This is a genomic window from Pelomonas lactea (assembly GCF_043555885.1).
Taxonomy (GTDB): domain Bacteria; phylum Pseudomonadota; class Gammaproteobacteria; order Burkholderiales; family Burkholderiaceae_C; genus Pelomonas; species Pelomonas lactea.
Genome location: NZ_JBIGHX010000006.1, coordinates 166,399 through 220,606 on the forward strand (window position 1 = coordinate 166,399; position 54,208 = coordinate 220,606).

Genomic DNA, 54,208 nt, shown 5'->3' on the forward strand with positions numbered 1-54,208 from the left:
CCCATCGCGAAGCCCGTCAGCACGCCCGGCAACACCTGGCCCCAGCGCAGTGCCTCGCCCTTCAGCACGGCCAGCATCAGCGTGTTCTGCGCCAGGCCCGGCACCCACAGGTACCAGGGCGCATCGCCGCCCGGGTTCAGCAGCGTCACCATCGGCATCAGGCTGACGACGGTGACCACCAGCGTGCTGCCGGCCTGCGCCTCCTTGAAGGTCTTGGAGCGGATGGCCAGCGCCATCAGCAGGCCGGACAGCCCCGCCGCCAGCGGGATCTGCAGCAGCCAGAAGGCCAGCACCTCGCCCATGCCGAACTGGAACATCGCCTGCAGGCTGTCGCTTCTCAAGAGCCACTGCGCCGGCACGAAGCTCAAGCTGGACAGCAGCGCCACCACCATGCCCATCAGCGCCACGGCGCCCCACTTGCCCACCACCAGCGCGCCGTGCGGCACCGGGTTCATCAGCAGCGGTTCCAGCGAGCCGCGCTCGCGTTCGCCGGCGGTGCTGTCCAGCGCCGCGGTCAGCGCGCCGTACAGCACGGCCATGATGATGAACATCGGCACCATGGCCGTCAGCCGCGACGCGCGGGCCTGCACGCTGGCCAGGTCGCGTTCCTCGACCTCGATGGGCTTGAGCAGCTCCATGGACACGCCGCGCAGCGCCAGGTTCAACGCCGCGCGTTCCTGGTTGAAGCCGCCCAGCAGCCGGTGGATGCTGCCCACGCCCGCACCGGCGCGCTGGTTGGCGCTGTCGCTGACGATCTCCACCGTCGGCGCCTCGCCGGCCCGCAGCTTGGCCTCGAAGTCCGCCGGCACCACCATCACCGGCTCCAGCAGCGTCGTCGCGCGCAGCCGGGCCTCGTAGTCGGCCGGGGCGGGCTTGATCGTGAAGGTCTGGCGCTCGATGAAATTCTTCAGCGTGGGCGCGGCGTCGATGCCCACGGCCAGCACCTCGCGCTTCTCGGCGCGCTCCTCGAACGACGCGATCAGCGCGGACAGCGCCGCCAGCATCAGCGGCCCCATCAGCAGCGCGGGCACCAGCATGCGCAGCAGCGTGCGGCGGTCGCGCAGCGCGTCGGCCAGTTCCTTGGCAAAGACGATGAACGCCTGTTTCATGCAGCCACCTCGGCAGGGAAAGCCAGTTTCACGAACGCATCCTCGAAGCGGGTCTCACCCGCCTGCGCCAGCAGCTCCGGCACGCTGCCGTGCGCGACGCTGCGGCCCTTGGACACGACGACCACCTCGTCGCACAGCTGCTCCACCTCCTGCATGATGTGCGTGGAGAAGACGATGCACTTGGCGCCGCCCTCGGGGCTGCGCAGCCAGCGCAGCGCCTCGCGCAGCGCGCGCGTGGCCAGCACGTCCAGCCCGTTGGTGGGCTCGTCCAGCACGATGTTGGCGGGGTCGTGCACGAGGGCCCGGGCCAGCGCCGTCTTCATGCGCTCGCCCTGGCTGAAGCCGTCAGCGCGGCGGTCCAGGATGGACTGCATCTCCAGCAGCCGCGCCAGCTCCTCGGCGCGCGCGTTGGCGGCGTCGGGGTCCATGCCCTGCAGCCGGCCGAAGTAGGCGATGTTCTCGCGCGCCGACAGCCGCGGGTACAGGCCGTGTGCATCGCCCAGGATGCCCATGCGGGCCAAGGCTTTCAGCGGTTCGTCCTGCACGACGATGCCGTCGACCGTGATGCGGCCGCTGTCCGGCGCGAACAGCCCGGCCAGCATGCGCAGCGTCGTTGTCTTGCCGGCGCCGTTGGCACCCAGCAGGCCGGTGATGCGGCCATCGGCGGCCGCCACGCTGACGCCTTGCACGGCGTGGACGACGCGCTTGTCGCCGCGTTTGAACAGCCCCGCGCCCGTGCGCGAGACGAAGTGCTTGTGGACGTTGGCGATGTCGATCATTGCGCGGCTCCGTTCGTCGGGGCCTGGATGGGCTGGAAGGCGACGGGCCGCGGGATGCGCGTGGCGCAGCTCGCGTCCTGCGGCAGCGCGTCGGTGTCGGTCTTGGCGTCGATGAAGCGGAACATCAGGTCGCGCACGCAGCCCACGCCCATGACGCCGTGGCCGGCCTCGGGCACCACCAGGTGCTGCACGCGCTCGGCGTGGCCGACGGCCAGCGCCTTCGCGATGCGCTCGCCGTGGCGCGGCGGCGTGGCGGGGTCCGCACCGCCGCTCATGACGAGCACGGGGCTGGGCGCGGGCGGCACCTTGTAGAAGTCGGCCGGCACGTCGCCGCGGGGCCAGGTCTTGCACACGCGGGCGTACATGTCGGCATCCACGCGCTGGAAGTCGGCGCCGGGCTTGTCGGTCGACTCGGCCAGGCGCGGCATGTCCTCGGCGCAGACGACCGAGAAGTGCATGCCCATCGCCAGCCGCAGGTCCTTGCCGCCGCTGAAGGCCGAGGTCAGGCCGAACAGGCCGTCGAAGCGGCCGTCGCGCGCGGCGGCCTGGATGGCGGCCGGCAGTGCGGCGGCCAGCGCCGGCTGGTACAGCGGCGGGCGCACGGCGCGCAGTAGCAGCTCGCGGTCCACCGTGAAGCGCTCGGGCTGGCCCGTCAGCGGCTGCGCCACCGTCACCTGGCGCGGCAGCGAGGCCAGCAGTGCCTGCCAGTCGGCGCGCAGCGTCGGATAGGTCTTGGCGTGTGCGTCCAGCAGCTTGTCCAGCGCGGCCTGCGTGTCGGGCGAGAAGCTGGCCGGCAGCACCATGTCGGGCGGCGCCACGCCGTCGATGACGGTGCGGCGCACCTTGGTCGGGAACTGGCGCAGGTACTCCAGCGCGGCGCGCGTGCCGTAGCTGCCGCCGATGAGGTTCCACTGCGGCACGCCGAGAGCCTCGCGCACGGCGTCCATGTCCTGCATCGCGATCGTCGTCGTGAAGAAGCGCAGGCCGCCCTCCTGGCCATACGGCAGCTTCTCCAGCGCGGCGCGGCAGGCGTCCAGCCGGCGCAGCTGGGCGGCGCCGTCGAGCTGCTCGGTGATGGGCAGCCGGCTGTCGTCGGGGCAGTCCAGCGGCGCGGACTTGCCGGTGCCGCGCTGGTCGATGAAGACCAGGTCGCGCCGGTTGCCCAGCCGCGACAGCCGCGGCAGCATGCGCGCGGCCACGCTGATGGCACTCTGGCCGGGGCCGCCGGCCAGCATCAGCACCGCGTCGGGCTGCTTGTTGCGGGCCATGGCCGGCACGACGAGGTAGTGCACGTCGATCTTCGCGCCGTCCGGCCGTGCCGGGTCCAGCGGGCGTTGCAGGCTGCCGCACTGCAACTCGTTGGGGATGCCGTCGATACGGCAGGGCTTCAGCGGCGCAGCCGCCGCGGCCGTGCCCAGACCGGTCATCGTCAGGAGTGCCAGCAGGCACCCACGCCATTCACGCATGCCTTCACTCGGGAAGTTGGGAGTGGGCGGAGTATCCGGGCGCGCCGGTGCGGGCGCCGCGGCGCTTGCGTGAATGGCCGGTGGGGCCGCACCAGCGGCCCGAAATTGCGGCTGGCCGGTGTCAGGCCTTGCGGGCAGCGGGCGCCATCAGCCCCTGGCAGGCGGCCCGCGCCTTGGCATCGCTGCCGTCCAGCTTGCCGCAGACGCCGTCCAGCTGCGCCTTGAGCCGGCCGAGGGCGGCGGCCTGGGCGGGGGTCTTGCTCCAGCCCGCCAGCAGCGTCGCGACCTTCTTCAGCGAGCGTTCGCTGCGTTCGTAGAACGCGCCGGGGTCCTTCTCTGCCTCGGCGAACAGCTGGGCGGCGGTCTTCTCGATGCGCGCCGTGTCTTCGGGGCTCAGCTCGACGAGCGCGCCGAGGTAGTTGGACCCCCACTGCAGCCGGGTCGCCGGGCCCTCGCTCTTGTTGAAGGCCTCCTCGTACCAGCGCAGCGCGTCGGCGGTCTTGCCCTGCTTCTTCGCGTTGCCGCCCAGCTGGCTCATCAGGTAGTAGGGCGAGTGGCTGCGCGCCAGGGCCGACTTCAGCAGCTCGTCGCTCTCCTTCCACAACCCGGCGCGGCCCAGCAGGTGGGCCGCTTCGGTGACGACGGCCTGGCGCTCGTAGCCGTCGGTGACGTCGCGGTTGGCCTTGCCGGCCTGCTCGCGCGCTTCGGCCAGCAGCGCGGCGGGGATCCTGGCCGGGTGCGGGTCGTCCTTGGCCGAGTCCAGCCGCGCCAGTTCGATGCGGCCTTGCAGCGCATTCAGCCGGTCGGCACGCGACAGCGTCACGTCTTCGTTGAGCCGCTTCAGCGCCGCATCGAACTCGGCGACCAGCAGGCGGCGGGCCTCGCCCGCCGCCTGCGTCAGCGCCTTGACGAGGTCGGGGGCCTCGTTGGTCAGCACGTCCATCTGCACGCGGGCCTGCTCGGCGTCGGCCAGCACGGCGCGCAGCCGCGGCAGCTGGGCTGGGTCGGCCGTCTTGCCGTCGGCCAGCGCGCCGATGGACTTCAGCCATAGCCGCGTGGCGGTCTCGGCGTCCGCACCCTCGCTGGCGCGGGCCAGCTGCGCCAGCGTGGCGGGGCGCTCGGCGGCGGGCAGCAGTTGCTGCTCGTCGGTCTCCCAGCCGTAGAAGCCCAGCAGCCGCCATTCGTTGGCACCCAGCTTCCTGCCCGCGCGCGCGTCCGCCAGCACGGCCTTGACGGGCCGGCCGCTGGACAGGCCCAGCTGCAGCACCTTCATCACCTGCGCCGCATCGGCCTCGCCGGGCAGGCGCGTGATCTCGTGGCCGGCGGGGCTGAACAGGATCAGCGTCGGGTAGCCGCGCACCTTGAAGCGCGTGCCCAGCTTCTGCGCGCCGGGCGCGTCGCCGTCGATGCCCACGGCGACGAAGGCCTTGCTCTGCTCGATGAAGTCGGCGCGGTTGAACAGCGTGGCCTTGAGCTGGTTGCACGGCGGGCACCACTTGGCGCCCCAGTACAACAGCACCGGCTTCTTCTCCGCCTTGGCTTGGGCAAAGGCGCGGTCGATGTCGGCATCGGCCGCGGCGGCCTGCCAGGACACGCCGGGCCCGGTGGCGGCGTGGGCGGGAGCGCAGGCCAGGGTGAGGGCCAGCGCCAGCGACGAGAAGAGGGGTTGCAGCTTCATGTCCGGCGGTGAGAAAGCGGTGCCCGGATTGTCCCGGGCTTTGCGCGCGGCCAGGCGCGTTTGCCAACGCAGCTCATGCGGTGGCCGCATGAACACCGGCATTCATAGGGAGGGCGCGGTCGCCGGAGTCTCCCTAGACTCGCGCGCGAGTCATTTCACAAGGGCATCCATGAAAAACATTGCCGCCGCCGCCACGCTGGCGCTGTCGCTCACACCGGCTCTGGCCGCCGGCCCCAACCTGGTCGTCAACGGCAGCTTTGAAGCCGACCCCATCGCCGGCAACAGCTGGGTCATCCGACCCAACATCACCGGCTGGACCGGCGCGCCCGACATCGAGCTGCAGAACCAGCTGGAGGGCAACCTGGCGCAGGACGGCCAGCAGCTCGTCGAGCTGGATACCTTCGCCAACAGCGCGATGAGCCAGACGATCAATGCCACCGGCTGGGTGAACCTGAGCTTCTGGTACACGCCGCGCATCGGCTGGGGCGCGAACACCCATGGTGTGCAGGTCAGTCTGGGTGGCTTCACCGGCACCGTCATGGACAGCGTCGCCGGTGGATCGGTGCCGAACTGGCAGCGCTTCAGCGCGCTGGTGGACCTGGGCAGCAGCGGCAGCGCGGTGCTGCGCTTCGCCGCGACCGGCACGTCGGACATGGCCGGCGGCCTCATCGACAACGTCTCCGTCACCGCCGTGCCCGAGCCGTCGACCGCGGCGCTGTCGCTGGCCGGCGGCCTGGTGCTGGCGGCGGGGCTGCGCCGGCGCCGCGCGGGCCGCTGACCGATCGGCCGTCGGGCGCTAGAGTGCCCGGCCATGCCTGCCGCCCGACTCGACGAAGCCCTGGCCCGGCTGCGCGCGGCCGCCCGCCTCGACGCGCTGGCCGACATGGCCCGCTTCGGTCTGACCGGCGAAGGCCGGCTGGGCCTGGCGGTGCCCACGCTGCGCGCGCTGGCGCGCGAGTTCAGGCGCGACCACGACCTGGCGCTCGCGCTGTGGGACACCGGCATCCCCGACGCACAGATCCTCGCCGGCATGGCGGCCGAGCCGGCCAAGCTGACCGCGGCGCAGATGGACCACTGGGTGGCCGGCCTGCGCGCCTGGGACGTCTGCGACCAGGCCTGCCTGAACGCCTTCGTGAAGAGCCCGCTGGCGTGGGATGCCATCCCGCGCTGGGCGGCGCGTGAGCCCGAGTTCGAGAAGCGCGCCGGCTTCGCGCTGCTGGCCGTGGCCGCCGTGCACCAGAAGCAACGACCCGACGCCGACTTCCTCGCCCGCCTGCCCCTCATCGAGCAGGCTGCCGCCGACGACCGCAACTTCGTCAAGAAGGCCGTCAACTGGGCGCTGCGCCAGATCGGCAAGCGCAGCGCGGCGCTGCGTGAGCCAGCACTCACCGTGGCGGAGCGGCTGTGCGGGCGCGAGGAGAAGTCGGCCCGCTGGATAGGCGGCGACGCGCGGCGGGAGCTGAGCCAGCGGATGGCGTCGTCGTCCGCACCCGGGCCGTCGGTCGGGTGATCGGCGGAGGCGGACGCAGCAGGTTGGGCTGCGCGAATTGCAGCGATCAGCATGGCGCCGGCCGCAAAAAATTGAACCTGACCCCATTTTCATCTCCCTCTTAGGGGGGACTTCGGGGGATTTGGGGGGAGGCGCCGCGGCGGCATCCCCCCGCGTCCCACCCTCTGGGTGATGTCGCGAAACAGGCCTGGCGCCGATGCTGACGGTGTGACGTTTTCCACGGCGTCAAACCCCTCAGCACCGGAGACCCAGCATGCAATTCTTCAGCTCCTCGCAGTTCCCCATCGTGAACGCCAGGCTGCCGCACGCCACGGCGGGGCAGGGCGCCGCCGCGGCGGCCGCAGCGCGCAAGCTGGATTGCGGCTGGTACGACTCCAGCTTCGACCTCGCCCGCGGCCTGGAAGTCGTCGAGGACGATGACCACACGCTGTACCAGCTGTGGGAGATGTCGCGTCGCTGAGCCCGGTTGTCCGGCCGCCCGGCGCCGGCTACAGCGAGCAGGCCAGTTTGGTGCCCTGCAGGATGGCCCGCTTCGCGTCCAGCTCGCCGGCCTCCAGCGCGCCGCCGATCAGGTGCACGTTCACACCCGCGGCCCGCAGCGGCGCCTCCAGCTCGCGCAGCGGCTCCTGGCCGGCGCACAGCACGATGGTGTCGGCCTCGATGAGCTGGGCGTCCGAGCGCTTCTCGCCGTAGCTCACCCACAGCCCCTCGGGCGTGATCTGCTCGTAGTTCACGCCGGCCAGCATGTCCACCTGTTTCATCTTCAAGGCCGCGCGGTGGATCCAGCCGGTCGTCTTGCCCAGGCCAGCGCCGGGCTTGCCGGTCTTGCGTTGCAGCAGCGTGATCTGGCGGTTCGGCGCGTCGGGTGCCGGCCGCAGCAGCCCGGCACGCACCTGTTCCGGGTCACCCACGCCCCAATGCTTGCGCCACGCGGCCGGGTCCAGCGTCAGCGAGTGGCCGGCCTCCAGCAGGTACTCCGCCATGTCGAAGCCGATGCCGCCCGCGCCGACGATGGCCACGCGTTTGCCCACCGGCTTGTCGTGGCGCAGCACGTCGATGTAGCTCAGCACCTGGCCGCGCGCGACGCCCTCGGCCTGGCCCTTGATCTTCGGGTCGCGCGCGCTGACGCCGGTGGCCAGCAGCACGTCGTCAAAGCCCTCCAGGTCGTCGGCGCCCACGCGGCAGTTCAGCTTCAGCTCGACGCCGGTGACCTCGATGCGCCGGCCGAAGTAGCGCAGCGTCTCGCTGAACTCCTCCTTGCCCGGCACGCGGCGGGCCATGTTGAACTGGCCGCCGATCTCGGCCGCCGCGTCGAACAGCGTCACCGCATGGCCGCGTTCGGCCAGCGTCGTCGCCGCGGCCAGCCCGGCCGGGCCAGCGCCCACGACGGCGATGCGCTTCTTCGCGCCGCCAGCCACCGGGCGCAGCACGATTTCCTGCTCGTACGCCGCCCGCGGGTTCACGAGGCAGGTGGAGATCTTCTGCGCGAAGGTGTGGTCCAGGCAGGCCTGGTTGCAGGCGATGCAGGTGTTGATCTCGTCGGCCCGCCCCTGGCGCGCCTTCTGCACGAAGGCCGGGTCGGCCAGGAAGGGCCGCGCCATCGACACCATGTCCGCCGAGCCGTCGGCCAGCACGCCTTCGGCCACCTCCGGCGTGTTGATGCGGTTGCTGGTGATCAGCGGCGTGGTGATGCCTTCTTCCCGCAGCTTGGCGCGAAGTTTTGCAGTCACCCACGCGAAGCCCGCGCGCGGCACGCTGGTCGCGATGGTGGGCACGCGCGCCTCGTGCCAGCCGATGCCGGTGTTGATGATGGTGGCGCCGCCGCGCGCCACGCGCCGGCCCAGCTCCACGACCTCGTCCCACGAACTGCCGTTGGGCACCAGGTCCAGCATGGACAGCCGGTAGATGATGATGAAGTCCGGCCCCACCGCCTCGCGCATGCGCGCCAGGATCTCCAGCGGCAGCCGCATGCGGTTCTCGTACGAGCCGCCCCAGGCGTCGGTGCGCTGGTTGGTGTGTTCGACGAGGAACTGGTTGATGAAATAGCCCTCGCTGCCCATCACCTCCACGCCGTCGTAGCCGGCTTCGCGGGCCAGCTTTGCGCAGCGGATGAACGCGCGGATCTGCCGCTCGATGCCGCGCGGCGACAGCTCCCGCGGCGTGAACGGCGTGATGGGCGACTGGATGCGCGACGGCGCCACGCACAGCGGCGAGTAGCCATAGCGGCCCGTGTGCAGGATCTGCAGCGCGATCTTGCCGCCCTCGGCATGCACGGCGTCGGTGATGAGCTTGTGCCGCCGCGCCGCGCCCGAGGTGGCCAGCGTGCCGGCGAACGGCTTGGCCCAGCCCTCGATGTTCGGCGCGAAGCCGCCTGTGACGATGAGCCCCACCTCGCCGCGCGCACGCTCGGCGAAGAACACCGCCATGCGCTCGAAATGCTTGCGGCCGTCCTCCAGCCCGGTGTGCATGCTGCCCATGAGCACGCGGTTCTTCAGCGTCGTGAAGCCCAGGTCCAGCGGGGCCAGCAGGTGCGGATAGTTCATCGCGCCGATGCTAAACAGCGGGGCCTCGCATGGATTGGAGGCGTCTCACCAATGGCCCCCCGGGTTTTCCAGCAACAGTTCTTCACCCGGTGCTAGACGGCGGAAATGGCGGCACCCCTGGCTTGGGTTCTAATCGCGAGTCCGCGTATTTGGCCGCACCTTTGCCACCAAGGCCCGGCGACCTGGTTTTTTCGGAGATTCTCGATGCGATTCACCCCCTGGGCCACCCGGCTGGCCCTGACGCTGAGCCTGTCGGCCACGGCCGCTCTGACCGCCTGCGGCGGTAGCGGCGGCGGCGGCAGCAGCACCCAAGTGCGCCTGCTCAATGCCACGCGCTCCTACGAGCAACTGGACCTGACGGTCAACGACAAGACCATCAACAGCAAGGTCGCCTACGCTGCCGTCGGCGAGTACGGCAGCGTGGACACCGGCGCCACCGCGACCAAGGTACTGAAGAGTGACGTGGGTAGCAGCGTGTCGGCCACCACGCCCACGCTGAACTCCAACAGCAACTACACCTACATCACTTACGGCTTCTCCGGCGCCGTGCGCACGACGCTGCTGGAAGAGTCCCAGTCCGCTCCGGATGCCAACAAGGCCAAGCTGCTGGTGCTGAACCTGGCGCCCGACGCCGGCGCGCTGGACACCTACGTGACCACCGCGGCCACCTGCGGCCTGACCAACGAGACCGCGCTGAGCAGCAACCTGGCCGGCGGCTCCGGCAGCGGCTACATCCAGATCAACTCGGGCACCTTCCGTGTCTGCGTGACCGGCTACAACAAGCCCACCGACCTGCGCCTGGCCATCCCGGCCATCACGCTGGACTCCGCCAGCGTCAACACGCTGATCCTGACCGCCACCGACGGCGGCGTGCTGGTCAACGGCATCACGCTGGTGCAAAAGGGCGCGGCCAAGAATTTCGCCAACACGCAAAGCCGTGTGCGCACCGTCGCCGCACTGGCCAGCGGCGGCTCGGTCACGTCGTCCATCAACGGTCAGGCCATGTTCAGCGCCGCGGCCGTCAGCCCGCTGATCAGCGACTACGTCACCACGAACGCCGGCGCCAGCACGCTGAACGTGGCCGTCAACGGCGCCAGCGTCAGCTTCACCGCGCCGACGCTGACCGCCGGCAAGGACAGCACGCTGCTGGTCTGGGGTGACCCGGCCGCGCCCAAGCTGGCCGTCCTCGACGACGACAACCGCCTGCCCACCGTCTCCACCGACGTCAAGATCCGCCTCGTCAACGCGCTGCAGACCAACGGCGCGGGCCTGAGCGTCGGCTACGGCACCATCGCTTCCAACGTCGCCGCCGGCACGGGCTCGGCGCCGCTGTCCGGCTCGATCACGAACTCGTCCACGGGTGCGCAGGTCGACGTGACGGTGCCCAGCTCGGCCCTGTCCATCTACACGAACTCCGCGCTGGTCTTCCCGGCCGGCAGCGTCTGGACCTTCTTCGCCGTGCCCAACACCGCGACGACGGCCACCACCAACCTGCCGGTGCCGGGTCTGGCCGCCCTGCCCAAGCGCGAGCGCCCGTAAGCGGCTCACCGCTTCAGCCAGCAAACCCCCGTGCCTCGGCCGGGGGTTTTTTCTTGCCTGCGCAACGATGATGGCGCCATGTCCGCCCCCACCCGCTTCCATCTGCAGCGCCTGCGCCAGCTGTGGCGCAGCGCCGGCTGGCCCAGCCAGGACCTCGTCGAGGTGGAGCTGCTGGCGGCCGGCTGGGTGGAGCGCCTGGCCGAGCCCGGCGGCCGCGAGCGGCTGCGCGTGACCGATGCCGGCGTCGCGCTGATCGCCGAATCGCTGACCCGCAACCGCGCCGCCCGCGACGCGCACGAGCTGCTGGTCGAGCGCGTCGCCACCGAGATGCAGCGGGCGGGCCGCATCGCCTGGCGCGGGCTGACGCTGCGCGCCGGGCTGCCGCAGGACGACGGCAAGACGCAATGGGTCAAGGCCATGCCCGACGTCTACTCCATCCGCCACAGCACCGTGGAGGACTACCTGGAGCCCGCCATCCACGAGATCAAGGTCAGCCGCGCGGACCTGCTGGGCGAGCTGCGCCGGCCTGCCAAGTCCGCCGCCTACCGCGCGCTGTGCGGCCAGTGCTGGTTCGTCATCAAGGCCGGCATCGCCGAGGCGCAAGAGATCCCGCCCGAGTACGGCGTGCTCATCGGCCACAGCACGCACCTGGAGCTGGCCCGGCCCGCGCCGAAGCGCGCCTGCAAGCCCGACTTCGCCACCTGGATGGCGCTGGCCCGCGCGACACCGCTGCCGCCGCAGGACGACGATCCACAATCACCGCTCTGACCCGGAGCCGCCATGGCCAACAAGACTCGCCCGACCGAGGCCGACGTGCAGGCCTACATCGACGCCCAACCCGAGGCCCGCGCGGCCGACTGCCGCGCGCTCGTCGCGCTGATGCAGCGCGCCAGCGGCCAGCCGCCGGTGATGTGGGGCCGCATGGTGGGCTTCGGCCACCGCCACTACGTCTACGACAGCGGCCGCGAGGGCGACACCTTCGAGATCGGCTTCGCCAGCGGCGCCGCGGGCAAGGGCGACATCAGCCTCTACCTGAACGCCAACGGCGCCGGCCGCGCCGCGCTGCTGGCGCGCCTGGGCAGGCATCGAGAGGGCAAGGGCTGCGTCTACATCAAGCGCCTGGCCGACGTGGATGCGGGCGTGCTGGCCGAGCTCTGCGACGCGGCGCTGCGCGAGCTGCGCGCATGAGCGGCGCCCTGCTGGACACCCGCTGCCCGCGCTGCGGCGGCGGCTTCGAGTGCGGCGTCAACGCCGGCCGTTGCGACTGCTTCGGCATCCGCCTGACCGAGGAGCTGCGCACCGAGCTGGCGGCGCGCTACCCCGACCGCTGCCTGTGCCTGCGCTGCCTGCGCGAGCTGGCCGGCGTTGACGCCGATGCCGCTCAGCCCGTGATCGGCTCCGCGAGCGCCTCGGGCTGACCGGCGGCCGCCACCTCGGCCAGATAGCCCGCCAGCCGGGCGGTGTCGCAGTGCACCGTCAGCGCGCTGACGCGGCCCCAGCGCAGCTCGAACTCGTGCATGCCGCGGTTGCTGCCCTCACGGCCGCCGGGCAGCTGGAAGCGGTCGCGCCAGGCGACGACGGCACGCGTGCGCCAGGGCCAGCCGCTGACCCAGACGCCGTCGACATCGAAGCGCAGCCCCGGCAGCAGCCGCTGCAGCCGGCCGTACCAGCGCGCCGTGGCCGCCAGGTCGCGGCGCTCGCCGCCCAACGCGTGGGTGCCCACCATGCTGTGCCGGTGCTGTGCGGCGAATTGCGCCGGGATGCGCTCGTAGCGGCCCGCGTTCAGGTCGGCGAAGGCCGACCGCAGCCGGTGCCTGACGATGGCGTGATACATGACGACTCCTTGCCGACAGCGGCACGGCACCGGCCCGCAGGGACCGCCGCGCCGCGTGCCGGTGACCGCGGGCGGGCGTTGATCTTGACGATGAAAAGATTGGTGCAGTATCCGCGCCAATCTTTCGCGTGGCAAGATCTGTGCATGACCAAGCCAGCCGTCGCGCGCGAGCCCGCCGTTTCATCCAAGCCCGCCAGGCAGCGCAAGCCTGCCGCCGCACGCAAGACCGACGTGGCCGCCGCACCGGGGGTGTCTCCCTTGGCCCCGGCCGCGCCTCCGGTCGAGCCGCCTGCGGCCTCGGCGTCGCTTGCCGCCGCCGCGTCGTCGACCGCGCCGCGGCCGCCCGCCGAGCGCCCGCCGCGCCCGCGCGCCAAGGCCGCGGGTCGCTATCACCACGGCGAGCTGCGCGAGGCGCTGCTGGACGCCGCCGAGGCCCTGCTGGCCCAGCGCGGTGCCGCGGGCCTGAGCCTGCGCGACGTGGCGCGCGGTGCCGGCGTGTCGCACGCGGCGCCGTACCACCACTTTGCCGGCCTGCCCGAGCTGCTGGCGGCGTTGGCCGAGCGCAGCTTCCAGCAGCTGGGTGCGGCGATGCAGGCGGGCGTGGACGCCCACCCCGCCGCGCCGCGCGCGCAGCTGCTGGCCATCGCGGCGGCCTATGTGGAGTTCGCGCGGCGCCGGCCGGCGCGCTTCCGGCTGATGTTCGGCCCCGTGCTCGCGTCGCGCCGCCAACACCCGGGCCTGGACCGCGCGGCCGAGGCGGCCTTTCGCGTGCTGCTGGACGCGGCCACGTGCTTCGACGCCGCCGCCGGCCCGCTGCTGGCGCTGACCGGCTGGAGCCTGGCGCACGGCGTGTCGCACCTGAGCCTGGATGCCGCCTTCGACGGCCTGCCGCTGCCCGGCCCGGTGCCGGATGCCGCCGCGCTGGTGCGCGCGATGAGCGAGCGGGTGCTGCCGGTGCAGGCATGATGGCCGGCCCATGCCCGCCCCCGATCGCCTTGCCCGCCTCGCCCCGCCGCTGTTCATCTTCATCTGGGCCACCGGCTACATCGTCGCCAAGCTCGCGGCGCCTCATGCCGACCCGCTGACCTTCCTGAGCTGGCGCTATGCCGGCGTCGTCGCGCTGATGCTGGGCCTGGCGCTGGCCGCGCGCGCGCCGTGGCCGTCGCGCCGCGACATGGGCCACCTGGCGGTTGCGGGCCTGGGCATCCAGGCGCTGTACCTGGCGGGCGTGTGGGTGTCCATCCGCCAGGGCCTGCCGGCCGGCACCGCGGCGCTCATCGTCAATCTGCAGCCGGTGCTGGTGGCGGCGGCCGCGCCGCTGATCGGCGAGCGCGTGGTGCCGCGGCAGTGGCTGGGCGTGGCGCTGGGCCTGGCGGGCGTCGTGCTCGTCATCTGGCACAAGCTCAACCTGGGCGCCAGCTACGGCCCGCCGCTGGCGCTGTGCCTGATGTCGCTGCTGGCCATCACCGGCGGCACGCTGTACCAGAAGCGCTTCGTGCCGCAGTTCGACCTGCGCACCGGCCAGGTCGTGCAGTTCGCCGCGGCGCTGGCCGTTACGCTGCCGCTGGCCTGGGCGCTGGAGCCGATGCGCATCGTGTGGAACCGCGATGTCGTCATCGCGATGGCCTGGAGCATCCTCGTGCTGACGGCCGGCGGCATCAGCCTGATGTTCCACATGCTGCGGCACGGCCGCGTAACGGCCGTGTCCAGCACCATGTATCTGGTGCCTTCTGTCACCTCGGTGATGGCGTGGCTGCTGTTCGGCGAGACACTCGGCGCACAAGCCATCGCCGGCATGGGCGTGACGCTGCTGGGCGTCTATCTCGTGGTGGCGAGGAAGCAGGAGACAACCTCATGACGACGCGAGCCCATCACGCCTTCTGGCCGCCCCGCGTGCCGCACGCGATCACGCCGCCGGCCACCTCGCTGGCCGACAACCTGCTCGTCAGCGCGCGCCGCTTCCCCGACCGGCCGGCGCTGGTGTTCCTGGGCCAGGTGACGACCTACGCCCAGCTGCTGGCCCAGGTGCAGCGCCTGGCCGCCTGGCTGGCGCAGCGCGGCGTCCAGCGCGGCGACCGCGTACTGGTGGACCTGCAGAACTGCCCGCAGCTGGTCGTTGCGCACTACGCGATCTTCAGCGCCAACGCGGTGGTCGTGCCGGTCAACCCGATGAACAAGGCGGCGGAGCTGCGCCACCTCATCGAGGACAGCGGGGCCGTGCTGGCCATCACCAGCGCCGACCTGACCGCCGAATGGCTGGCCGCCGGCATGGCCGCGCGCGACCTGCTCGTCACGCAGCTGGCTGAGGTGCTGCCCGGTGGCCGGGCCGCGCCGGATGGATTGCCGGCCGGCTGGGCCGACTGGCTGAACGCCGACCTCGCGCTGCCCGACGGGGCGACACCCTGGGCCGAGGCGCTCGCCTGCCGCGCCGCGCCGCCCGCGCTGGAGACGGGGGCTGACGATCTCGCGCTGCTGGGCTACACCAGCGGCACCACGGGCCACCCCAAGGGCTGCATGCACAAGCACAGCAGCCTGCAGCACAACGTGTTCGCCGGTGCGCTGTGGGCCAACGGCAGCCACGAGGACGTGGTGCTGGGCGTCGTGCCCATGTTCCACATCACCGGCATGGTGGTCGTGCTGCACGGCACGCTGATGGCCGGCGCCAGCCTGGTGCTGATGCCGCGCTGGCAGCGCGAGTACGCGGCGCGGCTCATCAAGCACCACCGCATCACGCGCTGGACCAACATCCCGACGATGGTCATCGACCTGCTGGCCAGCCCCGAGGTGGACAGCTTCGACCTCTCCAGCCTCGTCTACATCGGCGGCGGCGGCGCGGCCATGCCGCAGGCCATCGCCGAGCGGCTCGTTCAGCGCTGGGGCCTGCGCTACGCCGAGGGCTACGGCCTCACCGAGACCGCTGCGCCCAGCCACAGCAACCCGCACGACGCGCCCAAGCAGCAGTGCCTCGGCGTGCCCTACATCAGCTGCGATGCGCGCGTGGTGGACATCGACACGTTGCGCGAGCAGCCCGTCGGCACGCCCGGCGAGATCATCGTGCGCGGCCCCATGGTGTTTGATGGCTACTGGCGCCGCCCCGAGGCGACGGCCGCTGCCTTCATCGAGTTCGACGGCCGGCGCTTCTTCCGCACCGGCGATATCGGCTTCGTCGACGCCGACGGCTACTTCTTCATGACCGACCGCCTCAAGCGCATGATCAACGCGAGCGGCTTCAAGGTCTGGCCTTCCGAGGTGGAGAACCTGATGCACGGCCACCCCGGCGTGGCCGAGGCCTGCATCGTGTCGGCCCCCGACGCCTACCGCGGCGAGACGGTCAAGGCCTTCGTCGTCAGGCGCGCCGGCCATGAGGCGCTGAGCGCCGAGCAGCTGCGCGACTGGTGCCGCGCGAACATGGCGGCCTACAAGGTGCCGGCGCTCATCGAGTTCGCCGACAGCCTGCCCAAGAGCGGCGCGGGCAAGGTGATGTGGCGCGCGCTGCAGGAGCGCGAGAAGGCGCGGTGAGCGACGTCGAGCGCCTGACGGCGCTGGTGCGCACCACGCCGTGGTTCATGGCCGCGCTGCGCGCCGGCCGGGAGCTGGGGCTTGCGAGCTGGTGCATCGGCGCCGGGGCGCTGCGCAACCTGGTGTGGGACGCGCTGCATGGCCATGCGCAGGCCAGCGAGCTGGCCGACGTGGACTTCGTCTACTTCGATGCCGACGACCTGGACCCGGCGCGCGACGCCGCGCTGCAGCGGCGGCTGTGCCAGCGCTTGGACCTGCCCTGGGAAGTTACGAACCAGGCCGGTGTGCACCAGTGGTTCGAGCAGCACTTCGGCCATGCCGTGGCGCCGCTGCACTCGCTGGCAGAGGCCGTGGCCAGCTGGCCCGAGCCCGCCACCGCGGTGGGCGTGTGGCTGGACGGCGCCGATGCGCTGCACGTCATCGCGCCGCTGGGCCTGGACGACCTGCTGGGCCTGCGCGTGCGGCGCAACCCGGCGCGTGTCAGCGTAGAGACCTATCGCCAGCGCTGCGCCAGCAAGCGCTACACCGAGCGCTGGCTGCGCGTGGTGGTGGAACCCGCCTGAGCGGGCCCGTCCGTCACGAGGCCGGCGTTTGCAGCTCGCGCGTGGCCCACTGCGGCTGCCGCGCCAGCTCGGCCGCCGTGGCCTCGTCGGCCGTCACGGCGTACTCGCTGGCGCTGCGCTCCACGAAGTAGGCGGAGCGGAAGCGTTGCAGCAGGCCGCCCAGCGCCTTGCGCGCGTCGCCGGGTTGGCCTTGGAAAGTGAGGGTCAGCGTGGTCATGAGGGGCTCGCTTCGAGCGGCTGGAGGGCCGCCGGTCTGCTTGCAACGCCCGCCGGGCCCGGCCGTTGACGCCGGGATTGCTACAGGCTGTGAACTAAGCCCGGCGCCGCTCGGGCGCGGGCGCGCGGAACGCGGCGAGCTGCCGGGCATAGGGGTCCAGCGCGTCCTCCGGTCGGTCCAGTGCCAGCCCCGTCACCGCGGCGAAGCGGGCGGGCGTGACCTGGCCCTGCGCCATCAGCTCGTCCACCAGCGCCAGCAGCGCGTCGCGGTGCGCGTCCAGCAGCCGGGTGGCGCGCTCGTGCTCGGCCTGCAGCAGCGCCTCGATGGGCGCGTTGGTGGCCTCCACGTCCGTGACCAGGTGCTCCTCGCTGTCGGCCGACACGTCGCAGCGGCCGATGCGCTCGCCATGGCCCAGGTGGCGCAGCATGCGCGCGGCCGTTTCGGTGGCCTTGCGCAGGTCGCCCTCGGCGCCGCTGGAGGCCATGTCGGCGCCGAACACCATCAGCTCCGCCGCGCGGCCGGCCAGGCTGGTGCAGAGGTTGTCGCGCAGGTTCTGGCGCGACCACACCTTGCGCGAGGTGTAGGCGTTGTAGCCCCCCTCGAAGCTGGCCACGTGGATCTTGATCTCGGTGGGCGCGCGGCCGAACAGCAGCGCATGCACCAGCCCGTGGCCGGCCTCGTGCACGGCCAGCAGCGCGCGGAAGTCGGCGTTGTTGCGCTGGCGCAGCCGGCTGATCTCGAACGGCGCGGCGATGGCGTGCGACTGGCCGCGCCAGTGCGCGACGAGGCGGCTGCCGTCGGCCGTCAGGCCCACGCCGTCGCCGGGTGCCGCGCCGCGCTCCAGGGCCCACAGCGCCGCCTTGGCCAGGCCGGCGCCGAGGATGGCATGCAGCGACGAGAACAGCGGCCGCGTGCCTTGCGCCGGGAACACCGCGTTGGCGTAGATCTGCTCGCGCACGCTGGCGTCCAGCTCGAAGTGCAGGCCGCAGCGCGCACCGGTCTCGGCGGCGTAGCGGGCGCAGCCCTGCGCGATGAGCTGCTCGTATGCACGGCGCGGCAGCGATGGGTAGATCACGTGCTCGTTGCCCAGCCGCGCGACCTGCTCGGGCTTGAAGCGGCGGTTCAGTGCCTGCTTCACGTCGATGACGCTGAGCTTGGCGGTGACGGCGTGGAAGGTGTCGGCGTCGCTGTCGCAGTCGTCCACGCTGGTGGCGAGGTCTTCGTACATCTCGTCCAGGTTGCCGCAGACGAACACCAGCAGCCGGCTGTAGTCGGTGTCCCACTGCTGCGCGCCGCTGTCGCGGAAGTCGCGCAGCCGCAGCTGGATCTGCTCCGGCGTCCAGCTCATGATCTCCATCAGCGGCTCGTCCAGCTTCAGGTTGCGCTGCAGTTCCTGGGCTTCCCAGCTGCGCAGCTTGAAGCGCCGCTTGACGTCGTCGGCGTCGGCGCGCTCGGCGTCGAAGGCCGCCTCGGCGATGGAGGATTCGATGTCCCCCAGCAGCGACAGCGCCGGCGGCAGCCGGCCATCGGACAGCAGCGCCCAGACATCCTGGTAGCGCTCGACGCGCACGTCGTTGCGCTTGCTGTCGATGGTGCGAAAGCGCTGGAACTCGTCCAGCACCAGGATGCCCGGCTCGCCCTCGCGCACGCCGCTCTGCGCCAGCATGCCGGAGATGTTCTGTGCGCCGTACCAGCTGGCGCCGTTGGAGAAGCCGTCCATCTGCACTTCGACGAAGCGGTCGTAGAAACCCAGCAGCTGCGCCAGGCGGCGCACCAGCTGGGTCTTGCCCGTGCCGGTCAGGCCCCACAGGCAGACGACGACGGGCCGTGACACCAGCCCGGGCAGCACGTACCACGCGCGCACCGAGTCGATGACGCGGTCAATGAGGGCGTCGATGCCGAACAGCTCGGTCTTGAGCTGGGAGGCGATGGTTTGCAGCTGCTGGTTTCTCTGCGCCAGCTGCGCGCGCAGTTCGAGGGAATCATTCATCCCAGTCCTTTCTTCGCAGCAGCGCCTGCAGCGCCACGCGGTCGGCCCGGCGTTGTGCACCGCGGCTCTGGATGTGTTGGCCGGCGCCGCGCGAGCCGCGTGCGCTGAGGGCGCGGGCGACGGGGTCGCGCGCACCGATGCTCGTTTCGAGCACCAGCGTCATGGGCTGTTTCATGCGGCGCAGGGCCTTGACCCGGCCTTCTAGCAAGGCACGGGAACGGAGTTGGTCACTCATTCGGTTTCCGAAAAGCAAAAGCCCCGGCTCAAGGGCAGCGGGGCTTTGCATGCCACGCGGTCTGAGGCCGTATCTGTGAACAGACACGGTTCAGCCGGGGCTCGGGAACCGTGTTCAGTTGATCGTCGAGATGAACAGGGAGGACATAGCAGGGATCTCCGATTTGCGGGCGCTGTCGTGGGCGCCTTCAGCAAGGGCGCGAATGATGAGGGCGTTCGCGATGCTTGCGCAAGCGCAACGCCCCGTCGGCGTTGTGGCGCGCCAACGGGGCGTTAGCGGTCAGCGGCGCTCAGGCCGTGGCTTCGCGGCCCAGCCGCGCAGCCGACTCACGCGGTGCCAGCAGCAGGTACAGCAGCGGCCCGAACGAGCCGGCGGCCAGCGTGATGAGCGCGTAGGGCCACACCGTGCGGCCCGTGGCCTTTGCGTCCCGTGCGATGAAGCCCAGCAGGATGAACGACGTGATGATGAAGTCCACCAGCAGCTGCCAGGCGCCGATGCTGGCCATGCCGGCCTGCCAGATGCCGACGTAGCCGACGGCCCACATCGCGTACAGCGAGAACGCGCCGAACGCAGCAAAGGCGAGGAAGAGGATGGGGCGCATGACGATCTCCTTGGGGTTGGGGTGCCGCCATGCTCGGCAGCCGCGTGCATGGCCGCAATGACCTGGGAGGTCATGGCGGCGCGTCCGGCGCCCGCCGCAGAATTCACCGCATGACCGCCACCCTCGCCACCCTGCGCAAGTCGCGCCGCGTCAGCCAGCTGGAGCTGTCGTTGCGCACCGGCGTGTCTCAACGCCACCTCAGCTGCATCGAGACCGGCCGCTCGCGCGCAGGCCGCGAGACCTTGCTGGCGCTGCTGGACGCGCTGGGCGCCACGCTGGAGGAGCGCAACCAGGCGCTGCTGGCCGCCGGCTACGCGCCCGCCCACGCCGAGCGGGCGCTGGATGCGCCCGAGATGGCGCCGGTGCGTGCGGCGCTGGCGCAGCTCATCCACGCCAACGGCGCGGCGCCTGCGCTGGTGCTGGACGGCGACTACAACGTCGTCATGGCCAACGCCGGGCTGGCGCGGCTGATGTCGCTGCTGGGTCTTGACGCCGAGGCCATGCTGGCCCAGCCCCTGAACCTGCTGCGCGCCGTCTTCGCGCCCGGCGGCCTGCGCACGCTGTGCGTGGACGAGGGCTGGCTGTGCAACGAGATGTGGGCCCGCGCCAGCCGCGAGGCCGAGCACCTGCCGCGGCTGCGCGCGCTGCTGGACGAGCTGCGGCCGACACTGGCCCCCTGGACCGTCAGCGAGACCAGCAGCCAGCTGCCGGTGCTGGCCTTCCGCCTGCGCGCCGCGGACGGGCGGGTGTTGAGCTTCTTCTCCACCATCACCAGCTTCGGCACGCCGCTGGACATCACGCTGGCATCGCTGAAGGTGGAGCACCTGTTCCCGACGGACGAGGTGACGCGGGAGGCGTTGGCAACTGTCGCGGCTTGAGGTGCGGTGGGGCCGGCTCACGGTTCCGTTATCGTGGTGACGATCAGGATCCGATCGACGCCCCACCGCATGGACTTCCTCCGCCAGTTCTTCAACACCGTGCTCTACGTGCAGCTGTCGCCGCGACGGTTGGTGGTGCGCGATCCTCGGTCGCGGGCGTGTTTCGACGAGGTGCCCGAGGTGGCCATCCATCGCCCCGCCGGTGGCCGCGCCACCGTCTGCGCCGTGGGCGCCGAAGCCCGCGCGCAGGCTGCCGGGAGCGACGTCGTGGTCGTCAATCCGCTGGCGCACCCGCGCACGCTGGTGTCCGACTTCATCGTCGCTGAACAGCTGCTGAAGTTCGCGATTCGTCGGCTGTACGGCGGCCGCGCGGTGTTCCGGCCGTCGCCGGAGATCGTCATGCATCCGGTGGACGACTACGAGGGCGGGCTGACACCCGTGGAGATCCGCGCGCTGCAGGAGCTGGCGCTGGGCGCGGGCGCAAGCCGGGCGCGGGTCTGGCAGGGGCCGGCGCTCAGCGATGACGAGCTGCTGCTGCGGCGCTATCCGCCGGCAGGCCGGATGCTGGCCTGACCGGCATTGCGGGATGGCACGGCGGCTCGGCCATGCGTTAGCGTGCAGCCTCCACCACCGCTGCTGCCCCCCATGCCCCGCTACGTCGCCCTGCTCCGCGGTGTCAGTCCGATGAACTGCAAGATGCCCGAGCTGCAGCGCAGCCTGGAGGACGCCGGGTTCACCGACGTGAAGACGCTGCTGAGCAGCGGCAACGTCGCGTTCAGCACGCCACGCGCGGCCTCCGCCGCCACGCTGCGCAAGAAGCTGGAGGCGGCCATGCAGGCCGGTCTGGGCCGCAGCTTCGAGACCCATGTGCGCGCCAGCCAGCACCTGCAGCAGCTGATCGTGGCCGACCCGTTCGCTGCCTACCCGCTGCGCGCCGGGTCCAAGCGCGTCGTCACCTTCCTGCGCGAGCCGCTGGCGGCCAGCCCCGTCGAGCTGCCGCGCACGCACGGCGAGGCCTGCATCTGGGGCCTGGACGGCGCCGAGGTGTTCTGCAGTTATGTGCCCGAAGCCCAGGGCCCGGTCTTCATGCAGCTGCTGGAGAAGACGTTCGGCAAGGACATCACCACGCGCACCTGGGACACCGTCGCCAAGTGCGCAAGCGCATGAGCCTCTCGCCCGGACTGGCATCGGCTGAACGCCGGCCAGTCCAGTCGGTCCCCCGAGGGGACGGCGATGCGTTCGGCATTGAGCCGAACGCACATCGCCCGCGGGCCGGCTTGGGAGCGGCCCGGCGCTCGGCCCGCGGTTTCTGTGCCGCGAACGTGCAAATCGACAACTGATTCAGGAGGTGCCGTATGCCCACGCTCGACCATCTGCTGGTGCCCGCCCGTGACCGCCGCGCCGCCGCCGAGCGGCTGGCCGCCATCCTCGGCGTGCCGTGGTCGGCCCAGGCGGCCGTGGGGCCGTTCAGCGCGGTCTATGTGTCCGACGACCTGACGGTGGACTTCGACGAGGTGGCCCCGGGCATGGCCGTGCCGCTGCAGCATTACGCCTTCCGCGTCAGCGACGCCGAGTTCGACGCGCTGATGGGCCGGCTCAAGGCGCTGGGCATCGCCTGGCGCAGCTCGCCCATCGGGCCGGACGACTACCAGGTCAACACCCACGGCGGCGGCCGCATCGTCTACTGGCGCGAGCCCGACGGCCATGCGTGGGAGGCGCTGACGCGCAGCTACGCGCGCCAGCCCTGATCAGCGCGTCAGCCGGAATTCGGCATGCGCGGTGGCCGCCGAGCTGCCGCCCACCCACACGTCGAAGGCCGCCGGTTCCACGCCCCAGGCGCGCGTGACCGGGCTCCAGAACTTCAGCTCGTCGCGGCCCAGCGTGAAGCTCACCGTCTGCGTGGCGCCCGGCGCGAGGTGGATGCGCTGGAAGCCCTTCAGCTCGCGCTGCGGCCGCGCGGCGCTGCCCGAGCGCTGGTGCGTGTAGAGCTGCACCACCTCGTCGCCCGCCACGGCGCCGGTGTTGCGCACGGTGACGCTGACCTTCACCGGCTCACCCGCGCGCGCCGTCGTGCGGTCCAGCGTCACGTCGCCGTAGGCAAAGCTCGTGTAGCTCAGGCCATGGCCGAAGGGGTAGAGCGGCGAGGAGGGCGCGTCCGTTGCGTAGCGCGACGTGAAGGTGCGGCCGGTCTCATCGGCATGCGTGCGGTTGTGGTTGTAGTAGGCCGGCACATGGCCGGTGCTGCGCGGCCAGGTCACGGGCAGCTTGCCGCCCGGGTTGACGGCGCCGCTCAGCACGTCGGCCACCGCATGGCCGCCCTCGCTGCCCGGGAACCATGCTTCCACGATGGCCGGCACGTGTTCGCTGGCCCAGCGGATGTCCAGCGGCCGGCCGTTCAGCAGCACCAGCACCACCGGCTTGCCGGTGGCCACCACGGCCTCCAGCAGCGCCTGCTGGTTGCCCTGCAGCGCGAGCGACGCGACCGACGCCGCCTCGCCGCTCATGTTGGCGCGCTCGCCCAGCACCATCACCACCGCCTCGGCCTGGCGGGCGGCCTCCACGGCCTTCGCCAGCGCGGCCTGCTGGTCGGCCGCTGACATCAGCGCGGGCGCAGCCTTGCCCTGGTCGGCATCCCAGGGCAGCGGGTAGGCGCGCTGCATGTCGCCGCCGGCCGAGAAGGTCACCTCGGCCTGCGGCCAGCGGGCCTGGATGCCGGCCAGCACCGACACGCCCGGGCCCTTCTCCACGGTCCAGGAGCCGAGGATGTCCTCGCCGCTGTCGCCCAGCGGGCCGATGACGGCGATGCGCTTGAGCGACGCGGCCAGCGGCAGCGCGCGGCCCTCGTTGCGCAGCAGCACCATCGAGCGCTGCGCTGCCTCGCGCGTGGCGGCGCGGTGGGCGGGGTCGTTGAAGACGGCGGCCTTGCGCTCCGGTGCGCCCCCGCCGGCGTAAGGCCGCTCGAACAGCCCCATGCGCAGCTTCACCGCCAGCACCTCGCGCACCGCGTCGTCCACCACGCGCTGGGGCACCTTGCCGGCCTTCACCAGCGCGGGCAGCTGGCGCATGTAGCTGTTGCTGGCCATGTCCATGGTCACGCCGGCCTGCAGGCCGCGGGCGGCCGCGTCGGCGTTGTCGGCCGCAAAGCCGTGGTTCTCCAGCGACTGCACGGCGAACGCGTCGCTGATGACGAAGCCCTTGAAGCCCATCTCGCCGCGCAGCACGTCGCGCAGCAGCCAGCGGTTGCCCGAGGCCGGCACGTCGTTGAGCGTCATGTAGGCCGACATCACCGTGCCGGCGCCGGCGTCGATGGCCGCCTGGAACGGCGGGAAGTACACGTTGCGCAGCTGCACCTCGGGCACGAAGACCGAGTCGTAGTCGCGCCCGCCGTCGGCCGCGCCGTAGGCGGCGAAGTGCTTCACGCTGGTCAGCACCCGCTCGGGCGTGCCGAGCGCCGGGCCCTGCAGGCCACGCACCTGGGCGCGCGCCATGGCCACGCCCAGGAAGGTGTCCTCGCCCGCGCCCTCCACGATGCGGCCCCAGCGTGCGTCGCGGGCGATGTCCACCATGGGCGTGAACGTCCAGTTCACGCCGGCCACCCACGACTCCTTGGCGGCAATCGCCTGCGAGCGTTCCACCAGCGCCGGGTCCCAGGTGGCGGCCAGGCCCAGCGGCACAGGGAACACGTTCTTGTAGCCGTGGATGACGTCGTAGCCGAACAGCAGCGGGATGCCCAGGCGGCTCTCCTTGACGGCCACGCGCTGCAGCCGTGCGATGAGGTCGGAGTCGAAGGTCCACAACACCGAGCCGGCCTTGCCGGCGCGGATGAGCGCGTCCGGCGTCTCCTTGTTCGGGCCCGGCACCTCGGCGCCCAGCTGCGTGAGCTGGCCGATCTTTTCCTCCAGCGTCATGCGGGCGAGCAGCGCGTTGGCGCGCTGGGTGACGGCATCGGCCGCGAGGGCGTTGCCGGCCAGCAGGGTGGCGCAGGCGGCGGCAGCGAGCCGGGAAAGTCGGGCCATGGGGAGTCTCCTTGAGCGATGTTGTTGTCGGGCCGGCGGCGACTCTAGGGGCGGCACCGGCGCCGCGTGAATCGCCGCACGGGCGATCCACCTATAACATCGGCCGATGCGCGGCGTGATCGGATCGACCGGGCCCATGATGCCCATGACCGGCTACTTCAACAGCCGTGCCGAGCCGCGGCAATGGGTGGAGGGCAACCTCGCGCACTGGAACGGCTACTTCACGCTGCGGGGAAAAGGGGAGGTGCGCTTCCCGCAGCAGACGGTCACCACCGGCGTGGGCGAGCTGCTGTTGCTGGCGCCGGGCCACGCGCGCTCCTACCGCATCCCCGACCCGCAGACGGGCTGGGAGTTCTACTGGCTACATTTTCGGATGACGCCCCGGCTGGGCGAGCGGCTGGACTGGTTCGACCCCGTGCGGCCCTGGCAGGCGCATGCCGTGGCCGACGTGTCGCTGCGCGTGGAGCTGGCCTCGCAGCTGGAGGCGGCGCACCGCTTCAACCTCACCGAGCCCGACCTGCCTGAGCGCGAGCCCATCGTCGAGGCGCTGCTGGAGGCCTTCCTGCTGCGGGTGGCGTCCGCCGCGGCCAGCCCGGGTGGCGCGAGCCCGGTGGACCCGCGCATCGAGCGCGTGCTGGAGCGCTTCCACTGCGACCTGGCCGCGCCGGTCAACGTGGACGAGCTGGCCGCGTTCGCCGGCCTGTCGCGCTCGCAGTTCTGCCTGCTGTTCCGCCGCGGCACCGGCCGCTCGCCGCAGGCCTACATGGAGGAGCGGCGGCTGGAAATGGCCGCGCACTACCTGCGCGCCACGGGCCAGCCCGTGGCCGAGGTGGCGGAGATGGTGGGCTTTGCGAACCCGTTCTACTTCACGCTGCGCTTCCGGCGCCGCCACGGGCTGAGCCCGTCGTCGTACCGCGAGCAGCACCGCCGCGGCAGCTGAGATTCACTCGAACAGGTGGCCCAGGTCGTGGTGCCCCATGGACTCGGCCTTGGTACGCAGGTACTTCTCGTTGTCCGGGCCCGGCGCTGTCAGCGACGCCTCGCGCACGACGACCTCGATGCCGAACTCGGCCAGCGCGGCCATCTTCAGCGGGTTGTTGGTCAGCAGCCGGATGCGGTGCACGCCGAGGGCGCGCAGCATGCAGGCGGCCGCGTCGTAGCGGCGCGCGTCGATGGGCAGGCCCAGGGCGGCGTTGGCCTCGATGGTGTCGGCGCCGGCGTCCTGCTCGGCATAGGCGCGCAGCTTCTGCACCAGGCCGATGCCCCGGCCCTCGTGGCCGCGCATATAGATGATGGCGCCGCGGCCCACCTTGGCGATGCGCTGCATGGCGCTTTCCAGCTGCGGCCGGCAGTCGCAGCGCAGCGAGCCGAACACCTCGCCGGTCATGCACTCGGAGTGCACGCGCACCAGCGGCGGCTCGTCACCGGGCTGGCCGACCAGGTCGCCCATGCTGAGCACAACATGCTCCTGCCCGCTGTCGCTCTCGCGGAAGCCGTGGATGGCGAACTCGCCGTGGGGCGTCGGCAGGCGGGTGGAAACGATGCGTTCGATCTTCATGGCTGTGGGCATTGTCGCCCCGCACGGGAAAACCCGTGGCGAACAGGGCAGACTGCGGCCTCTAACTTCCGGGAATCGACCATGCCCCAGACCATCAGCTTCCAACGTCCCGATGGCGTCAGCGTCAGCGGCTACCTGGCCGAGGCCGCCCGGCCCGTCGGCGCCGTCGTCGTCATCCAGGAGTGGTGGGGCCTGAACGACCAGATCCGCGGCGTCGCGCGGCGCTGGGCGGATGCCGGCTTCACGGCGCTGGTGCCCGACCTGTACCGCGGCAAGAGCACCGTGGAGCAGGAAGAGGCGCACCACCTGATGACGGGCCTGGACTTCGGCGACGCCGCGTCGCAGGACGTGCGCGGGGCCGTGAGCTACCTGAAGGGCCTGAAGCTGGGCAGCGGCAAGGTGGGCGTCACCGGCTACTGCATGGGCGGCGCGCTGACGGTGCTGTCGGCCACCGCGGTGCCCGAGGCCGATGCGGCCGTCGTCTGGTACGGCATGCCGCCGGTGGACTATGTGAAGGCCGAGCAGATCAATATCCCGCTGCAGGCCCACTGGGCCACGCAGGACGAGTTCTTCCCCCTGGCGGGCGTGGACGCGCTGGAGGCCCGGCTGGCCGAAGCGGGTGTGCGCTACGAGGGCCACCGCTACCTGGCGCATCACGCCTTCGCGAATGAGGAGGCGCAAGGCCCGGGCCGCATCGCCAAGACGCAGTACGACGCGGCCTGGGCGCAGCAGGCCTGGGACCGGGCGATGCGCTTTTTCGGCCAGACGCTGGCCTGACGCTAGGCCTGGCCCGCCCGCAGCGCCTCCAGCTGCGCGAAGGAGGCCTGCATGAGGTCGTGCACCAAGGCCAGCACGCGGTCCCGCTCCTGCTCGGCCTCGGCGTCCACGGCCGCCATCAGCAACTGGTGGAAAGGCAGCGCCAGCGGCGCTCCTTCCATCGCGCCGCGCGGCCCGTCGGGCAGGCCGCCCTGGGGCGTGGGCGCGCGTTCGGTCAGGTCCAGCATGGTGCCCACCATGCGCAGCGCCCGCCCCTGGGGGCTGCGCTCGATGATGCTGCCGCGCGAGTGCATCAGCCGGTAGCCCGAGCCATTGCTGCGCAGCCGGAAACGCACCTCGTAGCTCGCCTGGGGGTCCCGCTCATGCGCGCGCATCGCGGTCAGCATGGGTTGCAGGTCTTCGGGGTGGACGCGGCAGCGCCAGAAGTGCGTGCTGTCGGCGGCATGGGGGTCGGGGTAGCCCAGTCGCTGCTTCCAGCGCGGCGAATAGTGCACGGTCTCCAGCTCCAGGCGCAGATCCCACACGCCCAGCTCACCCGCCTCGATGGCCTGGCGCCAGCGCATCCAGACCGGTTGATGCCGCATGTCCATGCGAGCCATTTTGCGGTCGCTGCGCGCCGGACCGCTCAGATCGGCAGCGCGTTTGTTGCTTTCACCTCCTCCATGACGGCATAAGTGCGCGTTTCGCGCACGCCGGGCAGCGTCCAGATGACGCTGCCGATGAACTCGCGGTAGGCGCTCATGTCGCGCACGCGGGTCTTGAGCAGGTAGTCGAAACCGCCGGCCACGAGGTGGCATTCCAGGATCTCGGGCCGGGCCTGCACGGCGGCCTTGAAGGTGTCCATCACGTCCATCACCGTGCGGTCCAGGTGCACCTCGATGAACACCAGCATCGCTGCGCCCAGCTTGGCCGGGTTCAGCCGCGCCTCGTAGCCCAGGATGTAGCCGTCGCGCGTCAGCCGCTTCACGCGCTCCAGCACGGCGGTGGGCGACAGGTGCACCGTCTCGGCCAGCTTGAGGTTGGAAATGCGGCCGTCCGCCTGCAGAGCGCGCAAGATGCGCTCGTCGATCTTGTCCAGCCGTGTTTCGTCGCTCATCTGGATTTTTCTCTGTGTCGATATCAATTGTTGGAATTTAATCCAACGGTGCTGTGAATACATTGTCGATCTCACCAGGAGACAGCCATGACCACGTTCACCGCCCCGCCCGAACACCCCCGCCTGCCCGATCCGTACCGGGCGGAAGCCGGCGTCGTGCAGGCGCTGGCCGACCGCGTCGGTGCGGCGCTGGACTGGCCGCGCGTCATCGACATGGCCGCGCCCTGGGTGGAGCAGGTGCGCAGGAACCCGGCGCCGTTCTGGGCGATGGAGTCGCTGCTGCGCGAGTACCCCATCACCAGCGCCGAGGGCCTGGCGCTGATGCGGCTGGCCGAGGCGCTGCTGCGCGTGCCCGACGCACCCACTGCCATCGCGCTGACGGCCGACCAGCTGGGCCGCGCCGACTTCGACGGCGCCAGCGAGGGCAGCCCGCACAAGATGCTGGCCGCGCTGTCGGCATCGGCCATCTCCATGTCCAAGCGCTTCCTGCCGGGGGCGGACGACGACGGCGGCCTGTTCAAGCGCCTGGGCGCGCAGACCGTGGTGGCCGCCACCGTGCGCGCCATCCAGCTGCTGGGCCGCCAGTTCGTGCTGGGCCGCAACATCCGCGAGGCGATGAGCGAGGCGGATGACGCCCGCAAGGCGCAGAAGCAACTCAGGTTCAGCTACGACATGCTGGGCGAGGGCGCCCGCACCGAGGACGACGCGCGCCGCTACCAGGCGGCCTATGTCGGTGCGATCAAGGCGATTGCCGCCGGCCAGCGCGCGGACAGCCCGGAAGCCTCCGACGGCATCTCCATCAAGCTCAGCGCGCTGTTCAGCCGCTACGAGGTGCTGCAGCGCGAGCGCGTGTTCGCCGAGCTGCTGCCGCGCGTGTGGCAGCTCATCGAGCTGGCTGCTGACGCCAACATCAACCTGACCATCGACGCCGAGGAGGTGGATCGCCTGGAGCTGTCGCTGGACGTGCTGGACGCGCTGGCCGCGCGCATCGCGCAGGTCTACCCGCAGTGGCGCGGCTTTGGCCTGGCGGTGCAGGCCTACCAGACCCGCGCGCTGGCCGTCGTCGACGAGGTGGCCGCCATCGCCCGCAAGCACGGCCTGCGCTTCATGGTGCGGCTGGTCAAGGGCGCCTACTGGGACGGCGAGATCAAGCGTGCCCAGGAGCTGGGCCTGGCGGAGTACCCCGTCTTCACGCACAAGCAGCACACCGACGTCTCCTATCTGGCCTGTGCGCGCGCGCTGATCCAGCACGCCGACGTCATCTACCCGCAGTTCGCCAGCCACAACGCCGGCACCATCGCGGCCATCGTGCAGATGGCGCGCGCGGCCGGTGCCGCCTTCGAGATGCAGCGCCTGCACGGCATGGGCGAGGGCGTGTACCGCGAGGTGCTGAAGGACGGCACCATCCCCTGCCGCGTCTACGCCCCCGTGGGCGAGCACCGCGACCTGCTGGCCTACCTCGTGCGCCGGCTGCTGGAGAACGGCGCCAACTCGTCGTTCGTGCACCAGCTGGCCGACCCGACCGTGCAGGTGCCCGAGCTGCTGGGCTCGCCGCTGGCCGACGTGCGCCCCACCGGCGCGCTGCCGCTGCCGCCGGCGCTGTACCTGGACGCGCAGGGCCGTGGCCGCGCCAACTCCACCGGCGCCGACCTGACCGCGCCCGCGCAGCGCGCGCCATTGCAGGCCGCGCTGGCGGCCCAGGCCGTGGGCCCCGTGCCCGAGGCCACGGGCGCGGAAGTGGACGCCGCGATGCAGCGCCTGCACGCCGGCTTCCCCGCATGGAACGCCACGCCCGTCGCCCAGCGTGCCGCCACGCTGCGCCGCGCCGCCGATGCGCTGGACGCGCGCCTGGCCGAGTTCTGCGCGCTGCTCGTCAAGGAGGCATTCAAGACCCAGGCCGACTGCGTCGCCGAAGTCCGCGAGGCCGTCGACTTCCTGCGCTACTACGCTGATCAAGCGGAAGCCGATGAGGCCGGCATGCGCGGCCGCGGCGTGTTCGTCTGCATCAGCCCGTGGAACTTCCCGCTGGCCATCTTCGCGGGCCAGGTCGTCGCCGCGCTGGTGGTGGGCAACACCGTGGCCGCCAAGCCCGCCGAGCAGACGCCGTTCGTCGCGCTGAAGTTCGTCGAGCTGCTGCACGGCGCCGGCGTGCCGGCTGATGCGCTGGCGCTGCTGCACGGCGCGGGCGAGACCGTCGGCGCCGGCCTCGTGGCCCATGCGCACACGGCCGGCGTCTGCTTCACCGGCTCCACGGCCGTCGCGCAGATCATCAACAAGGCGCTGGCCGCCAAGCCCCTTTCGTCCGCAGGGCCGTTCCCAAGGACGGAAGCGCCCCCCCGGGGGGCAGGAGGCGTACCCGCCGACGTGGGGGCGTCATCTCTGCCTATCCCGCTGATCGCCGAAACGGGCGGCCTGAACGCGATGGTGGTGGACTCCACCGCGCTGCCCGAGCAGGTCATCGACGCCGTCGTGCAGAGCGCCTTCCGCTCCGCCGGCCAGCGCTGCTCGGCGCTGCGGCTGCTGTGCGTGCAGGCGAGCATCGCCGACGGCGTCATCGAGATGCTCAAGGGCGCACTGCAGCAGCTGCACGTGGGCCAGCCCGCCGACCTCGCCACCGACGTCGGCCCCGTCATCGACGACGAGGCCCACGCCAGCATCAGCCGCCACGTCGAGCGCCTCAAGCGCGAGGCCCGCCTCATCGCCGAGGCGCCGGTGGCCCAGCCCATGCCGCGCCAGATCCGCCCGGTGGCCTTCGAGCTCAAGCGCGTCGCCGACCTCGGCGAGGAGATCTTCGGCCCCGTGCTGCACGTGGTGCGCTTCGACGGCGCGGTGGACGACGTCATCGCCGAGATCAACGCGCTGGGCTACGGCCTGACGCTGGGCATCCAGACCCGCATCGACAGCCGCGCCCAGCGCCTGGCCGACGCCGCGCGCATCGGCAACGTCTACGTGAACCGCAACATCATCGGCGCCGTGGTGGGCGTGCAGCCGTTCGGCGGCGAAGGTCTGTCCGGCACCGGCCCCAAGGCCGGCGGGCCCGACTACCTGCGCCGCTTCTGCGCCGAGCCGCAGCTGGCCGCGCCGGCGCCGCTGCTGGCGCTGGACGGCCGCAGCGAGCCCCTGGCCGTGGCCGCCGATGCCGCCTGGCGCGATACGCCGCTGGCCGACCGCATCGCCACGCTGCGCCGCGCCGCCGACACGCTGGACGCCGCCACCGCGCTGGCGCTGCGCGGCCTGTTCACGGCGGCCCAGTCGCAGTTCGCCGATGTGGACCTGCCCGGCCCCACCGGCGAGAGCAACACGCTGCGCCACCATGCCCGCGGCGCGTTCGTCGTGCTGGGCCGGGGCGACGCTGGCCTGGCCGCAGCCGTCAGCGCGCTGCTGGCCGGCAACAGCGTGCTCTGGCTGGGCGGCGACGAGCGCGCCCGCCAGGCCCTGCTGCGTGCCGGCCTGCCCGGCAACGCGCTGACGCTGCCGCCCGACACGGCGCTGCCCGGCCTGCTGGCCGCGCCGCAGCTGGCCGGCGTGGCGCTGGCCTCGTCCGACGAGGGCGCTGCCCACACGCTGGCACAGGCGCTGGCCGGGCGCGCCGGCGCCATCCTGCCGCTGGTGACGGCGGCGGGCCACGTGCGCCAGCTCTACCGCTTCACGGCGGAGCAGACGCTGACCGTCAACACGGCGGCGGCCGGCGGCAACGCGGCGCTGCTGGCGGGCATGCCCTGACAAAACCTTGAGGCAGGCGGCCGTATCCTCGGTGGCCGAATGGCCCGCCGAGAGTCCTGCCGTTGAACGCCGCTTCCGCCCCACCGCCGCCTGGCGCCGCCCGCCTCGGGCGGCGCAGCCTGCTGGGGCTGGCCGGCGCCGGGCTGCTGCCTGGCCTGGCCGCTGGCCAGCCGCCGCTGCCGGCGCTGATCCCGGACGATGTGCTGGGTGACTACCAGCGCTTCGTCGCCGACCGCGACCCCGCCGCCATCGCCGACTACGGTGGCCCGCTGTCGCGGCGCGACGTCGTCGAGGTCGTCCTCATCCACCAGGCCCTGGCGCGGCAGGACCGTACGTTGCGCCTGGGGCTGGCGCCCATGCCCAGCAGCCAACGTCTGCAGGCCGAGCTGCGCATGGGCCATTCGGCCTGCAGCGCCACCAGCTATTGGCGCGACGACTTCCCCGAGCCCGACGGCCTGCTGTTCAGCGACCCGCTGCTGCTGGAGGGCGAGTTCGAAGTGGGCCTGTACACGACGCCCGACAACACCCGCGCGCTGGCCGCCCGCGGGCTGGCCGACGTGCAGCAGCTGCGCGTGCTCAGCAACGACAGCTGGCGCGTCGACTGGCTGACGCTGCTGCGGCTGGGCGTCACACGGCTGCAGCATGTGACGCGCTGGAACCTGATGCCGCACATGCTGCAGCAGGGCCGGGCCGACGTGTTGCTGGCGCCGTTTCAGCCCACGGCCGACCTCTCCATGGTGGTGGGCGGCGTGCGCCTGGTGCCCGTGCCGGGGCTGAAGGTCGCCATGCGCGGCACCAGGCACTTCCTCGTGTCCGCCACGCATGAGCAGGGGCCGCGTCTGCGCGACCAGCTCAACGCCGGACTCGCGGCACTGCGCCAGCAGGGCCTGGTGAAGCGGGCCTACGAGCAGAGCGGCTTCTTCAACGTCCGCGTGGCGGGCTGGAAAAGGCTTTAAGGACGTGCCACCGCGCGCAGCACCGCCGGCGCAATGATGCGGTGCATCGGCGTCACCGGCAGCATGTAGGCCCGGCCCAGCAGGTTGTGCGTGCGCACCACCGTCGTCAGCGTGACCAGCGGCGCGCCGCCACCGGGCTGCGGCGTGAGGTGAACCGACAGCGTCACGTCCAGGTGCTTGTCGCGGTCGCCCAGCAGCACCTCGCCGGGCGTGTTCTCGAACAGCGTGAAGATGCCGACGCGGTCGCCGGGGCGGTAGTGGGCCTCGGCCTTGTCGCGCGGCAGGTTTTCCAGCCCGCCCAGGTTCTTCAGCCCGAACAGCGACACGGCGCGGTTGCGCAGCGCCATGCAGGCCGACACCCAGCGCGGCGTCTGGCCCGCGGCCTTCAGGAACTGGCCCAGCGCCGACAGGCCGGGGTCGCCCGCGGGCAGGGCCCACGCGTCATGGAAATCGCTGCCGGGCACCAGCTTTGCGATGAGGCTGTTCGGCGGGGCGGCGGTCTCGCGGGGCGCTGGCGTCATGACGGGCTGTTGCGTGGCGTGTCCGCATCCTAGAGGCTGCGCCGCAGGCGGCCAGCGCCACGCCGGCCGTCACGGCCAGCATGGCCGCCATGTGCACGCCGACGGCCGCCAGCGCCAGCGCGAGCGAGCCCGACGCCGTGAGCTCGCGCGCCGGCGAGGCGCTCAGGCACAGCGGGATGAACGCGGGCACCAGCATCAGCCCGCTGCCCTGCAGCGTGGCCGCGGCGAAGGCGCTGGCCGCCACCCCGCCGCGCTGCCGGCGCCACAGCAGCAGCGCGCCGCACAGCGCGGCACTTCCGGCCAGCACCGGCAGGCCGTCCCGGGACCCGGCCCACGCGACCAGCGCCGCCACGGCGGCCACCGCGGCCGCATGGCCCATGGCGATGGGACGCAGTGAAGCCAGCACCTGGCGGGCGTCGCCGGAGCGCATGCCGCAAGCCGCTGCCAGCGCCCAGCCCGAACACGGGTTGAGCCCGTGCAGCGCGCCGGCACCGGCCACGGCCAGCCAGGGCCACCAGGTCGTCATGGCCTCAGGCCGTGCCTGCCGGCGCGTCCTCGTATCGGTCGTGGTGCCGCACCCAGGCCATCGTGTACTCCAGCCCCGCCTCGTCGCGGCCCTGGGGCGTCAGGTCGACGAGGGGGTAGGTGCCCATCATCACTTCCACGCCCCGCCCGAACGTCGAGTACGTGTGGAACACGGTGCCCGCGTCGTCCTTGTAGAAGACGCTGATGCCCGGCGCCTCGGTCTGCGGGAACGGCGTCATGTGGAAGTTGTAGAACACCTCGCCGTCGACGCGGTCCTCGGGCGCGAAGCTGACGTGGAAGTCGCGGTTGAAGTCGTTGCCGTTGGACGAGGCCCACGCGAACTGCCAGCCCATGCGCGCCTTGAAGGCCAGCAGGTCGGCCAGCGGCGCGCGCGACACGACGAGCAGCGCGATGTCGCGATGCGCGAGGTGCATGGCGGCGCCGTCGAGATGGTCCGCCATGAAGGAGCAGCTCTTGCAGCCTTGGGCCCAGCCAGGGCCGAACATGAAGTGCTGAACGAGCAGCTGGCGCTTGCCCTGGAACAGCTCGCTCAAGGCACGCGGGCCGTCCACGGTGTCGAACAGGTAGTCGGTGTCCAGCTTCACCCAGGGCAGCGCGCGGCGCTCGGCGGCGATGCGGTCCTGAAGCTGGGTCAGTTCCTTCTCGCGTGCGAGCAGGGCCTTGCGGTCGGCGATCCAGCGGTCGCGGGTCACGGTGGGGTGGGGTGTCGTCATCGTTCGCTCCTTGGGTTGAAGACAGGCATGCGGCAGCGCCACCCGGGCTCGGATGGGCGTCGCGTTCAGGGGAAATCAGGCGGCGCGCTTGGGGCGGCGCACGGCGCGTAACTTGCCGCTGCTGCCGCCGCCGGCGTAGAACAGGTCGCGCCCGTCGGACTCAAGCCCGCTGACGCCGGTACCCGCAGGCATCAGCAGCGTCTGCAGCACGTCGCCGCTGGCGGCGTCGATGTGGCGGATCTCGCTCTCGTCGCCCTCCCAGGTGCCGTGCCACAGCTCGCCGTCCACCCAGGTCACGCCGGTGACGAAGCGGTTGGTCTCGATGCTGCGTTTCACGGCGCCGGTCTCGGGGTCGACCTGGTGGATCTTGCGGGCGCGGTACTCGCCCACCCATAGGCTGCCCTCGGCCCAGGCCAGGCCCGAGCAGCCCTGGCCCGGCGCCGGGATGGTGGCGAGCACGGCACCCGTGGCGGGGTCGATCCTGGCGATGCGCGACGCGGCGATCTGCCACAGGTGCTGGCCGTCGAAGGCCGTGCCGGCGTCGCACGTGTGCGCCAGCCGCTGCTGCACGTCACCGCCGGCCGGCGCGATCGCCAGCAGCGCCTCGTTCGTCGCGGCCCAGATGCGCTCGCCGTCGTGCGTGACGCCGTGGATGGCGGGCGTGCCGTCGAAGGGGCCGTACTCGCGGACGATCTCGGCGGGGTGGGTGGGGGCGGTCATCGCGGTCTCCGTGAGGGTGGGGTGCATGACCGCCAATCTACGCAGACGGCGCCGCGGCGGGGAGTAACAAGATGGTCGTGAAACCGGTCAGCGGCAGTGCCAGCCAGCGTCGCGCACGGGTCTGGCCCACGGCACGCACGCGGCCGGCGGCCTCCAGCCCGGCCAGTTCGCGCTGCACCTGGCGCTGGCTGCTGCCCAGTGCCAGGGCGAGTGCCGACGTGGACCACGCCGCGCCGTCTGCCAGCAGCGCCATCAGCTCGCCCGCGTCGCCTTCCGTGGGCGGCGCCAACACAGCCACGTCACGGCCACCCAGCGGCGTCAGCGCGAAGCCGCGCGGCGTGGCGTCGATGTCGGCCAGCCCGCGCAGCAGCGCGCGCAGCCGGCCGATCTCCACGCGCAATCGCGCGCGGTGCGTGTCGTCGGGCTCGCGCAGCCGGAACGCGCGGGCGATCAGCGTGTCGCGCGTCGCGTCGCCCGGCCAGGCCTCGGCCAGAGTGCGCGCCAGCGAGAAGAGGATGGGCCGGCGCGCCAGCGCCAGCCATCGGTCGCCCGCCCGCACGCCGTGGCGGCAGGCGTCCAGTACCAGCGCGCCGGAGTTCATCAGCACCGCCACGTCCGTCAGGCGCAGCGACCGTGCGCTGCCGTCGGCTGCGATGCGGCGCGCGGCGGGCTGTTGCAGCACTGCGCGCGCCTGCGCCACCTCGGCCTGCAGCGCGGGGATGCCGGCGCGCCGGGCCGCCGTGTCGGCCTGGGCCAGCGCGGCCTCGGCGGCGTCGATCTGCAGCGAGCGCAGCGCCAGCTCGGCCCGGGCCAGCGCAGCGACGGCACCGGGCAGTGGCGGCAGGCCGGCCGGGTCCGTGCCCGCCAGCAGCGCGGCGGCCGGCTCCAGCCGCCCCAGCAGCAGCCAGCGTCGCGCGGCGATCAGCCGTGCCTGCAGCGCGTTGCCGTGGTCGCCTCGCGCCGCCAGCACGTCGGCGGCGGCGGCCAGCGCGGCGGGTGGCTCGCCGAAGTCGCGCAGCGCCAGCGCCACCTCGGCCTCGGCGACGACGCAGCGCGCTCGCGCCAGCACCTCGTGCTGGCCAAAGCCGCGCGCGGCGCGGCGCAGCAGCTCGCGCGAGCGCGCCAGCTCGCCCAGCTGCGCCATCGCAATGCCGCGCAGCGCCAGCGCGGGCGGGTCGTCGCGCAGCGCCACGTGCTGGAGCGCGCGCAGCGCGTCACCGGCGGCGAGCGCGCGGGCGGCGGCGGCAATCAGCGAGTCCATCCTCAAAGGCTACCTTGCCGCCGTCACAAGGCTGCGCCACGATGGCCGCGCGCCCGCAGTCCGGGCGTTCGGGAGGACCGCATGTTTCCTTGGATCTGGCTCTGGGCGCCGCAGCTGCGCCTGCCCTTCGGCGGCGACGTGACGCAGGACATCGAGCCGACGCTGCAGGCGTTCTTCCGCGGCATCAAGCCCGCGTCGGGCGATGCGCGCATCGAGGCCCAGGCCTTCGATGTGGCCAGCTACGGCGACCAGCTGGGCGTCATCACGCGGCTGCTGCTCGAATGGGCCGAACGGCTGCCGGCCGATGCGCAGGAAAAATCCAAGCCGCTGGAAGAGCTGCGCGCCATCCATGCGGCCATCGAGGCCATCAAGGGCGTGGAGCGCGTCAGAAGAAGCCGCTGAGGAAGGCCGCGGTCTCTGCCGTCAGGCCCACGATCTTGTCGGTGGCCTGGCGGTAGAGCTTGAAGTTGAGTTCCGTCTGCGGCTGGCCGTCGTTCCATTGCGCGAAAGGCTTGAGCTCGGCGCGGCCAAGACGCCGCTTGGCCAGTGCCGAGCGCTCGACCTTGAGGCTGACCCGCGGCGTCTGCCGCTCGACATCCGCCGCCCGCGGCATCGCCTCGGCGGCGGTCACGACGCCGCATGCCACCAGCCCTGCGCCGCCGGCGTTCTCGCTGGCGAACAGGTAGACCCCATCGCCCACGGCAATGCGTTTGCCGCCGTACATCGTCTTCTGCGCGGTGAAGTCCCAGCGCGGGTCGAGCGGTTCGGCGATGGCCGTCTTGATCGCGTACATGGCGGCCATCATCGCCGCGTCGACAATGTCGGGCGTGACCGACGACCCCGATCCCATGCCGCTGCCGCCGCCGCAGCCCGACTTCGACGCCTGCTGCGGCAACGGCTGCGACCCCTGCATCTTCGACCTGCACGACATGGCCATGGACGAGTACCGCCGCGCGCTGCGGGCGTGGCGGGAGCGGCACCCGGAGGCGCCTTAGTCCAGCGGGTTGCGGCCGCTGGCGGCGCGGTAGCCGCTGCCGTCATGGCGCAGCCGCCACGCACCGTCGACGGTCTTCGGGGCCAGCGTCCCGCTGGCATCTGCCACCGGCCTGCGGCCCTTGAAGTCCACCACCAGGTCGGGCCAGCCGTCGGCGCCGGTCGTCTCGAAATGCCAGCTGCCGGTCACGTCGACGCAGTTGTCGGGCGTGACCGGGTCGTCCTTCTCCGCATCGGCCGGCGGGTCCCCGGCCAGCCAGCGTGCGCACCCGGGCGCGTCCTCCAGCTTGTGCGCGATCTTGAGGTCGGGCGTCAGCGCGCGGGTGCCGTCGGCGTCTAGCGAGAAGACGCGCACCCATTCGCTGCACACGTCCTGCGCACACAGGCCGCTCTGGAACGTCAGCGCCACGCGACCGCCGCCGAGCTGGTGCGCCTTGGCCTGGCCCACCTGGCCGTTGGCCCCCGTCCATGCCAGGGACGGCTTGGAGAAGGTCCGGACCCAGCGGCCGTCACGGCGCTCGAAGCCGTAAACGCCGACATTGACCTGCGTGGCGTTGAACTGCTGCGGCTGGCCGCTGCCGTCGTCTGGCTGGCCGACGACCACCAGCGCGCGGTGCTCGGCGTCCAGCGGGACGGCCATCAGCGGCGACACGAGCAGGCCTTCCTGCGCACCGCCTTGAGCCGCGGGCACCGAGGCCGCGAACGCCGGTGTCGCAGTCCAGCCCGGGAAGACCTGGGCCATCAGCGCGGCCGGTTGGTCGTCGGTGGCACCCGCGGGGACGGAGGCCGCCGCGGCGGGCCGGGTATCGGGACCGGGGGCTGCGGTCCTGTCCTGGCAGCCTGCCAGCCAGGCGGTGGTGATGGTGAGCGAGATCAGGCGAAGGACAAGACGCATCAGGGGCAAGGGGCGTGTGGCTTGGACTCGTTAGCATGGCCGCAATCCCTCGCCGAGCCCATCCCATGTGCCGCAACATCCGCACCCTCTTCAACTTCGAGCCACCGGCCACCGAGGTCGAGATCCGCGACGCGGCGCTGCAGTTCGTGCGCAAGTTGAGCGGCTTCAACGTGCCGTCCAAGGCCAACGCGGCGGCGTTCGATCATGCGGTGGCGGCCATTGCCGACGAGGCCCGCACGCTGATCGCCGCCTTGACGACGACGGCCGAACCCCGGAACCGCGAGATCGAGGCCGCCAAGGCCCGCGCGCGCTCGGCCGAGCGCTTCGCGCGCTGACGCACAATCGCCGCGCCCCGGCTCTGCTGACTCCGCCATGCGCCTGAAGATCGCCCTCGTCATCGTCACCCTGCTGCTGCTCGCCACGGCCTGGCTGGTCTTCGCCTGGCACTGGAGCTACTCGGAGGGCGAGCGCGCCGGCTGGGTGCAGAAGCTCTCGCGCAAGGGCTGGATCTGCAAGACCTGGGAAGGCGAGCAGGCGCTGGTGTCGTTGCCGGGCACGGCCACGGTGGAGAAGTTCCAGTTCACCGTGCACGACGAGGCCACCGCCGCGGCCATCAACAAGGTCATGGGCCGGCGCGTGAACCTGCACTACGAGGAGAAGGTCGGCCTGCCCAGCAGCTGCTTCGGCGAGACGCGCCACTTCGTCACCGGTGTCACGCTGGTGGACGAGATCTCGCTGTCGCCGGGCATCGTCGTGCCGGTGCCGGCGCAGCAGCCGGCGTCGGCGGCCAGCCAGTAAGCCGCGGCGGCCTGGGCCTCAGCGCCCTTCGATATCGCGCAGCAGGCTCATCACCTTGGTGGTGATGATGTCCACCGCCGGCCCGTTGGCGCCGTGCGGCAGGATGACGTCGGCGTTGCGCTTGGTCGGCTCGATGAACTGCTTGTGCATGGGCCGCACGGTTTCCAGGTACTGGTTCACCACCGACTCGGTGCTGCGGCCGCGCTCCGAGATGTCGCGCTGCAGCCGGCGGATGAAGCGCACGTCCGAGGCGGTGTCCACATAGATCTTCAGCGACATCATGTTGCGCAGCTTGGCGTCGTACAGCGCGAACAGGCCCTCGACGACGATGACCGGCGCGGGCTTCACGGTGATGGTGTCGCTGGAGCGGTTGTCGGCCGCGAAGTCATACACCGGCATCGCGATGGCCTCGCCCTTGCGCAGCGCGGCCAGGTGCTGGGCCATCAGCGGCCAGTCGAAGGCGTCCGGGTGGTCGTAGTTCTGCTTGCGGCGGTCCTCCGGCGGCATGTGGGACTGGTCGCGGTAGTAGTCGTCCTGCATCACCACCGCCACCTTGTCCGTGCCGATGGCCGCCAGCACCTGGCGCGTGACGGTCGACTTGCCACTGCCGCTGCCCCCTGCGACACCGATGACGAAAGGCTTGGGATGGGATCTAGGCATGGGAGCGGCGTGAAGGCAGGAGAGAAGCGTGCGAATTTACAAGCTGGCATGCCGCGGGTGGCGGGGGCTTACGGGGGCCTGCGTGATTGAAGGCCGGCCGGCGTTGGTGGGCTGGCCCGCCGTCCCGAACCTGCGCCAAGGCGCTGCCGGGGCCTCGGTAAAATCCAGTTTTGAAATCGAAGCTGGAATAGCAGTGAAACTGGTCAAGGCACAAATCAAGAATTTTAGATCGATGGAGGACAGCGGCGAGTTTGATATCGATCAGATCGCCTGCCTTATTGGCAAGAACGAAGCGGGAAAAAGTGCCTTGCTGCAGGCGCTTGCGGCCTTGAATCCGCATCCGTCGACGCCGTTGAAACTCGACAAGGAGCGAGATTATCCGCGCCGGCATCTGGCGTCCTACGCCGAGCTGCATCCCAAGGACCCCGCCGTCGTCGTCCTGACGGAATGGGAATTCGACGACGGCGAACTGGCCACGCTTGAGGAGATGCTCGGCAAGGCATCCGTCGACCGGCGCGTGCGGGTGCAGCGCCGCTACGGCGAGGACTTCTCTATCGATGCGACCATCGACACCAAGAAGATCATCAAGCACCTGTTCGCGAAGTTCGGCGTCACCGGGGATGACGCGAAGGCCCTTGCTGGCGCCACCACGACGGCGCAGTTGATCGAGGAACTCAATGCTGTGCCCGCCCCCAGCGAGCCGCAGGCCAATCTGCGCGCACATTTGCTGAATGAGGGCACGGCCATCACGCAGGTGCACCGGTTTGTTGCGCAGCACCTGCCGCGGTTCATGTATGTATCGTCATACGACCGGATGGACGGGACCGTGCAATTCCAGCAGCTTCAGGAACTGCAGGATCAAGGCCTTCTGGACCACGAGGAGCACCGCGGCAAGAAACTGTTTGTAGAGTTTCTGCGCTACGCGGGAATCTCGCCGGCGGATTTGCTGCGCCAAACAACTTTCGAAACTCACAACGCCCTCCTGCAGGCCGCCTCGAACAAGATTACCGACCAGATCCTCGAATATTGGACGCAGAGCAGCGACCTGAGCGTGGAGGTCCGGGTCTCGGCCGGCATGGCCGGGGACCCCGCGCCGTTCCAGACGGGCAATGTCGCGCGCGCCCGCATCTACAACGCACTGCACCGGGTCGACACGCCGTTCTCGGAGCGCAGCTCGGGCTTCGTCTGGTTTTTCTCGTTCCTGGTGCGGTTCGCCCAGATCAGGAACGAGGCGGCGCCCGTCATCCTGCTGCTCGACGAGCCCGGGCTCACCTTGCACGGCAAGGCGCAACTGGATCTGCAGCGGTTCTTCCGGGAGCGGCTGGCGCCGCATCACCAGATCATCTTCTCCACGCATTCGCCGTTCATGGTGCCCGCGAACGACCTCGGCAGCGTGCGCGTGCTGCAGGACGCGGTGGAACAGCGCGGCGCCCGGCGCATCCCGCTGGGAACCAAGGTGGTGGGGCATCTGCAGTCGCAGGATGCCGACGCCCTGTTCCCGTTGCGGGCCGCGGTCAGCCCCGCTTGACCGCGCCCGGGCCGGCGCCGAGGCCCGACCGCGCGGCGCGGCGACACTAGCGGCATGTCGCTGTTCCAGCCGTTGGTCTCGCGCTTCGAGCGCCTCGTCGACCCCTACCCCGAACCCGCCGGCCCCGGCCCCGTGGAGGCCCCGCCGTCCACCTTCTTTGCCTTCCTGTGGCGCTGCGCCGATGGCGTGCGGCCGCATCTGCTGACGGTCACGCTGTTCACCGCCGGCATCGCGGCGGCGGAGGCCTGGCTGTTCAGCCTGATGGCCTCGCTGGTGGACTGGCTGGCCACGCAGAAGCCGGCCGAGCTGTGGAGCAAGCCGCAGCCGGTCGTGTGGACGCTGGTGGGCGTGCTGGCGTTGGGCGTGGTGCTGGCCGGCGTGCAGGCGTTGACCAAGTACCAGGGCGTGTTCGGCAACTTCCCGATGCGGCTGCGCTGGATCTTCCACCGCCGCATGCTCGCGCAGAGCCTGGCCTTCTTCGGCGACGAGTTCGCCGGCCGCATCGCCACCAAGGTCATGCAGACAGCGCTGGCGGTGCGCGACACCTGGCTCATCGTCGTCGACATCCTCGTCTACGTGGCCGTGTACTTCGGCACGCTGGTGGCCATCGTGGCCAGCTTCGATGCGTGGCTGATGCTGCCGTTCGCCGTCTGGCTGGGGCTGTACCTGTGCGCGTTGCGCTTCTTCGTGCCGCGGCTGGGCCGCATCGGCAAGGCGCAGGCCGACGCGCGCAGCCTGATGACGGGCCGCATCACCGACGCGTACACCAACATCGCCACCGTCAAGCTGTTCGCCCACGGCCGCCGCGAGGCCGCCTATGCCAAGTCGGCCATGCAGGACTTCATGGTCACGGCCTACGGCCAGATGCGGCTGGTCACCGGCTTCGAGGTCGTCAACGCGGCGCTGTCCGCGCTGCTGGTGGGCAGCACGGCGCTGCTGTCGCTGTGGCTGTGGGGCCAGTCGCTGGTGGGCGTGGGCGCCGTCGCGGCGGCCACGGCCATGGCGATGCGGCTCAATGGCATCTCGCACTGGATCATGTGGGAGATGGCCTCGCTGTTCGAGCACATCGGCACCGTGCAGGACGGCCTCACGACGCTGTCCAGGCCGCAGACGATTGCCGATGCAAGCGGCGCCACCGAGCTGACCGTCCCGCGCGGTGAGGTGCGCTTCGAGAACCTGCGCTTCCACTACCCGAACGGCAAGGTCGTCGTCGACGGGCTGGACCTGACGATCAAGCCGGGCGAGAAGATCGGCCTGGTGGGCCGCAGCGGCGCGGGCAAGAGCACGCTGGTGAACCTGCTGCTGCGCCTGTACGACCTGCCCGAGGGCGGCGGCCGCATCAGCATCGACGGCCAGGACATCGCCCGCGTCACGCAGGACTCGCTGCGCCGCCACATCGGCATGGTCACGCAGGACACGTCGCTGCTGCACCGGTCTGTCGCCGACAACATCCTCTACGGCCGCCCCGACGCGACCCCCGAGGAGCTGGCCCGCGCCACCGAGCGCGCGCATGCCGACGAGTTCATCGCGCAGCTGTCCGACCCCAAGGGCCGCACGGGCCTGGAGGCGTTTGTCGGCGAGCGTGGCGTGAAGCTGTCGGGCGGCCAGCGCCAGCGCATCGCCATCGCCCGCGTGATGCTGAAGGACGCGCCCATCCTGCTGCTGGATGAAGCGACGAGCGCGCTGGACAGCGAGGTCGAGGCGGCCATCCAGCAAAGCCTGTACACGCTGATGGAAGGCAAGACGGTGGTGGCCATCGCGCACCGGCTGTCCACCATCGCCGCACTGGACCGCCTGGTCGTCATGGACGCCGGCCGCATCGTCGAGCAGGGCACGCATGCCGAGCTGCTCGCGAAGAACGGCATCTACGCGCGGCTCTGGGCGCACCAGAGCGGTGGCTTCCTCGGCCTGGAAGACTGACGCGATGCCTGCAGCGGGTGGCCTGATCAAGCTCTTCGAGGAGGACGGCCAGCCGTTGATGGACATGGTGTTCCAGCAGGCGCCGGCCTTCATGGCGGTGCTGCGCGGCCCCACCCATGTCTTCACGATGGCCAACGACAGCTACCTGCGGCTGGTGGGCGGCCGGCCGGTCATCGGCCGCACGGTCGCCGAGGCGCTGCCGGAGGTGCGCGGCCAGGGTTTCCTGGAGCTGCTGGACCAGGTGTTCACGACCGGCGTGGCGTACGAGGCGCGCGATGCCCGCGTGCGGCTGATCCCCAGCGACGGCGGGCCGCCGCAGGAGCGCATGCTGGACTTCGTCTACCAGCCCATGCGCAACCGCAGCGGCGAGGTGACCGGCATCTTCGCCCAGGGCGTGGACGTGACCGAGCGCGCGATCGCGCAGCAGGCCGTGCGCGACAGCAACGAGCGCCTGGCGCTGGCCACCGACGCGGCCGAGATCGGCCTGTGGGACGTGGACCCGGTGCGCGACACGCTGTACTGGCCGCCGCGGCTGCGCGAGATGTTCGGCCTGTTCAGCCCGCGCGAGGTCACGCTGCAGGACTTCATCGCCGGCCTGCACCCGGACGACCGCGAGGCGACGCTGGCCGCGTTCCGGCGCGCGCTGGACCCGGCCGAGCGCGCGCTGTACGACGTGGAGTACCGCACCGTGGGCCTGGAGGACGGCGTGACCCGCTGGGTCGCGGCCAAGGGCCGGGGGCTGTTCGACGAGGCGGGCCGGTGCGTGCGCGTCATCGGCACCGCCATCGACATCACCACCCGCAAGCGCGACCAGGCCGAGCTGCGCCGGCTGAACGCGACGCTGGAGGAGCGCGTGCGGCTGGCGCTGGCCGAGCGCCAGCTGATGGCCGACGTCATCGACAAGAGCGATGCGTCGGTGTGGATCGTCGACACGGAGCTGCGGCTGCTGGCCGTGAACGCGGCCGCGCGGCGGGCCTGGCGCGAGGTCTACGGCGTGGAGCCGGTGCCCGGGCCGCTGGCCGATGCGCTGGCGCTGCTGCCGGATGCGGCCTGGGCGCGGCGCGTCGAGGCGTTGTGGCGCCGTGCCACGCAGGGCGAGACGCTGTCCGAGCTGCGCAAGGTGGTGGACCGGCGCGGCGAGCACCGCGCCTTCGAGATGCACTTCCACCCGCTGAAGGCCGACGACCGTACCGTGGCCGCCTACTTCATGGTGCACGACGTCACCGCACGCGAGCGCGACCACGAGCGGCTGCGCATCGCCGAGGCCGCGCTGAACCAGGCCTACAAGCTGGAGGCCGTGGGCCGGCTGACCGGCGGCATCGCGCATGACTTCAACAACGTGCTGCACGTCGTCAGCACCAGCGTCGACCTGATCGACCGCCTCGCCGACGACCCGCAGCGCGTGCGCCAGCTGGCCGCGTCGGTGCGCCGCTCGGTGCTCAACGGTGCCAAGCTCACCGGGCAGCTGCTGTCGTTCTCGCGCCAGCAGAGCATCGAGTTCACGACGCTGTGCGTGCGCCAGCTGGTGCAGGACGTGGACGAGGTGCTGCGCCGCACCGTCGCGCCGGCCGAGCTGGTGGTGGAGCTGCCGGCCGAGCCGCTGTGGGTCAGTGCCAACGCCACGCAGCTGGAGATGGCGCTGCTGAACCTGGCCGTGAATGCGCGGGATGCCATGCAGGGCCGGGACGGCCGCGTCACGCTGTTCGCCCGTGTGGAGCAGGGCGTCCCCGGGCTGGCGCCGGGGGCCTACGTGTGCCTGGGCCTGCGCGACACCGGCGCCGGCATGCCGCCGGACGTGCTGAAGAAGGCCTTCGAACCCTTCTTCACGACCAAGCCGGTCGGCAAGGGCACGGGGCTGGGGCTGAACCAGGTGTTCGGCATGGCGCAGCAGGGCGGCGGCACGGCCACCATCGACAGCGTGGAGGGCGAGGGCACCACCGTCTGCGTCTATCTGCGCCAGACCGGGCCCGCGGCTGCGCCGGCGCCGGCGGTGCAGCAACAACAACAGCAGCAGCAACAGCAGCCGGCCGGGCGTGTGCGGCTGCTGTGCGTGGACGACGAGGCCGACGTGCGGGCCGCGATGGTGGAGGCGCTGTCCGGCTGGGGCTACGAGGTGCAGGCCGCGCGCGACGGCGAGGCCGCGCTGGCGCTGGTGGAGGGCTGGCAGCCCGACATGCTGCTGCTGGACTACGCGCTGCCCGGCATGACCGGCGCCGAGCTGGCGGCGCGGCTGCGCGCCGGTCAGCCGCAGATCCCGGTGCTGTTCGCCACCGGCTACGCCGACATCCAGTCCATCAACGCGCTGCCGGGGCCGGCGGCCTGTGTGCTGCGCAAGCCCTTCGAGCTGGCGGCGCTGCGCGAGGCGCTGGCGGCGCTGGCGCCGGTGCGCTGACGGGCGACTGTCTTCACCGCGCCTGCAGCCCGGGGCTGGCCGGCATCGCGGCGCCGCGCAGCTGCGCGTCCAGGAAGGCCTGGCTCAGCCGCAGGCCTTCGCCGAGGTCGGACAGCGCCGCCTCCGTCGCGCTGCCGCTGCGCGGGCCGCGCGTGGCGCCGCCGGCCGGTCCCTGCGGGCCTGCGCCGCCCTCGCCGCGGCCCCGGCCGCCCATGCCGCCGCCCATCGGGCCGCGGCGCTGGTCCTGCACATGCCAGCCCTCGGGGGCCAGCGTGCCGGCCAGTGCGGCGTGGTTCACGCCGCCGAGGTTCAGCAGCCAGGCCTGGCCGCCGGCCGGCAGGCTGTCGAAGGCCTGCCGGCGCTCGGCGGGCCGGCGCGCCAGGCCCAGCGGGTCCGCGTCCACATCGCTGGTGACCAGCAGCGTCGCCGCCCCCTCGGCCGGCGCCTGCATGGCCGGCGGGCTGATCGCGACGACGGCCCGCCAGCCGGCGTCGCCGCGGGCGTCCAGCGCCGTCTGCGCCCCGGTCTCGTAGCCCGCCAGCGCCGCGCGGTGCCAGTCGAGCGCCGGCTGCGCCTGCTGCAGCGCGGGCAGCAGCCGGCGCAGTGCGGCCAGCCGTTCGGCACGCAGCGCGTCGCCGTAGTGCAGCAGGCCCAGCTCGCGGAACTCGCCGGTGCGCGCCAGCTCGGAGCGCCAGGCCGCGGCATCGGCCTCCAGCGGCTGCACGGCCAGCACCGTGTAGCCGGCCTGGGCCCAGGCGGCGGCCCAGCGCTGGCCGCTGTCGTGGCCCTGGCCCAGGCCGGGCAGGTAGACGACGACCGGCGTGCCGGCCGGCGCCGTGGCGCTGCGGGTGGCGGTCACGCGCCGGCCCTGCACCTCGAAGCTGGCGAGGGCCAGGTTCAGTTCACGCGTCGCCGTCTCGGCCCAGGGTCGCTGTGGCGGCGGCCCGCTGGAACAGGCGGCGAAGGCAAGGCAGGCCAGCAGCGGCAGCAGCCAGCGGCGGTCGGTGCGGTGAAAGCTCATGGGCCGGACGTTAAACGCGCCATGTCTCCGGTTTGCGTCTGGCCGCTGACCGGGGCGCCGCCGCCGCGGGTAACACCTGCCCGTTGCCGCGTTGACCGGTGCGGGTGGCGGGTGCAACACTGGGGCGCATCAAAACGGGTGCCCAGGGCCGGGCAGGGCTGGGACGCCAGAGCATGCGGGGCCCTTCCATCAACAGGTCAACCAAGCGAGGTCCGGGCGCCGGCTGCTGCAGCTGGACCCTGGGGGTTGTGCTGTGGCTGTGCTGGAGCGCGGTGCTGGCGGTGCCGCCGCAGCAGCCGGCGCCCGCGCAGATCATGCTGCTGGCGTCGTATCACGCCGGCATGGTCTGGAGCGACGATCAGGCGGCGGCCGTCAGTGCGCGGCTGCAGGATGCGGGCGTGCCGGTCGAGCTGCACCGGGACTTCCTCGACGCCAAGCGCGTTGCGCTGACGCCGGCCTATCTGCAGGCCTTCGAGGCCATGCTGCTGCACAAGTACGCCGGGCACCCGCCGCGGCTGATGCTGGCACTGGACGATGACGCGCTGGACCTCGTGCTGCGGCTGCGGCAGCGGCATTTCCCGGGCGTTCCCATCCTGTTCTCCGGCGTGGCGGCGAGCCGCCAGGCCGAGCTGGCGGCGGCGGGGCAGATCTCCGGGGTGTTCGACGATGTCGATCAGGCGCAGAACCTGCGCTTGATGCTGAGCCTGCTGCCCCAGGTCCGGCGGGTGTGGCTGATCCACGACCAGAGCCGCACCGCCGAGGTGCAGCTGGCGGGTCTGGCGGCCATGCAGGGGCTGCCCCGCGGGCTGGAGTTCGTCCATCTGAGCCAGCTCAGCGTGGCGGAGATCCAGGCCCGGCTGCGGCAGCTGAACACCGCCGATCTCGTGCTGGCGCTGCCCTTCAATGTCGACCGCGAGGGGCGGCTGCTGTCGCACGAGGAAGCCGCCGATCTCTGGGCCGCCGCGTCGCAGGCGCCCGTGGTGGTGAGCCGGGACGTCAGCATGCGCCCGGGCGTGCTGGGTGGGCTGCTGATGACGGGGCGCGAGCAGGGCAACCAGCTGGGCCGGCTGGCCGTGCAGGCGCTGCAGGGCCGGGCCCTGGAGGCCATGCCCATGCAGGCGGGCCGGGGCGTGCCCACCTTCGATGCCCGGCAGCTGCGTCGCTGGAAGCTGAGCGACGCAGACCTGCCGGCGCAAGCCGTGCTGCTCAACCGCGAGCCCGACGCCTGGACCGCCCTGCGCGAGTACGGCGGCTGGCTGGCCAGCCTGTTTGGCAGCCTGCTGGTCATCATCTTCCTGCTGGTGCGCGACCTGCGGGCGCGCAAGCGGGCCAACGAGGCCTTGAGCCAGAGCACCAGCAACTACACGGCGCTGTTCAACAGCAGCAACGACTCCATCCTGGTCCGCGACGGTGCCGACCTGCGGCTGCTGGAGGCCAACCCGCGCTTCCTCAGCCTGTTCGGCTACGCGGCCGACGAGGTCCGGGCGCTGGCGCCGGGTGAGCTCTGCTCCGGCGTGCCGCCGTACACCGCCGGCGAGATCGAGCGGCGCCTGCAGCTGGCCAAGACCGAAGGCACGCAGACCTTTGCCTGGCAGTCCCGGCGCAAGGACGGCAGCCTGTTCTGGTCGGAGGTGTCGATCAGCTGCTACCGCCGCGGCGAGCAGCTGCGCCTGGTGTCGACGACGCGCGACGTCACCGAGCGCAAGCTGCTGGAGACCCAGTCCCAGGCGTTCCAGAACCTCATCACGCAGATGTTCCAGAACCTGCCGGTGGCGGTCCTGGCCGTCGATACGCAGCATCGCGTCACGTTCTGGAATGCCGAGATGGAGCGGCTCACCGGGCGGTCGGCCGAGGAGATGGTCGGCAGCACGGAGGTGTGGCAGGGCGTGTACAACCAGCCGCGCCCGGTGCTGGTCGACGCCGTGCTGGAGGGCTGGGATGCCGCCGCGCTGGCCAGGCTGTACACCAGCGAGGTGCATGCCAGCGAGCTGGTGCCCGGGGCGCTCGAAAGCGAGGGGCTGTTCGCGGCCACCGACCGCCGGCCCGAACGCTGGCTGCGCTTCTGTGCGGCGCCCCTGCGCGATGCCGACGGCCGGCTGCTGGGGGGTATCGAATCCATCATCGACTTCACGCGGCTCAAGCAGGCGCAGTTCGAGCTGGAGCAGCTCAACGAGGAGCTGGAGCAGCGCGTGGACGCGCGCAGCCGCGAGCTCAAGCTGGCCATGGGCCAGCTGCTGCAGTCCGAGAAGCTGGCCGCGCTGGGAAGCCTGGTGGCCGGCGTGGCGCACGAGCTGAACACGCCGATCGGCAACGCGGTGTCCAGCGCCTCCACGCTGACCGCGGTGGCCCGAGAACTGGGCGCCGACCTGCAATCCGGCGCCGCGCGGCGCTCCGAGGTGCTGGCCAAGATCGAGCGGTTGCGCGAGGCAGGCGAGCTGACGCAACGCAACGCCGAGCGGGCCGCCAAGCTGATCAGCGAGTTCAAGCTGGTGGCGGTGGACCAGACCAGCATGCGACGGCGCGAGTTCGACCTGCTGGACCTGGCGCGGGACACGCTGGCGATGCTGGCACCCACGCTGCGCGGCACGGGCTGCCGCACGGTGCTCGACATCCCGCCCGGCATCGTCATGGACAGCTACCCCGGCGCGCTGGAGCAGATCATCACCAACCTCGCCGGCAACGCGGTGCTGCATGGGTTCGCCAGCGTCGATGCCGGCACGCTGCGCCTGAGCGCCCATGTCGACGCCGAGACCGTCGTGCTGCAGGTGAGCGACGACGGGCGGGGCATGGACGCCGAGACCAGCCGGCATGTGTTCGAGCCCTTCTTCACGACGGCCATGGGCCGGGGCGGCAGCGGCCTGGGTCTGTACGTGGTCTACAACCTGGCCACCGGCGCGCTGGGCGGCAGCATCAAGCTCTTCACCGCTCCCGGGGAGGGCAGCTGCTTCGAGCTGCGCCTGCCGCAGCGCGCGCGCGCCGTGCCGCAGGCCGGCATGCCGGCCTGATCAACGCCGCCGGCGCCAGGCCAGCAGGGCCGCGCCACTGAGCAGCAGCGCCCAGCTGGACGGCTCGGGCACGGCCGCGGTGTTGAAGTCGCTGAGCACCAGGCCCTGGCCGTTGCCGTAGTGCACGAGGAAGCTGCCTGTGCCGTCGGCCATCGGCAGCCGCCCGCCATCGGCCACATTGGCGAACTGGCCGAACAGCCCGCCGCCGGCCTGGATGAGCTCGAAGCGCTGCCCCGCCGCGGCCGTGAAGCCGTTGATGAAGCTGAGCTGCAGCACCGTGTCGCCACCCAGGTCCACGCTGCCGTCCACGTTCAGCGCGTCGTGGCCGCTGCCGCGCAGCAGCCCGCCCAGCTCCAGGCTCAGCAGCGCGCCGCCGCTGAAGCTCAGGTCGCCGCGCACGCTGAACAGGCCCGCGCTCTCGCCCGGCGCCAGCGTGGCGGCCCGCACGGCCAGGCGCTCCACCTCGCCGTGGCCGCCCAGCGTGCCCTGCTCCACCGTCGTGAGGCCCGTGTAGCCCTGCACGCCGTTGACCACCAGCGTGCCCTCGCCGGTCTTCAGCAGGCCCAGGCCCGACCGCAGCTCGCCGATGCTGCCGGCCAGCACCAGCGTGTGGCCGTTGGTGTCGATGAAGCCGGCGGTGTCGCCGGACTCGCCGTCCAGCAGCACGGTGCGCGTGGCCGCCAGCGTCAGCGAGTCCCAGGCGCGCAGGCCACCCTGGGCCACGCGCGTGCTCTCGCCGTCGAAGAAGCGCTTGCCCAGCACGAGCTGGTTGCCCGCCGCGCCCAGCGAGCCGTCGGCCGTGATGCCCAGCACCGCGCTGCCGAAGCCTTCCGGGTCGCCCAGCTGCAGGTCGCCGGTGAAGCTGTTGTCGCGCGCGGCCAGGCGCACGTCGTACTTCTCGCCGCTGCCGGGCAGGCTGCCGCCCTGGATGCGCAGCACCAGCGGCCCGGTCAGCGTGCGCTCGATGACGACGGACTGGCCGCCGGCCACGAAGCCGGCGCCGCCCGCGCCGATCTGCAGGTGGGCGGCGTTGCCGATGACGAGCGGCCCGGCGAGGCGGTTGCTGGCTTCCAGCGAGCCGTTGTCCAGGCGGATCAGGTTGCCGACCGCGCCCAACGCGTCGACATGGCCGACGGTGAGCCGGCTGCCGTTCGTGACGGCGATGCTGCCGCTGAAGCTGTTGGCGCCGTTCAGCGTGACGGCGGCGGGCGAGAACCCGGCTCGGCCGACGACGAGGCTGCCCTGGCCGGTGAGTGCGCCGTCCAGCGCGCCGAACAGCGGGCTGAGCCGGCCGCCGGCACCGAGGTCCACCGCGCTGCTGGCGGCGCTGTTCAGCGACGTCACCGTCAGCGCGTGGCCGCCCAGCGCCAGCTGCGCGCCGGCCGCCACGTCCACCAGGCTGCGCGCGCCCGGCGCCTCGTCCACGCCCAGCGCCAGCCGGCCCTGCAGCACGCTGACGAGGTTGTCGCCGCCGGTGCCGGTGTTGGCGGTGTTCAGCGTCCAGGTGCCAGCGCCGGCCTTGGTCATGCCGCGCCCGTTGATGGGCTGGTTGAACACGACGTCGAAGCCGGCCGTGTCCACCGTCATGTCGCGGAAGCTCGTGCTGCGCGTGGCGGCGATGTCCAGGTTGCCGGCCGCCACCAGCGTGCCGGGCAGCGAGAAGAAGCCGCTGGCGCGGCCGATGTTGAGCACGCCGCCGGCGGCGCCCAGCCGGGCGTCGCTGTCGATGACGAGCACCGCCGCCTGGCCGCTCGCCTGCCCGGCCAGCGCCACGCCGCCGGTGTGGCTGGCGCTGCCGGCCAGCACGTAGCGCGCGCCGCCGCCGAGGTTGAGCCGGCCATCGCCCGTGATGGCGCTGGTGACCGTGTGCTCGCCGCTGGCGCTGAGGTGGGCGGCGTTGCCCGCGAGCGTCAGCGGGCGGCTCAGGTCGTAGCCGTCGGGCAGCGCCAGGCCGCCGCTGAGCGTGATGCGCTGGCCCGCCGCGCCCAGGTTGCCGTCGTGGTTGAAGCGCAGCGTCGTCGTGTTGGGCTGGCCGGCCGCGTTGACCGTGCCGTCGTTGAACACGCCCAGGCCGCCTGCGAACGTGTTGTTGCCCGTGGCGGTGATGACGCCGCCGATGAAGCTGATGCCGCCGTCGCCGCTGATGTTGCTGCTGACGGTGTTCGTGCCGCCGCCCAGCTCCAGCAGGCCCGTGCCGCCGGTGGTGACGATGTTGCGCGCGAGCCCGAAGCCGTCGCGCAGCACCAGCCGGCCGCCGCCGTCGAACTGCAGCACGGGGCTGGCGCTGCCCAGATAGCCCTCGCGGCCCAGGCTCAGCGTGCCCTCGCCGCGCAGCGTGATCTGGCCCGTGAAGCTCAGCGGGGTGACGGTGCCCAGGTTGAGCGTGCCGCGGCGCACGTCGAGGTCGCGCTGGCCGGTCAGCGCGCCCGTGATCGTGAGCTGGCCGAAGCCGTCGTCGAAGTCCACCAGCACGCGGCCGTTGCCGGCCACGCTGCCCACGGTGGCCGTGCCGCCGGCGCCCAGCGCCGCCAGTTCGCCCGCCCCGCTGACGGCGCCGACATTGACCTTCCCGCCGGCCGGCCGCAGCACCAGCCGGCCGGCACCGATGACGTTGCTGACGTTGACGCTGTTGTTCGCGCCGCCGGTGCGGACCGTCAGCGCCTGGCCGGCGCGGTCGACCGGGCCGTTGACGATGAAGCGCACCGGCGCGGCGCCGCTGCCGCCCAGCGCCATGATCTCGGCGCTGTCGGTCAGCGTGACGGCACCGCCGACGCTGGCGCCGGGCACCATGCCGAAGACGGTGGCGACGTCCGCGGCGCTGCTGCTGAGGCGGCCGCCCAGCGCGACGGGCCGGGTCAGCGAGGTCGCGACGTTGGCGCTGACGAATTGCAGCTCGCCGCCCTGCGCCAGCTGGATGCCGCTGCTGCCCGCCAGCGCGCCGCCGGCAATGCCCAGCGTGGCGCCCGCCGCGATGGTGGTGGCGCCGCTGAAGCTGTTGTTGCCGCTCAACACCGCGCGGCCGCCCGCCACGGCGAGGCCGCCGCTGCCGCTGAGGTCGCCGTTCAGGAACAGCTGGCTGCCCAGAGCGGGGCCGCCGGTGACTTGCAGCGTGCTGTCCAGCACCAGGTCGTTGTCGACATGCCCGTGGCCGGCGTTGGACAGCATGCGCAGGTAGGCGCCCGCACCCTGGAAGCGCAGCGCGTTGCCTTCCAGCAGCGGCGCCGGCGCGTTGGCGCCCAGCGTCAGGCCCAGCAGCGTGAAGCCGCCCGCGATGTCGTTGAACGTGGCCGGGCGTGCGGCGCTGTCCAGCAGCAGCTCGCCACCGGCCACGGGCAGGCCGCCCACCCAGTTGGCGGCGTCGCTCCAGTTGGCGCTGGCGGTGCCGGTGAAGGTATGCACGGCCGCGCCGCCAGGCGTGGGCAGCAGGCCGATCAGCGCGAGGGCGGCCGGGAGGGCGCGCAGAGTGAGGCGGTGCTTCATGGTCAGGTCCTTGCGAAGAGGCGGCGCCGGGCCAGCAGGCCCAGGCCGGCGGCCATCAGAGCCCAGCTGCCGGGCTCGGGCACCGGCGCCATGGCGCCGTACTGGATGTGGTCGACCTCGATGCCGCCGGCGCTGTTGCTGATGGTGATGGACCGGATGCCGCCGGCGAACTGCACGCCGAAGAAGCGGTCCTCGCCCGTGGTGGCGCTGACGCTGCCGTCGGCAAAGTCGCTGCGGGTCACGCTGCCCAGGCTCTGGCCGTCGGTACCCACGGCACTGAACGTGACGCTGCCGGCGCCGTCCGTCCACACCAGGCCGAAGGCGGTGGGCGCGGGCCCGCTGCCGACGAAGGTGAAGGTCACGCCGGCGGCGCCGTTGTCGTGGAACCAGCTCACGCAGCGGCCGTTGGTCTGCGGCCCGCAGGTGCCGTCGATGACGCCGTCGTCGGCATCCACGGCATCCCGCGTGCCGGCAAAAGTGTCGAAGATCACGCGGCCGTTGGTGCCGGTCAGGGTCGGGGCCAACACGCTGTCTTCCAGCGTCTCCAGCAGCACCGGGGCGCCGCTGCCGTAGAAGCCCACGGGGATGTCGGCGCTGGAGAGGTAGGCCGTGGTCGGCGTGACGAACACGGCGGAGGTGGCCGTGGCGGCCAGGGCCGGCAGGGCGCTGGCCGCTGCGGTGGCGGCGATCAGGCGTGCGATGCGTGCTTGACGTTTCATATGAGAACTCCCTGATGGATGGATGTGGATGACGGGAACGAGGTGTCAGGCGGCCTGCGGGCCGGTGCGGCGGTGGGCGCTGCGGGCGCGCAGGCCCACGCCGAACAGGCCGGCCAGCAGCAGCGCCCAGTTGGCCGGTTCGGGCACGGCGGTGACGCTCACGACACCGTCCACGTACAGCCGCGACACGTCCAGCCGCGTGCCGGCGGCCAGCTGCAGGCCGCTGCTGTCGATGCTGCCGAACTGGCCTTGCAGCGTGCCCCAGTCGAACAGGTCGAAGCTCTGGCCGGCCTGGCCGGTGAAGCCCGCCCAGGACACGATTTGCAGCGTGCCGCCCAGCGTCAGCGTGCCGGCCACGCGGTAGTGGTCGTGCCCGGTGCCCAGCGTGGTGCCGCCGATCTCGGCGAGGTAGACGTTGCCCACACCGAAGCTCACGTTGCCGGCGTCCT

The 54,208-nt window shown here is 71.9% G+C and carries 53 protein-coding genes (2 of these 53 running past the window's edge); 27 read left to right on the forward strand and 26 right to left on the reverse strand.

From position 1 onward, the window contains the following. The 4 genes from ACG04Q_RS17535 to ACG04Q_RS17550 form a co-directional block, all read right to left on the reverse strand. Positions 1–1,109: the 5' portion of an ABC transporter permease gene (locus ACG04Q_RS17535; protein ID WP_394512379.1), read on the reverse strand. Its footprint begins 55 nt before the window's first position; the window shows 1,109 of its 1,164 coding nt (coding positions 1–1,109); it begins with the start codon at positions 1,107–1,109; the stop codon falls past the left edge of the window. Beyond that, a complete protein-coding gene (locus tag ACG04Q_RS17540) occupies positions 1,106–1,888 on the reverse strand; it encodes an ABC transporter ATP-binding protein (protein WP_394512381.1) in 783 nt (260 codons plus the stop codon). Before ACG04Q_RS17540 ends, ACG04Q_RS17535 begins: the two co-directional genes overlap by 4 nt. Continuing rightward, positions 1,885–3,354: an alpha/beta fold hydrolase gene (locus ACG04Q_RS17545; RefSeq protein WP_394512383.1), complete on the reverse strand. Its 1,470-nt coding sequence runs from the start codon at positions 3,352–3,354 to the stop codon at positions 1,885–1,887. The genes ACG04Q_RS17540 and ACG04Q_RS17545 overlap by 4 nt, the downstream gene beginning before the upstream one ends. Positions 3,355–3,475: 121 nt before the next feature. Further along, positions 3,476–5,032: a thioredoxin family protein gene (locus ACG04Q_RS17550; protein ID WP_394512385.1), complete on the reverse strand. Its 1,557-nt coding sequence runs from the start codon at positions 5,030–5,032 to the stop codon at positions 3,476–3,478. A gap of 169 nt (positions 5,033–5,201) precedes the next feature. Between ACG04Q_RS17550 and ACG04Q_RS17555 the strand changes: the two genes are divergently transcribed. From ACG04Q_RS17555 to ACG04Q_RS17565, 3 genes are all read left to right on the forward strand, one after another. After that, entirely contained in the window at positions 5,202–5,810 is a 609-nt protein-coding gene (locus ACG04Q_RS17555) for a PEP-CTERM sorting domain-containing protein (protein ID WP_394512386.1), read from the forward strand. Between the two features lie 33 nt (positions 5,811–5,843). Beyond that, positions 5,844–6,542 carry a DNA alkylation repair protein gene (locus tag ACG04Q_RS17560; RefSeq protein WP_394512388.1) on the forward strand — a complete coding sequence of 233 codons (699 nt, stop codon included), beginning with the start codon at positions 5,844–5,846 and terminating at the stop codon, positions 6,540–6,542. Between the two features lie 253 nt (positions 6,543–6,795). Continuing rightward, a complete protein-coding gene (locus ACG04Q_RS17565) occupies positions 6,796–7,002 on the forward strand; it encodes a hypothetical protein (protein ID WP_394512390.1) in 207 nt (68 codons plus the stop codon). A gap of 28 nt (positions 7,003–7,030) precedes the next feature. Here ACG04Q_RS17565 and ACG04Q_RS17570 read toward each other — a convergent pair whose 3' ends face one another. After that, positions 7,031–9,085 (reverse strand): oxidoreductase, encoded by a 2,055-nt coding sequence (locus ACG04Q_RS17570; RefSeq protein ID WP_394512392.1) that lies wholly within the window; start codon positions 9,083–9,085, stop codon positions 7,031–7,033. A gap of 204 nt (positions 9,086–9,289) precedes the next feature. Between ACG04Q_RS17570 and ACG04Q_RS17575 the strand changes: the two genes are divergently transcribed. The 4 genes from ACG04Q_RS17575 (at position 9,290) to ACG04Q_RS17590 (ending at position 12,042) form a co-directional block, all read left to right on the forward strand. Continuing rightward, entirely contained in the window at positions 9,290–10,624 is a 1,335-nt protein-coding gene (locus tag ACG04Q_RS17575) for a DUF4397 domain-containing protein (RefSeq protein WP_394512393.1), read from the forward strand. Between the two features lie 78 nt (positions 10,625–10,702). Further along, positions 10,703–11,392, forward strand: a complete 690-nt coding sequence (locus ACG04Q_RS17580) for a hypothetical protein (protein ID WP_394512395.1) — start codon at positions 10,703–10,705, stop codon at positions 11,390–11,392. A gap of 12 nt (positions 11,393–11,404) precedes the next feature. After that, complete coding sequence (locus ACG04Q_RS17585; RefSeq protein WP_394512397.1) at positions 11,405–11,812, forward strand: DUF1801 domain-containing protein; 408 nt, start codon at positions 11,405–11,407, stop codon at positions 11,810–11,812. Further along, positions 11,809–12,042: a cysteine-rich CWC family protein gene (locus ACG04Q_RS17590; RefSeq protein WP_394512398.1), complete on the forward strand. Its 234-nt coding sequence runs from the start codon at positions 11,809–11,811 to the stop codon at positions 12,040–12,042. The genes ACG04Q_RS17585 and ACG04Q_RS17590 overlap by 4 nt, the downstream gene beginning before the upstream one ends. Here the strand turns inward: ACG04Q_RS17590 and ACG04Q_RS17595 are convergent. Continuing rightward, a complete protein-coding gene (locus ACG04Q_RS17595) occupies positions 12,006–12,458 on the reverse strand; it encodes a nuclear transport factor 2 family protein (RefSeq protein ID WP_394512400.1) in 453 nt (150 codons plus the stop codon). The two genes, ACG04Q_RS17590 and ACG04Q_RS17595, sit on opposite strands and share 37 nt — an antisense overlap. 144 nt (positions 12,459–12,602) lie before the next feature. Here ACG04Q_RS17595 and ACG04Q_RS17600 point away from each other — a divergent pair, with 144 nt between their 5' ends. The 4 genes from ACG04Q_RS17600 to ACG04Q_RS17615 are packed head-to-tail and all read left to right on the forward strand — an operon-like array spanning position 12,603 to position 16,540. Then, on the forward strand, positions 12,603–13,424 hold the full coding sequence (locus tag ACG04Q_RS17600; RefSeq protein ID WP_394512402.1) for a TetR/AcrR family transcriptional regulator: 822 nt from the start codon (positions 12,603–12,605) through the stop codon (positions 13,422–13,424). A gap of 10 nt (positions 13,425–13,434) precedes the next feature. Then, positions 13,435–14,316, forward strand: a complete 882-nt coding sequence (locus ACG04Q_RS17605) for a DMT family transporter (RefSeq protein ID WP_394512404.1) — start codon at positions 13,435–13,437, stop codon at positions 14,314–14,316. Then, positions 14,313–15,977: a long-chain-fatty-acid--CoA ligase gene (locus ACG04Q_RS17610; RefSeq protein ID WP_394512405.1), complete on the forward strand. Its 1,665-nt coding sequence runs from the start codon at positions 14,313–14,315 to the stop codon at positions 15,975–15,977. The genes ACG04Q_RS17605 and ACG04Q_RS17610 overlap by 4 nt, the downstream gene beginning before the upstream one ends. Positions 15,978–16,024: 47 nt before the next feature. Then, positions 16,025–16,540, forward strand: coding sequence for a nucleotidyltransferase family protein (locus ACG04Q_RS17615; protein ID WP_394512592.1), 516 nt, complete (start codon positions 16,025–16,027; stop codon positions 16,538–16,540). Between the two features lie 13 nt (positions 16,541–16,553). Here ACG04Q_RS17615 and ACG04Q_RS17620 read toward each other — a convergent pair whose 3' ends face one another. The 4 genes from ACG04Q_RS17620 to ACG04Q_RS17635 form a co-directional block, all read right to left on the reverse strand. Beyond that, positions 16,554–16,757, reverse strand: coding sequence for a hypothetical protein (locus ACG04Q_RS17620; RefSeq protein ID WP_394512407.1), 204 nt, complete (start codon positions 16,755–16,757; stop codon positions 16,554–16,556). A 94-nt stretch (positions 16,758–16,851) separates the two neighbouring features. Continuing rightward, entirely contained in the window at positions 16,852–18,747 is a 1,896-nt protein-coding gene (locus ACG04Q_RS17625) for an AAA family ATPase (protein ID WP_394512409.1), read from the reverse strand. Further along, complete coding sequence (locus ACG04Q_RS17630) at positions 18,740–18,982, reverse strand: hypothetical protein (RefSeq protein ID WP_394512411.1); 243 nt, start codon at positions 18,980–18,982, stop codon at positions 18,740–18,742. Before ACG04Q_RS17630 ends, ACG04Q_RS17625 begins: the two co-directional genes overlap by 8 nt. Before the next feature lie 289 nt (positions 18,983–19,271). Further along, entirely contained in the window at positions 19,272–19,583 is a 312-nt protein-coding gene (locus ACG04Q_RS17635) for a DUF2834 domain-containing protein (RefSeq protein WP_394512412.1), read from the reverse strand. Between the two features lie 110 nt (positions 19,584–19,693). On the opposite strand from ACG04Q_RS17635, the gene ACG04Q_RS17640 reads away from it, so the two are divergent. From ACG04Q_RS17640 to ACG04Q_RS17655, 4 genes are all read left to right on the forward strand, one after another. Then, a complete protein-coding gene (locus ACG04Q_RS17640) occupies positions 19,694–20,461 on the forward strand; it encodes a helix-turn-helix domain-containing protein (protein ID WP_394512413.1) in 768 nt (255 codons plus the stop codon). A gap of 69 nt (positions 20,462–20,530) precedes the next feature. Continuing rightward, positions 20,531–21,034 carry a rod shape-determining protein gene (locus tag ACG04Q_RS17645; protein ID WP_394512415.1) on the forward strand — a complete coding sequence of 168 codons (504 nt, stop codon included), beginning with the start codon at positions 20,531–20,533 and terminating at the stop codon, positions 21,032–21,034. Between the two features lie 72 nt (positions 21,035–21,106). Beyond that, positions 21,107–21,628 carry a DUF1697 domain-containing protein gene (locus ACG04Q_RS17650; RefSeq protein WP_394512417.1) on the forward strand — a complete coding sequence of 174 codons (522 nt, stop codon included), beginning with the start codon at positions 21,107–21,109 and terminating at the stop codon, positions 21,626–21,628. Positions 21,629–21,816: 188 nt separating this feature from the next. Continuing rightward, a complete protein-coding gene (locus ACG04Q_RS17655; protein WP_394512418.1) occupies positions 21,817–22,209 on the forward strand; it encodes a VOC family protein in 393 nt (130 codons plus the stop codon). Here the strand turns inward: ACG04Q_RS17655 and bglX are convergent, their stop codons facing one another. After that, positions 22,210–24,477 carry a beta-glucosidase BglX gene (gene bglX, locus ACG04Q_RS17660; RefSeq protein ID WP_394512419.1) on the reverse strand — a complete coding sequence of 756 codons (2,268 nt, stop codon included), beginning with the start codon at positions 24,475–24,477 and terminating at the stop codon, positions 22,210–22,212. Positions 24,478–24,613: 136 nt separating this feature from the next. On the opposite strand from bglX, the gene ACG04Q_RS17665 reads away from it, so the two are divergent. Continuing rightward, complete coding sequence (locus ACG04Q_RS17665) at positions 24,614–25,417, forward strand: AraC family transcriptional regulator (RefSeq protein WP_394512421.1); 804 nt, start codon at positions 24,614–24,616, stop codon at positions 25,415–25,417. Between the two features lie 3 nt (positions 25,418–25,420). On the opposite strand, the gene ribA is transcribed toward ACG04Q_RS17665, so the two are convergent. Next, complete coding sequence (ribA, locus tag ACG04Q_RS17670; protein WP_394512422.1) at positions 25,421–26,035, reverse strand: GTP cyclohydrolase II; 615 nt, start codon at positions 26,033–26,035, stop codon at positions 25,421–25,423. An 81-nt stretch (positions 26,036–26,116) separates the two neighbouring features. Between ribA and ACG04Q_RS17675 the strand changes: the two genes are divergently transcribed. Beyond that, positions 26,117–26,812, forward strand: coding sequence for a dienelactone hydrolase family protein (locus ACG04Q_RS17675; RefSeq protein WP_394512423.1), 696 nt, complete (start codon positions 26,117–26,119; stop codon positions 26,810–26,812). Positions 26,813–26,814: 2 nt separating this feature from the next. On the opposite strand, the gene ACG04Q_RS17680 is transcribed toward ACG04Q_RS17675, so the two are convergent. Beyond that, positions 26,815–27,402 carry a PAS domain-containing protein gene (locus ACG04Q_RS17680; protein ID WP_394512424.1) on the reverse strand — a complete coding sequence of 196 codons (588 nt, stop codon included), beginning with the start codon at positions 27,400–27,402 and terminating at the stop codon, positions 26,815–26,817. Between the two features lie 35 nt (positions 27,403–27,437). Next, a complete protein-coding gene (locus tag ACG04Q_RS17685; protein ID WP_394512425.1) occupies positions 27,438–27,908 on the reverse strand; it encodes an Lrp/AsnC ligand binding domain-containing protein in 471 nt (156 codons plus the stop codon). Positions 27,909–27,995: 87 nt separating this feature from the next. Here ACG04Q_RS17685 and ACG04Q_RS17690 point away from each other — a divergent pair, with 87 nt between their 5' ends. Both ACG04Q_RS17690 and ACG04Q_RS17695 read left to right on the forward strand, forming a co-directional pair. Beyond that, positions 27,996–31,631 carry an L-glutamate gamma-semialdehyde dehydrogenase gene (locus ACG04Q_RS17690; RefSeq protein WP_394512426.1) on the forward strand — a complete coding sequence of 1,212 codons (3,636 nt, stop codon included), beginning with the start codon at positions 27,996–27,998 and terminating at the stop codon, positions 31,629–31,631. 62 nt (positions 31,632–31,693) lie between these two features. Next, positions 31,694–32,587, forward strand: coding sequence for a hypothetical protein (locus tag ACG04Q_RS17695; protein ID WP_394512427.1), 894 nt, complete (start codon positions 31,694–31,696; stop codon positions 32,585–32,587). Here ACG04Q_RS17695 and ACG04Q_RS17700 read toward each other — a convergent pair. From ACG04Q_RS17700 to ACG04Q_RS17720, 5 genes are all read right to left on the reverse strand, one after another. Next, complete coding sequence (locus tag ACG04Q_RS17700; protein WP_394512428.1) at positions 32,584–33,051, reverse strand: DUF2867 domain-containing protein; 468 nt, start codon at positions 33,049–33,051, stop codon at positions 32,584–32,586. The genes ACG04Q_RS17695 and ACG04Q_RS17700 overlap by 4 nt on opposite strands. Next, positions 33,029–33,634 carry a hypothetical protein gene (locus ACG04Q_RS17705; RefSeq protein ID WP_394512429.1) on the reverse strand — a complete coding sequence of 202 codons (606 nt, stop codon included), beginning with the start codon at positions 33,632–33,634 and terminating at the stop codon, positions 33,029–33,031. Before ACG04Q_RS17705 ends, ACG04Q_RS17700 begins: the two co-directional genes overlap by 23 nt. 4 nt (positions 33,635–33,638) lie before the next feature. Next, positions 33,639–34,367 (reverse strand): DUF899 domain-containing protein, encoded by a 729-nt coding sequence (locus ACG04Q_RS17710; RefSeq protein WP_394512430.1) that lies wholly within the window; start codon positions 34,365–34,367, stop codon positions 33,639–33,641. Between the two features lie 75 nt (positions 34,368–34,442). Beyond that, entirely contained in the window at positions 34,443–35,087 is a 645-nt protein-coding gene (locus ACG04Q_RS17715; RefSeq protein WP_394512431.1) for a Vgb family protein, read from the reverse strand. A gap of 37 nt (positions 35,088–35,124) precedes the next feature. Then, complete coding sequence (locus ACG04Q_RS17720) at positions 35,125–36,348, reverse strand: helix-turn-helix domain-containing protein (protein WP_394512432.1); 1,224 nt, start codon at positions 36,346–36,348, stop codon at positions 35,125–35,127. An 81-nt stretch (positions 36,349–36,429) separates the two neighbouring features. On the opposite strand from ACG04Q_RS17720, the gene ACG04Q_RS17725 reads away from it, so the two are divergent. Continuing rightward, positions 36,430–36,750 (forward strand): hypothetical protein, encoded by a 321-nt coding sequence (locus ACG04Q_RS17725; protein ID WP_394512433.1) that lies wholly within the window; start codon positions 36,430–36,432, stop codon positions 36,748–36,750. On the opposite strand, the gene ACG04Q_RS17730 is transcribed toward ACG04Q_RS17725, so the two are convergent. Then, positions 36,734–37,141, reverse strand: a complete 408-nt coding sequence (locus ACG04Q_RS17730; protein ID WP_394512434.1) for a hypothetical protein — start codon at positions 37,139–37,141, stop codon at positions 36,734–36,736. The genes ACG04Q_RS17725 and ACG04Q_RS17730 overlap by 17 nt on opposite strands. On the opposite strand from ACG04Q_RS17730, the gene ACG04Q_RS17735 reads away from it, so the two are divergent. Then, positions 37,140–37,343: an oxidoreductase-like domain-containing protein gene (locus ACG04Q_RS17735; protein WP_394512435.1), complete on the forward strand. Its 204-nt coding sequence runs from the start codon at positions 37,140–37,142 to the stop codon at positions 37,341–37,343. The two genes, ACG04Q_RS17730 and ACG04Q_RS17735, sit on opposite strands and share 2 nt — an antisense overlap. Here the strand turns inward: ACG04Q_RS17735 and ACG04Q_RS17740 are convergent. After that, positions 37,340–38,236: a hypothetical protein gene (locus ACG04Q_RS17740; RefSeq protein ID WP_394512436.1), complete on the reverse strand. Its 897-nt coding sequence runs from the start codon at positions 38,234–38,236 to the stop codon at positions 37,340–37,342. The two genes, ACG04Q_RS17735 and ACG04Q_RS17740, sit on opposite strands and share 4 nt — an antisense overlap. A 65-nt stretch (positions 38,237–38,301) precedes the next feature. Between ACG04Q_RS17740 and ACG04Q_RS17745 the strand changes: the two genes are divergently transcribed. Together ACG04Q_RS17745 and ACG04Q_RS17750 are read left to right on the forward strand one after the other, a co-directional pair. Beyond that, complete coding sequence (locus tag ACG04Q_RS17745) at positions 38,302–38,571, forward strand: DUF2277 domain-containing protein (protein ID WP_394512437.1); 270 nt, start codon at positions 38,302–38,304, stop codon at positions 38,569–38,571. A 37-nt stretch (positions 38,572–38,608) separates the two neighbouring features. After that, a complete protein-coding gene (locus ACG04Q_RS17750) occupies positions 38,609–39,034 on the forward strand; it encodes a hypothetical protein (RefSeq protein ID WP_394512438.1) in 426 nt (141 codons plus the stop codon). An 18-nt stretch (positions 39,035–39,052) separates the two neighbouring features. Here the strand turns inward: ACG04Q_RS17750 and udk are convergent, their stop codons facing one another. Continuing rightward, positions 39,053–39,694, reverse strand: a complete 642-nt coding sequence (gene udk, locus ACG04Q_RS17755; RefSeq protein ID WP_394512439.1) for a uridine kinase — start codon at positions 39,692–39,694, stop codon at positions 39,053–39,055. 28 nt (positions 39,695–39,722) lie between these two features. On the opposite strand from udk, the gene ACG04Q_RS17760 reads away from it, so the two are divergent. Genes ACG04Q_RS17760 through ACG04Q_RS17770 form a run of 3 tightly spaced genes read left to right on the forward strand, consistent with a single transcriptional unit; the run spans position 39,723 to position 45,534 of the window. Then, complete coding sequence (locus ACG04Q_RS17760; RefSeq protein ID WP_394512440.1) at positions 39,723–41,222, forward strand: AAA family ATPase; 1,500 nt, start codon at positions 39,723–39,725, stop codon at positions 41,220–41,222. A gap of 54 nt (positions 41,223–41,276) precedes the next feature. After that, positions 41,277–43,142 (forward strand): ABC transporter ATP-binding protein, encoded by a 1,866-nt coding sequence (locus tag ACG04Q_RS17765; protein ID WP_394512441.1) that lies wholly within the window; start codon positions 41,277–41,279, stop codon positions 43,140–43,142. Between the two features lie 4 nt (positions 43,143–43,146). Then, positions 43,147–45,534 (forward strand): PAS domain-containing protein, encoded by a 2,388-nt coding sequence (locus ACG04Q_RS17770; protein WP_394512443.1) that lies wholly within the window; start codon positions 43,147–43,149, stop codon positions 45,532–45,534. 13 nt (positions 45,535–45,547) lie between these two features. On the opposite strand, the gene ACG04Q_RS17775 is transcribed toward ACG04Q_RS17770, so the two are convergent. Beyond that, positions 45,548–46,555, reverse strand: coding sequence for an alpha/beta hydrolase (locus tag ACG04Q_RS17775; protein ID WP_394512444.1), 1,008 nt, complete (start codon positions 46,553–46,555; stop codon positions 45,548–45,550). 248 nt (positions 46,556–46,803) lie between these two features. Between ACG04Q_RS17775 and ACG04Q_RS17780 the strand changes: the two genes are divergently transcribed. Beyond that, positions 46,804–49,560 carry a sensor histidine kinase gene (locus ACG04Q_RS17780; protein WP_394512445.1) on the forward strand — a complete coding sequence of 919 codons (2,757 nt, stop codon included), beginning with the start codon at positions 46,804–46,806 and terminating at the stop codon, positions 49,558–49,560. Here the strand turns inward: ACG04Q_RS17780 and ACG04Q_RS17785 are convergent, their stop codons facing one another. The 3 genes in view from ACG04Q_RS17785 to ACG04Q_RS17795 are tightly spaced (at most 45 nt apart) and all read right to left on the reverse strand, a layout consistent with a single transcriptional unit that may run on beyond the window. After that, positions 49,561–53,040, reverse strand: coding sequence for a beta strand repeat-containing protein (locus ACG04Q_RS17785; protein WP_394512446.1), 3,480 nt, complete (start codon positions 53,038–53,040; stop codon positions 49,561–49,563). It abuts the gene before it with no gap. A 2-nt stretch (positions 53,041–53,042) separates the two neighbouring features. Continuing rightward, positions 53,043–53,759 (reverse strand): PEP-CTERM sorting domain-containing protein, encoded by a 717-nt coding sequence (locus tag ACG04Q_RS17790; RefSeq protein WP_394512448.1) that lies wholly within the window; start codon positions 53,757–53,759, stop codon positions 53,043–53,045. Positions 53,760–53,804: 45 nt separating this feature from the next. Then, positions 53,805–54,208, reverse strand: partial view of a DUF7453 family protein gene (locus ACG04Q_RS17795; RefSeq protein ID WP_394512449.1) — the 3' end only. The gene runs 2,374 nt beyond the window's last position; 404 of the gene's 2,778 nt are visible here — the last part of the coding sequence; its start codon lies beyond the right edge, outside the window; it ends in the stop codon at positions 53,805–53,807.

Excerpts from the sequence above, each read along its gene's own strand:
- ACG04Q_RS17540 (WP_394512381.1), bottom strand. The coding sequence starts at position 1,888 with ATGATCGACATCGCCAACGTCCACAAGCACTTCGTCTCGCGCACGGGC.
- ACG04Q_RS17545 (WP_394512383.1), bottom strand. The coding sequence starts at position 3,354 with ATGCGTGAATGGCGTGGGTGCCTGCTGGCACTCCTGACGATGACCGGT.
- ACG04Q_RS17550 (WP_394512385.1), bottom strand. The coding sequence starts at position 5,032 with ATGAAGCTGCAACCCCTCTTCTCGTCGCTGGCGCTGGCCCTCACCCTG.
- ACG04Q_RS17555 (WP_394512386.1), top strand. The coding sequence starts at position 5,202 with ATGAAAAACATTGCCGCCGCCGCCACGCTGGCGCTGTCGCTCACACCG.
- ACG04Q_RS17560 (WP_394512388.1), top strand. The coding sequence starts at position 5,844 with ATGCCTGCCGCCCGACTCGACGAAGCCCTGGCCCGGCTGCGCGCGGCC.
- ACG04Q_RS17565 (WP_394512390.1), top strand. The coding sequence starts at position 6,796 with ATGCAATTCTTCAGCTCCTCGCAGTTCCCCATCGTGAACGCCAGGCTG.
- ACG04Q_RS17570 (WP_394512392.1), bottom strand. The coding sequence starts at position 9,085 with ATGAACTATCCGCACCTGCTGGCCCCGCTGGACCTGGGCTTCACGACG.
- ACG04Q_RS17575 (WP_394512393.1), top strand. The coding sequence starts at position 9,290 with ATGCGATTCACCCCCTGGGCCACCCGGCTGGCCCTGACGCTGAGCCTG.
- ACG04Q_RS17580 (WP_394512395.1), top strand. The coding sequence starts at position 10,703 with ATGTCCGCCCCCACCCGCTTCCATCTGCAGCGCCTGCGCCAGCTGTGG.
- ACG04Q_RS17585 (WP_394512397.1), top strand. The coding sequence starts at position 11,405 with ATGGCCAACAAGACTCGCCCGACCGAGGCCGACGTGCAGGCCTACATC.
- ACG04Q_RS17590 (WP_394512398.1), top strand. The coding sequence starts at position 11,809 with ATGAGCGGCGCCCTGCTGGACACCCGCTGCCCGCGCTGCGGCGGCGGC.
- ACG04Q_RS17595 (WP_394512400.1), bottom strand. The coding sequence starts at position 12,458 with ATGTATCACGCCATCGTCAGGCACCGGCTGCGGTCGGCCTTCGCCGAC.
- ACG04Q_RS17600 (WP_394512402.1), top strand. The coding sequence starts at position 12,603 with ATGACCAAGCCAGCCGTCGCGCGCGAGCCCGCCGTTTCATCCAAGCCC.
- ACG04Q_RS17605 (WP_394512404.1), top strand. The coding sequence starts at position 13,435 with ATGCCCGCCCCCGATCGCCTTGCCCGCCTCGCCCCGCCGCTGTTCATC.
- ACG04Q_RS17610 (WP_394512405.1), top strand. The coding sequence starts at position 14,313 with ATGACGACGCGAGCCCATCACGCCTTCTGGCCGCCCCGCGTGCCGCAC.
- ACG04Q_RS17615 (WP_394512592.1), top strand. The coding sequence starts at position 16,025 with ATGGCCGCGCTGCGCGCCGGCCGGGAGCTGGGGCTTGCGAGCTGGTGC.
- ACG04Q_RS17620 (WP_394512407.1), bottom strand. The coding sequence starts at position 16,757 with ATGACCACGCTGACCCTCACTTTCCAAGGCCAACCCGGCGACGCGCGC.
- ACG04Q_RS17625 (WP_394512409.1), bottom strand. The coding sequence starts at position 18,747 with ATGAATGATTCCCTCGAACTGCGCGCGCAGCTGGCGCAGAGAAACCAG.
- ACG04Q_RS17630 (WP_394512411.1), bottom strand. The coding sequence starts at position 18,982 with ATGAGTGACCAACTCCGTTCCCGTGCCTTGCTAGAAGGCCGGGTCAAG.
- ACG04Q_RS17635 (WP_394512412.1), bottom strand. The coding sequence starts at position 19,583 with ATGCGCCCCATCCTCTTCCTCGCCTTTGCTGCGTTCGGCGCGTTCTCG.
- ACG04Q_RS17640 (WP_394512413.1), top strand. The coding sequence starts at position 19,694 with ATGACCGCCACCCTCGCCACCCTGCGCAAGTCGCGCCGCGTCAGCCAG.
- ACG04Q_RS17645 (WP_394512415.1), top strand. The coding sequence starts at position 20,531 with ATGGACTTCCTCCGCCAGTTCTTCAACACCGTGCTCTACGTGCAGCTG.
- ACG04Q_RS17650 (WP_394512417.1), top strand. The coding sequence starts at position 21,107 with ATGCCCCGCTACGTCGCCCTGCTCCGCGGTGTCAGTCCGATGAACTGC.
- ACG04Q_RS17655 (WP_394512418.1), top strand. The coding sequence starts at position 21,817 with ATGCCCACGCTCGACCATCTGCTGGTGCCCGCCCGTGACCGCCGCGCC.
- bglX (WP_394512419.1), bottom strand. The coding sequence starts at position 24,477 with ATGGCCCGACTTTCCCGGCTCGCTGCCGCCGCCTGCGCCACCCTGCTG.
- ACG04Q_RS17665 (WP_394512421.1), top strand. The coding sequence starts at position 24,614 with ATGATGCCCATGACCGGCTACTTCAACAGCCGTGCCGAGCCGCGGCAA.
- ribA (WP_394512422.1), bottom strand. The coding sequence starts at position 26,035 with ATGAAGATCGAACGCATCGTTTCCACCCGCCTGCCGACGCCCCACGGC.
- ACG04Q_RS17675 (WP_394512423.1), top strand. The coding sequence starts at position 26,117 with ATGCCCCAGACCATCAGCTTCCAACGTCCCGATGGCGTCAGCGTCAGC.
- ACG04Q_RS17680 (WP_394512424.1), bottom strand. The coding sequence starts at position 27,402 with ATGGACATGCGGCATCAACCGGTCTGGATGCGCTGGCGCCAGGCCATC.
- ACG04Q_RS17685 (WP_394512425.1), bottom strand. The coding sequence starts at position 27,908 with ATGAGCGACGAAACACGGCTGGACAAGATCGACGAGCGCATCTTGCGC.
- ACG04Q_RS17690 (WP_394512426.1), top strand. The coding sequence starts at position 27,996 with ATGACCACGTTCACCGCCCCGCCCGAACACCCCCGCCTGCCCGATCCG.
- ACG04Q_RS17705 (WP_394512429.1), bottom strand. The coding sequence starts at position 33,634 with ATGACGACCTGGTGGCCCTGGCTGGCCGTGGCCGGTGCCGGCGCGCTG.
- ACG04Q_RS17710 (WP_394512430.1), bottom strand. The coding sequence starts at position 34,367 with ATGACGACACCCCACCCCACCGTGACCCGCGACCGCTGGATCGCCGAC.
- ACG04Q_RS17715 (WP_394512431.1), bottom strand. The coding sequence starts at position 35,087 with ATGACCGCCCCCACCCACCCCGCCGAGATCGTCCGCGAGTACGGCCCC.
- ACG04Q_RS17720 (WP_394512432.1), bottom strand. The coding sequence starts at position 36,348 with ATGGACTCGCTGATTGCCGCCGCCGCCCGCGCGCTCGCCGCCGGTGAC.
- ACG04Q_RS17725 (WP_394512433.1), top strand. The coding sequence starts at position 36,430 with ATGTTTCCTTGGATCTGGCTCTGGGCGCCGCAGCTGCGCCTGCCCTTC.
- ACG04Q_RS17735 (WP_394512435.1), top strand. The coding sequence starts at position 37,140 with ATGGCGGCCATCATCGCCGCGTCGACAATGTCGGGCGTGACCGACGAC.
- ACG04Q_RS17730 (WP_394512434.1), bottom strand. The coding sequence starts at position 37,141 with ATGTACGCGATCAAGACGGCCATCGCCGAACCGCTCGACCCGCGCTGG.
- ACG04Q_RS17740 (WP_394512436.1), bottom strand. The coding sequence starts at position 38,236 with ATGCGTCTTGTCCTTCGCCTGATCTCGCTCACCATCACCACCGCCTGG.
- ACG04Q_RS17745 (WP_394512437.1), top strand. The coding sequence starts at position 38,302 with ATGTGCCGCAACATCCGCACCCTCTTCAACTTCGAGCCACCGGCCACC.
- ACG04Q_RS17750 (WP_394512438.1), top strand. The coding sequence starts at position 38,609 with ATGCGCCTGAAGATCGCCCTCGTCATCGTCACCCTGCTGCTGCTCGCC.
- udk (WP_394512439.1), bottom strand. The coding sequence starts at position 39,694 with ATGCCTAGATCCCATCCCAAGCCTTTCGTCATCGGTGTCGCAGGGGGC.
- ACG04Q_RS17765 (WP_394512441.1), top strand. The coding sequence starts at position 41,277 with ATGTCGCTGTTCCAGCCGTTGGTCTCGCGCTTCGAGCGCCTCGTCGAC.
- ACG04Q_RS17770 (WP_394512443.1), top strand. The coding sequence starts at position 43,147 with ATGCCTGCAGCGGGTGGCCTGATCAAGCTCTTCGAGGAGGACGGCCAG.
- ACG04Q_RS17775 (WP_394512444.1), bottom strand. The coding sequence starts at position 46,555 with ATGAGCTTTCACCGCACCGACCGCCGCTGGCTGCTGCCGCTGCTGGCC.
- ACG04Q_RS17785 (WP_394512446.1), bottom strand. The coding sequence starts at position 53,040 with ATGAAGCACCGCCTCACTCTGCGCGCCCTCCCGGCCGCCCTCGCGCTG.
- ACG04Q_RS17790 (WP_394512448.1), bottom strand. The coding sequence starts at position 53,759 with ATGAAACGTCAAGCACGCATCGCACGCCTGATCGCCGCCACCGCAGCG.